At 68.0% G+C, this 56,588-nt stretch carries 52 protein-coding genes and 1 tRNA gene (2 of these 53 cut by a window edge); 26 read left to right on the top strand and 27 right to left on the bottom strand.

Going from position 1 to position 56,588, the window contains the following annotated elements; all coding sequences use genetic code 11:
* The 11 genes from ABFX45_RS33035 to ABFX45_RS32985 all read left to right on the top strand — a co-directional run.
* Nucleotides 1-462 carry the 3' portion of a hypothetical protein gene (locus ABFX45_RS33035; protein WP_346134251.1) on the top strand. It extends 54 nt beyond the left edge of the window, so 462 of the gene's 516 nt are visible here — the last part of the coding sequence; its start codon lies beyond the left edge, outside the window; it ends in the stop codon at nucleotides 460-462.
* Nucleotides 459-650, top strand: a complete 192-nt coding sequence (locus tag ABFX45_RS33030; RefSeq protein WP_109634650.1) for a Scr1 family TA system antitoxin-like transcriptional regulator — start codon at nucleotides 459-461, stop codon at nucleotides 648-650. The genes ABFX45_RS33035 and ABFX45_RS33030 overlap by 4 nt, the downstream gene beginning before the upstream one ends.
* 92 nt (nucleotides 651-742) lie before the next feature.
* The gene (locus tag ABFX45_RS33025; protein WP_346134249.1) at nucleotides 743-940 is read left to right on the top strand and encodes a DUF397 domain-containing protein; all 198 of its coding nucleotides are present in this window, start codon (nucleotides 743-745) and stop codon (nucleotides 938-940) included.
* A gap of 253 nt (nucleotides 941-1,193) precedes the next feature.
* Nucleotides 1,194-1,466, top strand: coding sequence for a hypothetical protein (locus ABFX45_RS33020; RefSeq protein ID WP_346134247.1), 273 nt, complete (start codon nucleotides 1,194-1,196; stop codon nucleotides 1,464-1,466).
* The gene (locus ABFX45_RS33015) at nucleotides 1,463-1,993 is read left to right on the top strand and encodes a DUF3558 family protein (RefSeq protein ID WP_109634657.1); all 531 of its coding nucleotides are present in this window, start codon (nucleotides 1,463-1,465) and stop codon (nucleotides 1,991-1,993) included. Before ABFX45_RS33020 ends, ABFX45_RS33015 begins: the two co-directional genes overlap by 4 nt.
* An 89-nt stretch (nucleotides 1,994-2,082) precedes the next feature.
* Nucleotides 2,083-3,255 (top strand): hypothetical protein, encoded by a 1,173-nt coding sequence (locus ABFX45_RS33010; protein ID WP_346134245.1) that lies wholly within the window; start codon nucleotides 2,083-2,085, stop codon nucleotides 3,253-3,255.
* Nucleotides 3,252-4,007, top strand: coding sequence for an ESX secretion-associated protein EspG (locus tag ABFX45_RS33005; RefSeq protein WP_346134243.1), 756 nt, complete (start codon nucleotides 3,252-3,254; stop codon nucleotides 4,005-4,007). Before ABFX45_RS33010 ends, ABFX45_RS33005 begins: the two co-directional genes overlap by 4 nt.
* Nucleotides 4,004-4,492 carry a YbaB/EbfC family nucleoid-associated protein gene (locus tag ABFX45_RS33000; protein ID WP_109634664.1) on the top strand — a complete coding sequence of 163 codons (489 nt, stop codon included), beginning with the start codon at nucleotides 4,004-4,006 and terminating at the stop codon, nucleotides 4,490-4,492. The genes ABFX45_RS33005 and ABFX45_RS33000 overlap by 4 nt, the downstream gene beginning before the upstream one ends.
* Complete coding sequence (locus tag ABFX45_RS32995; protein ID WP_346134241.1) at nucleotides 4,489-4,788, top strand: hypothetical protein; 300 nt, start codon at nucleotides 4,489-4,491, stop codon at nucleotides 4,786-4,788. The genes ABFX45_RS33000 and ABFX45_RS32995 overlap by 4 nt, the downstream gene beginning before the upstream one ends.
* A complete protein-coding gene (locus ABFX45_RS32990) occupies nucleotides 4,788-6,035 on the top strand; it encodes a hypothetical protein (RefSeq protein WP_346134239.1) in 1,248 nt (415 codons plus the stop codon). The genes ABFX45_RS32995 and ABFX45_RS32990 overlap by 1 nt, the downstream gene beginning before the upstream one ends.
* Nucleotides 6,036-6,133: 98 nt before the next feature.
* Nucleotides 6,134-6,661, top strand: coding sequence for a hypothetical protein (locus ABFX45_RS32985; RefSeq protein WP_146231469.1), 528 nt, complete (start codon nucleotides 6,134-6,136; stop codon nucleotides 6,659-6,661).
* Between the two features lie 135 nt (nucleotides 6,662-6,796).
* Here the strand turns inward: ABFX45_RS32985 and ABFX45_RS32980 are convergent, their stop codons facing one another.
* The 5 genes from ABFX45_RS32980 to ABFX45_RS32960 are packed head-to-tail and all read right to left on the bottom strand — an operon-like array spanning nucleotide 6,797 to nucleotide 12,918.
* Nucleotides 6,797-9,796: an ATP-binding protein gene (locus tag ABFX45_RS32980; RefSeq protein ID WP_346134237.1), complete on the bottom strand. Its 3,000-nt coding sequence runs from the start codon at nucleotides 9,794-9,796 to the stop codon at nucleotides 6,797-6,799.
* On the bottom strand, nucleotides 9,793-10,413 hold the full coding sequence (locus tag ABFX45_RS32975) for a hypothetical protein (RefSeq protein WP_346134235.1): 621 nt from the start codon (nucleotides 10,411-10,413) through the stop codon (nucleotides 9,793-9,795). Before ABFX45_RS32975 ends, ABFX45_RS32980 begins: the two co-directional genes overlap by 4 nt.
* Nucleotides 10,410-11,417, bottom strand: coding sequence for a hypothetical protein (locus ABFX45_RS32970; RefSeq protein WP_346134233.1), 1,008 nt, complete (start codon nucleotides 11,415-11,417; stop codon nucleotides 10,410-10,412). Before ABFX45_RS32970 ends, ABFX45_RS32975 begins: the two co-directional genes overlap by 4 nt.
* On the bottom strand, nucleotides 11,414-11,890 hold the full coding sequence (locus tag ABFX45_RS32965) for a DUF4365 domain-containing protein (RefSeq protein WP_109634683.1): 477 nt from the start codon (nucleotides 11,888-11,890) through the stop codon (nucleotides 11,414-11,416). The genes ABFX45_RS32970 and ABFX45_RS32965 overlap by 4 nt, the downstream gene beginning before the upstream one ends.
* Nucleotides 11,891-11,937: 47 nt before the next feature.
* On the bottom strand, nucleotides 11,938-12,918 hold the full coding sequence (locus ABFX45_RS32960) for a toll/interleukin-1 receptor domain-containing protein (protein ID WP_346134231.1): 981 nt from the start codon (nucleotides 12,916-12,918) through the stop codon (nucleotides 11,938-11,940).
* 218 nt (nucleotides 12,919-13,136) lie between these two features.
* Here ABFX45_RS32960 and ABFX45_RS32955 point away from each other — a divergent pair, with 218 nt between their 5' ends.
* On the top strand, nucleotides 13,137-13,655 hold the full coding sequence (locus ABFX45_RS32955; protein ID WP_346134229.1) for a hypothetical protein: 519 nt from the start codon (nucleotides 13,137-13,139) through the stop codon (nucleotides 13,653-13,655).
* Complete coding sequence (locus ABFX45_RS32950) at nucleotides 13,652-13,921, top strand: hypothetical protein (RefSeq protein ID WP_109634692.1); 270 nt, start codon at nucleotides 13,652-13,654, stop codon at nucleotides 13,919-13,921. The genes ABFX45_RS32955 and ABFX45_RS32950 overlap by 4 nt, the downstream gene beginning before the upstream one ends.
* Here the strand turns inward: ABFX45_RS32950 and prmC are convergent.
* From prmC to rpmE, 5 genes are all read right to left on the bottom strand, one after another.
* Entirely contained in the window at nucleotides 13,918-14,781 is an 864-nt protein-coding gene (prmC, locus tag ABFX45_RS32945; RefSeq protein WP_346134281.1) for a peptide chain release factor N(5)-glutamine methyltransferase, read from the bottom strand. The genes ABFX45_RS32950 and prmC overlap by 4 nt on opposite strands.
* An 18-nt stretch (nucleotides 14,782-14,799) precedes the next feature.
* The gene (lpdA, locus tag ABFX45_RS32940) at nucleotides 14,800-16,185 is read right to left on the bottom strand and encodes a dihydrolipoyl dehydrogenase (RefSeq protein ID WP_109634695.1); all 1,386 of its coding nucleotides are present in this window, start codon (nucleotides 16,183-16,185) and stop codon (nucleotides 14,800-14,802) included.
* Between the two features lie 11 nt (nucleotides 16,186-16,196).
* Nucleotides 16,197-17,405: an acyl-CoA thioester hydrolase/BAAT C-terminal domain-containing protein gene (locus tag ABFX45_RS32935; protein WP_346134226.1), complete on the bottom strand. Its 1,209-nt coding sequence runs from the start codon at nucleotides 17,403-17,405 to the stop codon at nucleotides 16,197-16,199.
* Nucleotides 17,406-17,427: 22 nt separating this feature from the next.
* On the bottom strand, nucleotides 17,428-18,492 hold the full coding sequence (gene prfA / locus ABFX45_RS32930; protein ID WP_109634699.1) for a peptide chain release factor 1: 1,065 nt from the start codon (nucleotides 18,490-18,492) through the stop codon (nucleotides 17,428-17,430).
* 84 nt (nucleotides 18,493-18,576) lie between these two features.
* Nucleotides 18,577-18,789 (bottom strand): 50S ribosomal protein L31, encoded by a 213-nt coding sequence (gene rpmE / locus ABFX45_RS32925; protein ID WP_030472471.1) that lies wholly within the window; start codon nucleotides 18,787-18,789, stop codon nucleotides 18,577-18,579.
* Between the two features lie 245 nt (nucleotides 18,790-19,034).
* Here rpmE and ABFX45_RS32920 point away from each other — a divergent pair, with 245 nt between their 5' ends.
* Nucleotides 19,035-19,421, top strand: coding sequence for a hypothetical protein (locus tag ABFX45_RS32920; RefSeq protein ID WP_109634702.1), 387 nt, complete (start codon nucleotides 19,035-19,037; stop codon nucleotides 19,419-19,421).
* Between the two features lie 86 nt (nucleotides 19,422-19,507).
* On the opposite strand, the gene rho is transcribed toward ABFX45_RS32920, so the two are convergent.
* The 6 genes from rho to argS all read right to left on the bottom strand — a co-directional run bounded on the left by rho (nucleotide 19,508) and on the right by argS (nucleotide 28,079).
* Nucleotides 19,508-21,484 carry a transcription termination factor Rho gene (rho, locus tag ABFX45_RS32915; protein ID WP_109634704.1) on the bottom strand — a complete coding sequence of 659 codons (1,977 nt, stop codon included), beginning with the start codon at nucleotides 21,482-21,484 and terminating at the stop codon, nucleotides 19,508-19,510.
* A gap of 321 nt (nucleotides 21,485-21,805) precedes the next feature.
* Nucleotides 21,806-22,663, bottom strand: a complete 858-nt coding sequence (gene thrB, locus ABFX45_RS32910) for a homoserine kinase (RefSeq protein WP_346134222.1) — start codon at nucleotides 22,661-22,663, stop codon at nucleotides 21,806-21,808.
* Entirely contained in the window at nucleotides 22,660-23,712 is a 1,053-nt protein-coding gene (gene thrC / locus ABFX45_RS32905) for a threonine synthase (RefSeq protein ID WP_407656882.1), read from the bottom strand. The genes thrB and thrC overlap by 4 nt, the downstream gene beginning before the upstream one ends.
* A gap of 14 nt (nucleotides 23,713-23,726) precedes the next feature.
* Nucleotides 23,727-25,028: a homoserine dehydrogenase gene (locus ABFX45_RS32900; protein WP_109634710.1), complete on the bottom strand. Its 1,302-nt coding sequence runs from the start codon at nucleotides 25,026-25,028 to the stop codon at nucleotides 23,727-23,729.
* Between the two features lie 4 nt (nucleotides 25,029-25,032).
* Nucleotides 25,033-26,451, bottom strand: a complete 1,419-nt coding sequence (gene lysA / locus ABFX45_RS32895) for a diaminopimelate decarboxylase (RefSeq protein ID WP_109634713.1) — start codon at nucleotides 26,449-26,451, stop codon at nucleotides 25,033-25,035.
* Nucleotides 26,451-28,079, bottom strand: coding sequence for an arginine--tRNA ligase (gene argS, locus ABFX45_RS32890; protein ID WP_346134219.1), 1,629 nt, complete (start codon nucleotides 28,077-28,079; stop codon nucleotides 26,451-26,453). The genes lysA and argS overlap by 1 nt, the downstream gene beginning before the upstream one ends.
* A 169-nt stretch (nucleotides 28,080-28,248) precedes the next feature.
* On the opposite strand from argS, the gene ABFX45_RS32885 reads away from it, so the two are divergent.
* Together ABFX45_RS32885 and ABFX45_RS32880 are read left to right on the top strand one after the other, a co-directional pair.
* On the top strand, nucleotides 28,249-29,076 hold the full coding sequence (locus ABFX45_RS32885; protein ID WP_109634718.1) for a thioredoxin-like domain-containing protein: 828 nt from the start codon (nucleotides 28,249-28,251) through the stop codon (nucleotides 29,074-29,076).
* On the top strand, nucleotides 29,076-29,762 hold the full coding sequence (locus ABFX45_RS32880; RefSeq protein ID WP_346134217.1) for a DUF305 domain-containing protein: 687 nt from the start codon (nucleotides 29,076-29,078) through the stop codon (nucleotides 29,760-29,762). Before ABFX45_RS32885 ends, ABFX45_RS32880 begins: the two co-directional genes overlap by 1 nt.
* A gap of 81 nt (nucleotides 29,763-29,843) precedes the next feature.
* Here the strand turns inward: ABFX45_RS32880 and ABFX45_RS32875 are convergent, their stop codons facing one another.
* Nucleotides 29,844-30,242 carry a hypothetical protein gene (locus ABFX45_RS32875; RefSeq protein WP_109634722.1) on the bottom strand — a complete coding sequence of 133 codons (399 nt, stop codon included), beginning with the start codon at nucleotides 30,240-30,242 and terminating at the stop codon, nucleotides 29,844-29,846.
* A 104-nt stretch (nucleotides 30,243-30,346) separates the two neighbouring features.
* Between ABFX45_RS32875 and ABFX45_RS32870 the strand changes: the two genes are divergently transcribed.
* Together ABFX45_RS32870 and ABFX45_RS32865 are read left to right on the top strand one after the other, a co-directional pair.
* Nucleotides 30,347-30,511 (top strand): hypothetical protein, encoded by a 165-nt coding sequence (locus tag ABFX45_RS32870; protein ID WP_170154840.1) that lies wholly within the window; start codon nucleotides 30,347-30,349, stop codon nucleotides 30,509-30,511.
* 98 nt (nucleotides 30,512-30,609) lie between these two features.
* Complete coding sequence (locus ABFX45_RS32865) at nucleotides 30,610-32,484, top strand: acyl-CoA dehydrogenase family protein (protein ID WP_346134214.1); 1,875 nt, start codon at nucleotides 30,610-30,612, stop codon at nucleotides 32,482-32,484.
* A gap of 221 nt (nucleotides 32,485-32,705) precedes the next feature.
* On the opposite strand, the gene ABFX45_RS32860 is transcribed toward ABFX45_RS32865, so the two are convergent.
* On the bottom strand, nucleotides 32,706-33,875 hold the full coding sequence (locus ABFX45_RS32860; protein WP_170166730.1) for an ROK family transcriptional regulator: 1,170 nt from the start codon (nucleotides 33,873-33,875) through the stop codon (nucleotides 32,706-32,708).
* 151 nt (nucleotides 33,876-34,026) lie between these two features.
* Between ABFX45_RS32860 and ABFX45_RS32855 the strand changes: the two genes are divergently transcribed.
* On the top strand, nucleotides 34,027-38,256 hold the full coding sequence (locus ABFX45_RS32855) for a GH92 family glycosyl hydrolase (RefSeq protein WP_346134211.1): 4,230 nt from the start codon (nucleotides 34,027-34,029) through the stop codon (nucleotides 38,254-38,256).
* A 260-nt stretch (nucleotides 38,257-38,516) separates the two neighbouring features.
* On the opposite strand, the gene ABFX45_RS32850 is transcribed toward ABFX45_RS32855, so the two are convergent.
* Complete coding sequence (locus ABFX45_RS32850; RefSeq protein WP_346134210.1) at nucleotides 38,517-39,425, bottom strand: cation diffusion facilitator family transporter; 909 nt, start codon at nucleotides 39,423-39,425, stop codon at nucleotides 38,517-38,519.
* Nucleotides 39,426-39,627: 202 nt separating this feature from the next.
* Here ABFX45_RS32850 and ABFX45_RS32845 point away from each other — a divergent pair, with 202 nt between their 5' ends.
* From ABFX45_RS32845 to ABFX45_RS32825, 5 genes are all read left to right on the top strand, one after another.
* Entirely contained in the window at nucleotides 39,628-40,161 is a 534-nt protein-coding gene (locus ABFX45_RS32845) for a YbaB/EbfC family nucleoid-associated protein (RefSeq protein WP_346134209.1), read from the top strand.
* On the top strand, nucleotides 40,158-40,457 hold the full coding sequence (locus tag ABFX45_RS32840) for a hypothetical protein (RefSeq protein ID WP_346134207.1): 300 nt from the start codon (nucleotides 40,158-40,160) through the stop codon (nucleotides 40,455-40,457). The genes ABFX45_RS32845 and ABFX45_RS32840 overlap by 4 nt, the downstream gene beginning before the upstream one ends.
* A complete protein-coding gene (locus tag ABFX45_RS32835) occupies nucleotides 40,454-41,500 on the top strand; it encodes a hypothetical protein (RefSeq protein WP_146231472.1) in 1,047 nt (348 codons plus the stop codon). Before ABFX45_RS32840 ends, ABFX45_RS32835 begins: the two co-directional genes overlap by 4 nt.
* Nucleotides 41,500-41,979: a DUF6346 domain-containing protein gene (locus ABFX45_RS32830; RefSeq protein WP_346134205.1), complete on the top strand. Its 480-nt coding sequence runs from the start codon at nucleotides 41,500-41,502 to the stop codon at nucleotides 41,977-41,979. Before ABFX45_RS32835 ends, ABFX45_RS32830 begins: the two co-directional genes overlap by 1 nt.
* 255 nt (nucleotides 41,980-42,234) lie before the next feature.
* Nucleotides 42,235-42,309: transfer RNA gene (locus ABFX45_RS32825), tRNA-Arg, on the top strand.
* A gap of 1,239 nt (nucleotides 42,310-43,548) precedes the next feature.
* Here ABFX45_RS32825 and ABFX45_RS32820 read toward each other — a convergent pair.
* The 6 genes from ABFX45_RS32820 to ABFX45_RS46595 all read right to left on the bottom strand — a co-directional run bounded on the left by ABFX45_RS32820 (nucleotide 43,549) and on the right by ABFX45_RS46595 (nucleotide 52,365).
* Nucleotides 43,549-46,695, bottom strand: a complete 3,147-nt coding sequence (locus ABFX45_RS32820) for a M36 family metallopeptidase (protein WP_346134203.1) — start codon at nucleotides 46,693-46,695, stop codon at nucleotides 43,549-43,551.
* A gap of 142 nt (nucleotides 46,696-46,837) precedes the next feature.
* On the bottom strand, nucleotides 46,838-47,665 hold the full coding sequence (locus tag ABFX45_RS32815) for a hypothetical protein (RefSeq protein WP_346134201.1): 828 nt from the start codon (nucleotides 47,663-47,665) through the stop codon (nucleotides 46,838-46,840).
* Nucleotides 47,662-48,237, bottom strand: a complete 576-nt coding sequence (shbA, locus tag ABFX45_RS32810) for an RNA polymerase sigma factor ShbA (RefSeq protein WP_346134199.1) — start codon at nucleotides 48,235-48,237, stop codon at nucleotides 47,662-47,664. The genes ABFX45_RS32815 and shbA overlap by 4 nt, the downstream gene beginning before the upstream one ends.
* A 169-nt stretch (nucleotides 48,238-48,406) precedes the next feature.
* On the bottom strand, nucleotides 48,407-49,930 hold the full coding sequence (locus tag ABFX45_RS32805; protein ID WP_346134197.1) for a serine/threonine-protein kinase: 1,524 nt from the start codon (nucleotides 49,928-49,930) through the stop codon (nucleotides 48,407-48,409).
* 288 nt (nucleotides 49,931-50,218) lie between these two features.
* Entirely contained in the window at nucleotides 50,219-50,899 is a 681-nt protein-coding gene (locus ABFX45_RS32800) for a hypothetical protein (protein ID WP_346134195.1), read from the bottom strand.
* A 1,061-nt stretch (nucleotides 50,900-51,960) separates the two neighbouring features.
* Nucleotides 51,961-52,365: an SSI family serine proteinase inhibitor gene (locus tag ABFX45_RS46595; protein WP_428834263.1), complete on the bottom strand. Its 405-nt coding sequence runs from the start codon at nucleotides 52,363-52,365 to the stop codon at nucleotides 51,961-51,963.
* A gap of 795 nt (nucleotides 52,366-53,160) precedes the next feature.
* On the opposite strand from ABFX45_RS46595, the gene ABFX45_RS32795 reads away from it, so the two are divergent.
* A complete protein-coding gene (locus ABFX45_RS32795) occupies nucleotides 53,161-54,435 on the top strand; it encodes an ABC1 kinase family protein (protein ID WP_346134193.1) in 1,275 nt (424 codons plus the stop codon).
* Between the two features lie 96 nt (nucleotides 54,436-54,531).
* Nucleotides 54,532-55,236 carry a winged helix-turn-helix transcriptional regulator gene (locus tag ABFX45_RS32790; protein WP_346134191.1) on the top strand — a complete coding sequence of 235 codons (705 nt, stop codon included), beginning with the start codon at nucleotides 54,532-54,534 and terminating at the stop codon, nucleotides 55,234-55,236.
* Nucleotides 55,237-55,289: 53 nt separating this feature from the next.
* On the opposite strand, the gene ABFX45_RS32785 is transcribed toward ABFX45_RS32790, so the two are convergent.
* Together ABFX45_RS32785 and ABFX45_RS32780 are read right to left on the bottom strand one after the other, a co-directional pair.
* Entirely contained in the window at nucleotides 55,290-56,033 is a 744-nt protein-coding gene (locus ABFX45_RS32785) for a twin-arginine translocation signal domain-containing protein (protein WP_346134189.1), read from the bottom strand.
* A 302-nt stretch (nucleotides 56,034-56,335) separates the two neighbouring features.
* Nucleotides 56,336-56,588, bottom strand: the end of a protein-coding gene (locus tag ABFX45_RS32780; RefSeq protein ID WP_346134187.1) for a hypothetical protein. Its footprint extends 365 nt past the window's final position; the window shows 253 of its 618 coding nt (coding positions 366-618); the start codon falls outside the window, past its right edge; the stop codon is at nucleotides 56,336-56,338.

Genomic DNA, 56,588 nt, shown 5'->3' with positions numbered 1-56,588 from the left:
GTCGTGATGCACGACTACCTGGACGGAGACGTCCCACCGGAAGCTGCGGTGAAGACCCAGTTCCATCCGAAGACGTCGCTGACCAGGATGGAGCGCCACCCGGAGTTCGCGCTGCAGGGCGGCATGCCGTGCCTGCACCACAACATCGTGGCCGAAGGCACAGTCAACAAGGCGGAGTACCGCGAACTCGACCTCAAGCTGAACGTGTGGGACAAACCTCGAGCCGCAGCCGCGAATGCCTACTTTTGCGACCCGGCGACCGCCACCCGTCGGACCTCCGGTCGCCGCGTCCCCGTCCGTCGGGACAGGACGGACTTGCCTGGGGAACACCCAGATCGACTGGGTGCTCAACTTCTTGGCGGACAACGGGAACGTGAGTCTGCAGGGTGGTGCCATCGCCACCGGCCCGACCGCCGAACAACGACGCACAGAACTGATGCCCGCAGCGCTACGAGTGCATGAACGTCCGCGGCCTGATCCAACTCCCCGACTACACGCGTGCCTTGATGATCGAATGCGAAATGGTGCCCGCCGATGAGGTTGAGGCACGCATGACGGTCCGCATCCAGAGCCACTCCGTTCTCGACCGGCCAAAGCCACCCCGACTGCTCGCACTCATCGACGAGTGGGTGCGCCGATTGAGAACCTGAAGAGATCGACATCTACGAAACCGCCATCCGGCATCTGGTCCGGGGCGCACTACCTGCGGAAGAATCGGTGCGGATGATCATCGGCCTGGCGCGTGGGCGGGAAACAGGTGGAGTGGCGTGAGAGCAGCTACAGCGGCAGCCAGGAGGGTTGCGTCGAGGTGGCATTGACCATCACCCGCGCGGGCGTCCGCGACTCCAAGCACCCCTCTGGACCTGTGCTTTCATTCTCACTTAGCGCGTTCAAGGCCTTCCTGGCCAGGCAAAGTTTTAACCCAAACAGGGTTGAGTAGTTCAACGCATCTCCCGAACGGGCGCATCACTGTATGGTCATGAGCCGACCACAGAGCGCTATCGGGGAGGGTCGAGCTTCTGTGTCCGAGGAAGCAACATCGTGGGGGAAGCCTGCACGCAGCCTGTCGAGCAAGTCAGTCCAGGCCGTGCTGGGGACCGGCGTCGCGGAGATCTCGACGGCAACCAAGGCGGTCGCCACAGGAGTGGCGTCGGGGACGGACGTTCTCCGTCGACCCGAGTGCCGTCGACAGCATGATCAAGAAGCTGCGCGATATGAAGGACGCCCTGGGAGAGATCCAACGCCGCAAGCAGCAGCTAACTGCTGACACCAAGCTCGGTGGCGGCTACGCGCAGGCCATCAGCGAGATCAACAAGCAGTTTGGCCAAAGCGCTATTTCACAGATCACGGATATCGGCAAGGCCATTGACTCGCTCATCGAGCAGCTAGAAAAGAGCCGCACCTCCTACCGGAATGTCGATCAGGCTCACGCCGACTCGCTCAAGCACCTCAACGGGAAGTCATGAAACACACTCTGATCGCAGCTGTCATCGGCATTGCGGCGCTGTCCACCGCATGTACCACTACCGGTGGCAACGCCACCCCAGCACCGACTACCGGCAGCACCCCCACCAGCTCCGAGAACGCATCGAAACTTGCTTCCATCAAGCCCTGCGATCTCCTGACCCAATCCGAGGTCACCGAATTCGGGCTCGAATACCCTGGTAAAGACACGAAAACCGGCACTGCGGACGAGTGTCAATGGAAGATCAGCGGCAACGGTGGCCTCAGCGCCGGAGTCCGCACGAAATCAGGCCTCAAGGACCTGAACGTCGAGGGCGACAAGGTCTCCGACGTCAAGGTGGGCAAGTTCGACGCGAAGAAGACCGAGGGTTTCGAAGGCGCCAAGAACATCTGCGCGCTCTGGATCTCCGTCACCGAGACCTCGTCAGTTTCGGTCATCGCGAACCTGGACATCTCGTCCACCGACACGGTCGCAGCGTGCGCTCGTGCCGAGAAGGCTGCAGACAAGATCGTCGCAAAGCTGCAGTAAAGCCGTTCGAGGGGGGAATCCGCATGGCGCCCGTCAAGCCCGTCGTTCAACCGTCGACGGAGAACTATCCAGCCCAAGAGCACGGACACATGAGAGGTCTGGTCAACCAGAACTACGACCCAAATGCCTCGACGGGTGTTATCGACGTCTGGGCTCAGTTCGGAACCACGTTCAGAGAGCTGGCCGCCGATTTTAACAAGATCGTCAACGACTCCCAGGCCGGGTGGAACGGCAAGGCTGCCGAGGGGGTTCGGCAGGCGCTGGGCAAGGTCGGCCAGTTCGCGGACGACACCGGTTCGGCGTTCCACGCCACCGCCAGCGCCATCGCGGTGCAGCGGGACGCGGCGGTACAGGCGAACCGGAGCATGCCCGAACCGGTCGACTTCAACCCGTTGAAGATCGCCGGAAAGTGGGCTGGCGCCGCTGTCATCGCGCCACCAGCCATGGTTGGCGGGGCCTATGAGATGTTTTCCACGTACAACGAGAAGCAAGAGGCCAAGCAGCAGGCCGTCCAGGTGATGCAGACGCGTGACGCCACGATGATGTCCGCGGCGCAATCCATGCCAGCCATGGACACCACGCCGCAGGTCACGCAGGACCAGGGCGTCACGCAGCCGAGCAGCACCACGCATTCGCAGAGCCTCAGCAACGTCAACACGGACCAGAGGTTCAGCAACAACACCGGCATGCCGAACATGCCGTCGAACACCGGCAACGGCACGACGAACCCGTCCTGGGTAGCACCGCAGGCCAAGGACCCGAACCTCCCCGGCAACTTCAACCCGAACAACCCGCCCGGAGGTGGCAACCAGAACCGTCCGCCGTACGGACCTCCGGGCGCGCTGCCTCCCGGCATGCGCCCACCCGGCGGCGGAGGTCAGGGCAGGCCTCCCGGTGGCGGGCAAGGCATGCGCCCCGGCGGGCCTGGCGGGCCGGGTGGACCCGGCGGTGGCGGCGCGGGCGGTGGCCGCGGCACGGGCGCCGGTGGCATGGGCGGTGCCGGTCGCGGCATGGGCAGCTTCGGTCCCGCCAACCCCGGCGGCGGTGCCGGAGTCATGGGCAGCGGTCCGGGTGGAGCCGGGGCGGGCGCCGGTGCGGCGGGTCGCGGAGGTGCTGCCGGTGCCGCGGGCATGGGTGCCGGTAGCGCTGGTGCCGGCAAGGGTGGCGAGGAAGACAAAGAACACAAGTCGAACTACCTCGTGCCCACTGACGAGTTCTTCGACGACGATCGCATGGTCGCGCCGCCGGTGATCGGCGGATGAGGCAGATCGCCCAGCTCTCCCTGCCCGCGTTCGAGGTCCTCTGGGAGGACCTGCGGGCGGGGAGCATGCCGTACCCGTTCGACATCAGCCAGCACGGCGACACGCTCGACGAGCGCGCCCGCATCAAAGCCGCGGTGCACGCTGATCTCGAACGCCGCAACCTTGCGCGGCGCGGCAGGCCGGAGCCGGACCTCGAGGACGCGCTGAACCTGTTGGCACGCCCCGAACTCAGCGTCGTCGCCCTGTGCATCCCAGACGTGAACCAGGAAAAGCTGGTCCGCGCCGGCGTGGTCGCCCGCGGCGGCTACGCGGTGCTGGTGACCCAGGAGGACACCAGCGTCACCCTGAACCTGGTGCAGCCCAACGAGATCGCCACCAGCCTGGTCAACGCCATGCCACCCGGCCGCCCCGGCCCCGGCAGGCCGGTGACGGTTCCCGGTGAGGCGTTCGAACAGCAGCAACCTCAGGAACAGCGAGGCTTCCGCCAGGCCGTGCGCACGATGGAGAACGACGACGTCCGCATCGCCAAGCAGATGCTGACCGGCCCGGCCATCGGCAACGGCCACTTCCTAGTGCAGATGGGCCAGGGCCGCACCAAGCGGGACTTCCCGCCCGTGACCTGGATCGACACGAAACAGGGGCGCTACGCCAACGTCGAGACCCGCAAAGGCTGGTTCACCATCAGCCCCGCCGACAACATGGGCCTGGCACGACACCTCGGGCAGGTGCTGGCGATGACGAGGGAGCGATGAACCCGGAACAGATGATCGCGGACCTCGAGTCCAAGGCGCGGCAGCTCCAGCAACGCTCCCAGCAGATGCAGGAGCAGATCCAGCACGCCAGCAGCACCGTCACCTCACCCAACGAGGCGGTGACCGTGCGCGTGGCACCCAACGGCGCCTTGCAGCACATCGAGTTCTCGCCCACCGCGATGCGCCTCACTCACGTCCAGCTCAGCCAGCTCGTGATGCAAACCGTGCAGAAGGCACAGGTTCAGGCGGCCGAGCAGGTGGCGTCCATTGTGGAGCCGGAGTTCGGTGGCACCGAGGCGATGGACTTCATGCGCAGCTTCATCCCACAACAGGAGGAAGAGGAACCGCCGCCACCGCAGGAAGACGGTCAGGTGATGCGCGAGGTCTCCTGGGACAGCCCGGCGCAGAAACCCACATCGTCTCCCGCACGGCCACAGCGCCCGCAGGATGACGACGAGGACGGCTTCGGGAGCGTGCTCAGATGAGCGGGTTCAGCGTCAACCCGAGCGAGCTGCACGCTTTCGCCAAGGATCAGTTCACTCGTCAGCAGGCGCTTGAGGCGGCTGCGGACAAGGCCGCCGGGGTGAACCTCGGCGGCGACACGTTCGGTGTTCTCCTGCAGTTCTTCGCCTTCGACGCCGAGGACTCCGCGGTCAAGACTGTCGAGGCCATCCGCAAGCTCGCCGAGGGGGTCGGTGAGGCTGCGGAGAACACGAAGGCCACAGCATCGTTCTACAAGCTGAACGAGGACGCCAACCGCCAGCGGTTCGGGGGCTCCTGATGACCTTCACCTCGTTGAAGGGAGGCGATGACTGGGCCGATCCCGACAACTTCGCCGGCGCCGGAGTGTTCGAGTCCCTGGCCCAGACGGTCGACTCGATGAAACGACTCGGCGAGGGTGACGCGGCTGAGCTGGGACTCAACGCGGCCGCACTCGGCCTCGACGCACTCGGCGTGTTCATGGACCCGGTCGGAGCGCTGGCGACCGCGGGAATCGGCTGGCTCATCGAGCACCTCAGTTTCCTGCGTGAACCGCTGGACTGGCTCGCAGGCAACGGCGACAAGATCAAAGCCGCGGTCGGCACGTGGAACCAGGTCTCGGTCGCGATCGCGCAGATCGCGGACGAGCAGAACAAGGCAATGCAGAGCCAGGTCGGTTCGTGGCAGGAGGCTGCGGCCGAGCGCTTCCGCTCAAGCCAGAGTCAGCTCGCCGTCGAGATGACGGCAGTCAGCAGGTCGTGCGCGGCAGTTGGGGAGCAGGTTGCCACGGCGGGCACGATCACGGCCGCAGTGCGCGGCATGCTCCGTGACCTCGTCGCCATGTTCATCTACGAGGTCATCCGCAATGCGATCATCGCGCTCGCCTCGTCCTACGTGTCGCTGGGCAGCTCGATCGCGGCGTTCTCAGCGTGGGCCGTCGGACGCGGTGCGGTGGTGCTCGGCAAGATCACTCAGCAGATCGCCAAGCTGGTGAAGATCGTCACCAGGATCGCCGGCAGGCTCAAGAACCTCTTTGCGAAGCTGGGCGACGTGCTGGCGCGGCTCGCACGATTCGGCAAGGGAGGGCGAGGTGTCGACGCGCCGAGCGCTCCGCACGCACCGGCCACCCCGAGGGCGGATGCGCTGAGCGACGCCGGAAAACGGCTGGAGAACTGGGGAAACTCACGTCCTACCACGGGCGAGGCGTTCGACAAGCTCAAGCAAGGCGGACACGAGTTCAAGGACGGTTACGCAGACGCGGGCAATACCTGGAGGAACAAGTACGAAGAGCCGTACAGCCAGAAGGTTCCGTCCAAGCCGTGGCAACAAGACGCCGTCGACGCTTACACGCCGTTCAAGCCGATCACCAGAGCCGACGGTTCCGTCACGCCGCACTCGGTGCCGAACGTCATGGACGGCGGCTACCAGATCAAACTGGGTGCGGATGTGCTTCGCGAAACCTCCAAGCAGGACGAACTGCAGTCGCAGGGCATCCCGGACGAGAAGAAGAAGGCGTTCGAACGACAGCAGGGATATCTCGACCTGTGACCTCGTCAGACGATCAGTCACACCCCACCGGACGGGCGCGCTGGGCGGCGCTCCTGGCGGCAGCGATCGGTTGCGCGATCGCAGCGCCACTTCTGGCGATGAAGGGTGACCTGAGATCACTCCTCGCCATCGCCGTCGCTCTGCTCTCCGGAGCAGCGGCCTGGTTCGCGACAAGTCGGCTGCGTCCTTGGAGCAGGACCTCCGCCTGGGCAATGCTCGTCGTCGTCTCGATCGCGTTCGTGTCCTCGGTGGGGATGAAGTCCCTGTGGCTCTCGATCTACGGCGCACCGGCGAACGACTGCCTTGTCACCGGTCGGTCAGAGCACACCTCCCGTCGGGCGCCGAGCTACTACCGCAATGACCTGAGCTGTGGCTCGCTGCAGATCGACTACCGCCCCAGTCCCGGCTACTGGACCAAGCCGATCGGCGAGCGAATCGACCTCGTCGTCGACCGCACCGGCTTGGCGGGCTACGCGGAGCCCGGCACGATCAGGCCGCTGATCAGCGCAGTGACGGGACTCTCGGTGCTGGCAGGAGCTGTGTACTTCGCTCTTGTGCTCTGGTGGCCTGCGCGGAAGCCCAAGAAACGGCCGGACAAGCCCAAGCTGCAGCCGGATTTCTTCTAGATCGGCGCACACGCGGTCACGCGCGAGGCGGCGGTTCCTCAAGCGCGTGACCGCGTGCCCTCCCCGGTGCAAGAACATACGACCGTTTGGCCCTAACGTGACTGAACGTCAGGTAATTGGCCACGAATTGTCAATTCACCGGCGGGCTCGGTCGATCACCTCGTCCTCTGTCAACGGATTCGGCGGGTGATGGCTCAGGCACATCGGCACCGTGGTGAGGTGGAAGCCGGTGGCGTCGGTCGCGACGAAGAACTCACCTCTGGTCAACCGGGCTATGTCCGGCACGGCGCTGCCTCTGGCCCTGGCCAGCTCCTCTGCCGCACGAATCTGCGCGGGACTGCTCAGCCTGCCGAAGATCTGCGTGGTCGCGTTGCCGGTGATGCGGTTGTCCAGCCCCTTGGGCGCCTGCGTCGCGAACACCAGGCCCAGGCCGTACTTGCGTGCCTGGGCGGCCAGCATCTGGGTGCTCGCCGTCGAGGTCGTGGCCTTGCCGGACGGGGCCAGCGTCTGCGCCTCGTCCATCACGAGCAGCCAGCCGAGGGACTGCGCGGGGTTGCGCTTGACCCAGGCGAAGAGCTCCATCTGCAACTGGCTCACGAAGCTCTGCCGCTGTTCCTCGGACGTGAGACCGACGAAGCTGATCACTGACACACGCGCCGCCTTGCCGGGTGACGGCGTGAGCAGCAGGGCGGGGTCCACCGGCTCGCCCGCGCCCGCGAACAGGCGGTCGTTGATCATCGTGGCCTTCAGGGTTTCCGCCATCTCGCCCGCCATCGCTCGGGCGTTGGCCATGCCCGTGACGCCGTTCGGCAGGTCGGCCAGCAGGTCGATGAACGACTCCAGTTCGCGCTTCTCCATACCCGCGAACGACTTCAGCGCATCGCGAAGCACCGCTCTCGACCGCTGGTTCCTGACCGTGGACGTCGCGATGCCGGCACGGGGAGCCAGCGCCGACACCGCGACGTCCAGTGCCATCTCGAACTCGTCCGGGTTCTCGAGCACGCCTGCGAAGTCGGGCAGCGGCTGGAAGGACAACGGCCTGCCGGACTGCCGTTTCGGTGTCCACACCACGACTTCCGTGCCCGCGAGGTAGGTGCGTGCGCGTTCGGCGTCGCCGGATCCCCAGCGAGGTGGAGGTGTCGGCCACGCGTCACCCAGGCGTGCGAGATCGTTGTTCGGGTCCAGGACGATCGCCGACACGCCCCGCAGCGCGCACTCCTCGACCAGCCTCCTGAGCAGAACCGTCTTACCGGAACCGGTGCCCGCGCAGATGAAGACGTGTTCCCGCAACGTCGCCAGTTCCACGGTCACACTGCCGATCGGCACACCGGAGGCGGCGACCGGTTCAGTGGTCAGCCGGCCGGACATCGCGGGGAACAAGGTCGGCAGCACCCCGGACAGCAGCTCGGTGTCGCTCGCGGGCTTGCGCGCCATCAGCCAGGCGGGCAGCCGCGGATCCTGTGCGGCCAGCATTTCCTTCAACGCGGCGAACGCGCGCAGATCCGACTCGGACACGGGCACGTCCCTGCCGCCGGCCTCGCGGAACTCGGCGATCTTCTCCTGGGTTACAGGGCCAGACGACCACGGCTGGTTGCGCAGCAGGATCAGCCTGCGGCGGTCGGAGCCGAGGTGGTGCGCGGCCGCGCTGCGCGCCTTCGACAACCGCGACAACGCGGCCCCGTGATGCGGGGCCGCGATCGCGCGGAACGCCCAGTGCGCCTCGTTCTCCGTGTCCTCGTCCAGGGTGCGGATCAGCCTCGCGTGCAACGCCGGTTTCACCGACGGCGGCGACTCCAGGCTCCAGCCCTGGTCGTTCTCCCCCAGCTCGGCGATCCACGCGGTCAGCGCGGCCGACAAGAGGCCTGGCACCACCTCGTCCTCGGTTCCCTGGTCGAGGGCGGGACGAACGTCCGCTTCCGCACGCAGCTTCTCGAACACGCCGTCCAGGGCGGTCAGATCGTCCTCTGCCGGTGGCGGCTGCGCGGCCACGGGTTCCGCCTCCGCGTCGAACCGGTCCAGCTCCCGCACGGTGTCACCGCGCAGGCACCACCTGGCGTGCTCGTCGATGCGCTGCAACAGCTTTCGCGGCGTGTACTGCTGCATGCCGGCGAACGCGTACTTGCTGATCGGCCAGGTCGGGCCGGGCGGGACGAAGTCCAGTTCCTGATAGGTCACCGCGAGCCGCTTCTCCACCAACGCGCGGGCCAGACCGCCGTTCGGGATCTCCGCGAGTTGCCGCTCCGACCGGAACCGGTCGGCGAACGTGTCCGCGGCCTTGCGTCGCAACGATTCCCAGACGTGGGGCAGGCACGCGACCAACGACAGGGTCCTGCTCGTGTGGTCCCGCAACGACATCAGGCCTTCACCGACACGGGCGAACAGCTGGCCGTCGTCTTCCTCTGATTCGCCACCGGTGGCCTGCTTCGACACCGCGACCAGCTGGTCGATCTGGTCCACCGCCACCACGATCGGACCGGTCAGCGCCAGCAGTTTGGTGATCTCGCTGACGATCTCCTGCGGCTGCTTCGGATGCGGCCGGATGCGCCACGTCTCGCGATCGCCGGGGGTCGTCTCCGGCATCCCGCTCAGGTAGTCATCGCCGATGTTGGAGAGACGATCGTCCGGCGACGCGAAGAGGACCAACGCCCGCAACGTGTCCTGGCACTCCTGCCACACCAGACGGTTGAACCGGCGCACAGAGGCGACGAACTCGTCGAGGTTCGTCGCCGGCGTACCCGTCAGCACGGACAACCTGTCCAGGAACTGGGCGACCTGGCTCCGCCCACCCGCGCCCGGCCGCACCAGCCCCTCGACGAACGCGTTCGCGGTGTTCGTCCAGAAGGCGTTGCCCTCCATGAGCTTCACCAGGAAGAAGTAGCCACCCGTCTCCTGCACCTGGCCCCGCACCCAGCCGAGCAGGTGGGTCTTGCCGGAACCCTTCTGGCCTTGGATCACCAGCCCGATCGGGCTGGCACCCGTGCTGCGCGCGGCATCCGCCAGTCCCGCGAGGACGGCTTCCTCGACCTCGGTGTGCAGGCCCTCGACGTGGAACTGGGCTCCGCCCCAGACGTCGTCGGGCGTCAGCGCCCAGTTGAACCGCAACGCCGCCAAGGCCTTGCGTTCCTCGGGAGTCATCGCGCACCGATCGCGATGAGGTGGCGGTCCTCTCCACCGATGCGGATGGCCGCCTCGTGGTCGTCCTGGGTCAGCACCTTCTGGTTCGACTCGGGAATGATGTTGACGTCGGCAGCCCGGTTCAACCGGTGCAACGCCTCGTCCACCTCACCGCGTGGCTCCCCGTTGAGCGCACTGCGCAGTGCCGCGAGCCCGACCCAGGCACGCGGCTCGGGAGCGAGCTTGGTGTAGGCCGCGCGCACCCGCCGATCAATGGCGAGCTCACCGGCCTCGAAGATCTCGTTCAAACGCAGTCCCGACCGTTCGAGGAACCGCGCCAGACCGCCGAGCAACGCGTAGAGCGCTCCGCCCGCGGATTGGGACCTCGGTGGCGTGCTGGACGTCAACTCCGTTGCACACCAATCCCATCCCGCGTCGGTCAGCTCGTGCCGGTACGGCCTGTTGTTCCGCTCCCGGACGCTCGCGACGAGCCCGAGTTCGTTGAGCACCCGGCGTTCCTCACCATCGAGGCGGAAGCCGGCGAGGTTCTCGAGTTCGTTGTTGGAAACCTCTCGCGCCTCAGCCATCAGCGTGATCAGCGCCGCACGCTGCTTGATCCCGAGCTCCCGCATCCTCATCCCTCGCAGTCGATTACGTCGAAGCGGTCCACTTTCAGTTCAGCGCGCCGGCCCTCGCTTACGAGCCGTCCGGAGACGGTCACCGGGTGCTTCTCCTTCTGGGCAGTGACCGCCGCGTCGAACCAGGTCAGGTTGAGCAACCGCATCCACACGGTGTCGACCTGCACCATCCGGTCGATCCGTGCCGTGCGCACCAGCCCGGTCACCGTGACCGTGCCGAGGTCCTGCGTCGTCCGCAGAAACCGCGCTCCAGCACGGATGCGGGCTCCGGCACCCGCGTCGAACGTCATCTCGGGAACCGTGTGCCCCGGGGCGTCACCGGCTGCCCATCGGAACGAGAAGCCGAACGGCCACGCCGCCTGCTCGCCCGCGAACCCGGACAGCGCGTCGCACAGGTCCGCCGAGGCACCTGCGACCACCGCGTGCCGGAACGCCGCGAGATCGTCCTGCGCCACCGCCATCCTCACGGCGTCCAGAGCTGTGTTGAGCCTGACCAGAACTCGGCGCGCGTAGTCGTCGACCGGAACCCTGACCGGCAACACACAACTACCTGCGCGGGCAGGTCCGACCTGCATCCGGCCGACCATGTCGTGCACCTTTTTGGGCAACCTGCCCCGTGAGCCGATGTAGGCACCCTGGTCCACTGCTCTCGTCGTAGCGTGCACGACGTTCGTGAGACTGGTGAGGTTCTCCACCGCGAACGACAGCGAAGACCAACCGCTCGGTGCGTCCGGCGGATGTGTGTGCACGCTGATCATGTCCGCGGGCGGTGTGGCGATGTCCAGCGCAACGTCCGCAACAGCACGACCTTCCCGTGCCGCGACGCCCTGCAGCAGTTCACGGACGCGCAGTTCCGCGTCGTTCATGCCGTCCCGCGCGGGCACCAGCACTTCGGCGCCGTCGTCGTGTGTCCACACCGTCAACGTGGTCCACATCCGCGGTTGCGGATACCACCCCGTGGCGCGGAGGTAGCCGGTGATCGCCTCCACCGGGAGCGCGGTCATCGAACGCTCCGCAACAACTCGCGCAACGAGGCGCCGGTCAGCACCCTGGCCAGCGACAGCTGCACAGTCCTGCATCGCGAGCGATCGGGCGCGGACACCGGAACCTCGTCGCCCATCGGATGGAAGTAGCCGAGGTGCCGGAGCACCATCCCGTCGGACTGGAACGACAAGTAGGCGCGATCAGGTGGCAGCACCAGCAGGAACAGGAAGCGCGGCACGGTGAAGTCGCGCCCAGCCAGCCGGTTGAAGCACACCTCGTCGAGACCGTCGTAGATCCACTCCGCGTCCTCACCGTCACCACGCGGCTTCGCCGTCCACACGACCCGTGCCTCCACAGCGGGAAAGACGGCGGAAGGAAAACGGAACCCGAAGTCGACGCCGTCGCGGGCGGCGTCACAGGCGGACACGTGGAGACCGGCGGCGGTGGCCAGTGCTCGCACGTACTCGCGTGCCAACTCAGCGGGCTCGGACACCCGTCCGAAACTAGGACCGGACGGACCACGCCCCGCGAGTCGGCGAGTTATTGGCCAGGATTTGGCAAGTCCTTCCAGGCGGTGACCATGTTCACCGCGCTCCGCAATGCGGTCAGTCCCTCCCGGAAAGCGATCATCGGCCGACGCATCGGCACGCTCATCAGCTCCGCGTTCGCCGTGCTGGTGAGCAACTGCTCGATGGCGTCGACGAGCTCTCGGAGAGCCGCGGCGCCGGGCCCGAGCCGAACCGGTCTCGCGCGCACCAGGCGATCGACCTCGGAGACTCTGCGTTCGTACGCACGGGCGGAGTCCCGCAGCCGCAGTGCGCCTGGTAGCAGCGCCTCCGCCCGCGACGCGTCATCGGTAGCCGTCACAACGATGTTCTGGAACTGCTGCAGCACCTGAGAAGTCAACTCCACGACGTGGCCCGTGTCGTACCCGAAGCGTTCGATGTCGGCGACGGCTTCCGCAGCGTCGGGCAGGTGCGGATCAGCTTCGGTGACAAGGCGACGCTCCGCCTCCTCGACGTGGTCCACCAGCTCACCGGCCAGAGCGAGCATCGTCCGCCGCCATGCCGGAGAGGCAGGGCCGTCGAGCCACGCCTCACGGACACTGCGGTGCTGGCGCTCCACGATGATCTGCACGGCCAGGTCCGGGTTGTCGTCGGTGAGGTGGTCGTGTCCCAGCAGGACGACCGGGAGGAGCAGGCCGCGAACGCCTTCCACGTAGGCCTGGTTGTAGAAGACGAAGAGTTCCTCGCGGCAGTACGGGCGATCGAAGTAGCGGCGGGTCAGGACGGGCAGGAAGACGGTGGCGCTGCGCACCGAAGCCCTGATCGCCGGCTGGGCGAGATCGCCCCAGCCGATGGCTTCGCGATCCAAGAAGATCTCCAGGTCGCGGCCCCGGTCGGCGTAGGCGTAGTGGCGCAGGGCGGTGGCGAAGGGATCAACGAAGTCCATCACCACGTCGTCCTGGCGGGCGTAGCTCAGGAAGCAGCGGATCGGTGGGGCGTCTGGGAAGGGAGTCATCTGCCCTCGTTCGGCGCATTGACAATTCGCAATTCTGCCACCTGGGGTCCGATTCCGATCTCGAGCGACTATTGTGCCAGTTATCAGAACCAAAGGCATCGGAATGCGCATTAAACAAGTCACCGACCAGCACAAACGCAAAGTGCTCGATTCAATGACAGAAAGTGGACAGGACAATGTCAGCTCCTGCGGCGACGATAGGAAGCGATTCTCCGGAGTTGCGCGACGACACGACCCGCTTCCGCTGCGGAGCCGCGCACCACGACCAGGAGTGCACGGACTCGGCCATTCACAGGTACCCGATGCAGGCCGCTCGGCCGGATCCGCGGCCGCCGCCCGGCGTCAACGTCGGCGCGGAGGTCGTGCGGACGTGGCGCGGGGTGTGCGACAGCAAGCCGTCGGCGGCGACGGGACCGTTCGTCGGCAACGGCACGTTGCTCGCGTTGCCGCAGCTGCTCGTGCTCGCGGCCGGAGTGTGGTTCAGGGGCGGGCAACGCGTGCGGCGGGGCTCGCCGCACGGGTCGCTCGTGCTCGGGTCGGCCGCGAGCGCGATCGCGCCGATCTTCGTGCCCTGCGCGTTCACCGGCGAGCGGTGCAGGAGCGGCAGCTGCTACGCCAGGTTCAAGCCGGTGAGAGGCGACGCAGGGCTCGCGATCGGGAACAAGGCGCGCATCACCGGCGCCGGCAGGGCGCACACCGGAACCACGAAGGTCGGCACGAGCAAGGAAAACCCATGAGTGAACGAAACAGGGCTGCGGGCGTCCACATCGGACACATCAAGGACGTCTCGGCGGTGTTGCGGCTCCTCGACGAGCTGCGCGAGGACCTCAACGACGCCAAGGCTCCCACGTCGACCATCGAGATTGTCGACGACCTGCGGATCGAGGCGCGCAAACCCAAGCCGGGCAAGGACGTTGCCGAGCACCTGATGGAGAGGCTGAGCGATCGCGGGCTCGGCGAGCGGATGAAGGAGCTGGCGAAAGCCTTCGACGCGCTCTTCTAGACCCTGCGGGCGGTCGCGAACCGGGGGCGCCCGGCCAGATCGGCGTGGTCGGCGACGTCCGTGAGCACCCGGCGCGCCGCCAGCAGCGCGGGCACGGACTCGCCCTGCGTGTCGTCGTGCTCGATTCCCACGGCACCGCCCGGCTTGAGCCACCGTGCCGCGGCGGAGACCACGTGCCGGATCACGTCCAGCCCGTCGGCGCCGGAGAACACCGCGTGGTGCGGATCGTGCACGCCGACCTCGGGCTGCACTTCGGTTCCCTCTGGCACGTAAGGCGGATTGCACACCACGAGATCAACCTGACCGTCCAGATCGGACAGGAGCGACGGATCCGTGGCGTCACCGGAGTGCAGGCGGATGGGTGTGTCCCCGGCGGCCACCCGCGCGTCGGCGTTGCGCCGTGTCCACGCGAGCGCTTGGGGATCGATCTCCACCGCGTGCACCACCGCGTCCGGGCGGGCCGCGGCGACCGACAGTGCCAACGCGCCCGTGCCGGTGCACAGATCCACCACGACGGGCGAGGAAACGCCCACGAGCGCCTTGAGGCCCCACTCCATCAGCAGCTCGGTCTCCGGCCGCGGCACGAACACGCCCGGCCCGACCTCGACCGTGATGGCACCCATGGGCGCCCAGCCGAGGATGTGCTGCAACGGAATCCGCGAGGCCCGCGTCCTGACGAGCTTGTGCAGCTGGTCGATCACAGGTGGATCGACCAGCGGGATGAGCGGCAGCCGCCCCCGTTCCACGCCGAGCACGTGCGCGGCCAGGAACTCCGCGTCGACGCGCGGGCTGTCCACGCCGGCCTCGGCGAGGATCTTGGCCGCCTCGGAGATGGCAAGGCGGAGCGGCTGCCGGTTCATCATCAGCGAGAAACTATCTCAGAAGTTGATCATGTGCCCGGCCAGGCCGTGCACGGCTTCCTTGACGGCCTCCGAAAGCGTCGGGTGCGCGTGCACGTTGCGCGCGACCTCGTGCACCGTGAGGTCCCACTGCTGCGCCAGCGTGAGCTCGGGCAGCAGTTCGGTGGCCTCCGGGCCGATGATGTGGCCGCCGAGCAGCTCGCCGTGCTTGGCGTCGCTGATCAGCTTCACGAAGCCGCCGGGCTCGGCGAGGCCGTGCGCCTTGCCGTTCGCGGTGAACGGGAACTTCGAGACCTGGACGTCGAAGCCCTTCTCGCGGGCCTGCGCCTCGGTGTAGCCGAACGACGCGATCTGCGGCTGGCAGAACGTCGCCCGCGGGATCATCACGTAGTCGAGCTCCATGGTCTCGGCGCCCGCGATGGTCTCCGCGGCGATGATGCCCATGGACTCGGCCGTGTGCGCGAGCATCAGCTTCGCGGTGACGTCACCGATGGCGAAGATGTGCGGCACGGAGGTGCGGCCGCGGCCGTCGATGTCGATCGCGCCGCGCTCGGTCAGCTTCACGCCGGTGTTCTCGAGGCCGTAGCCCTCGACCCGCGGCACGAAACCGATGGCCTGCATGACCTTGTCGGCCTCCAGGACTTCCTGGGCGCCGTTCTTGGAGACGGTGACGCGGACCTTCTCGCCCGACTCGTCGATCGACTCGACGCGGGTGCCGACGCGCACGTCGACGCCCAGCTTCTTGTAGCGCTTGAGCAGCTCGGCGGACACCTCTTCGTCCTCGAGCGGCACCATCCGGTCGAGGAACTCGACGATGGTGACCTTCACGCCGTAGTTGTGCATGACGTAGGCGAACTCGACGCCGATCGCGCCCGCGCCGGCGATGATGATCGACTCGGGCAGGTCCTCGGTCATGATCTGCTCTTCGTAGGTCACGACGCGGTCGGACTTCTGCGTGTTCGGCAGCATCCGGGTCGTCGCGCCCACCGCGATGATCGCGTGGCCGAAGGTGATCGTCTCGCCGTTCACGGTCAGCGTGTGGTCGTCGGTGAAGTTGGCCCACCCGTTGTACTCGGTGATGCCGTTCTTCTTCATGAGGAAGTGCACGCCCTTGACGCGCCCTTCCGCGACCTTGCGGCTGCGCTGCCACGCCGCGCTGTAGTCGAAGCTGACGTTGCCGTCGACCTTGATGCCGAACGTCTTCTGCTCGTGCGTGAAGATGTGCGCGAGCTCGGCGTTGCGCAGGAGAGCCTTCGACGGGATGCAGCCCACGTTCAGGCAGACGCCGCCCCAGTACTTCTCCTCGACAACGGCGGTCTTCAGCCCGAGCTGAGCCGCCCGGATCGCGGCCACGTACCCGCCGGGACCCGCACCCACGACGACGACATCAAAGTGTGCGCTCATAAGCACACACCCTAGGTCCCGAGCTGCTCCTGCAAGAACTCAACCGTCCTTTTCCAAGCGTTCGCCTGAGCGTGCGCGGTGGCGTGCGGAACACCACCACCCGAGAAGGTGACACCGGGCCCCGGATAGGTCACATCCGTCGCCGGACGGTACGGCGGCGCCGCTATCAGGTGTCCTGCCTCGGGATACACGACGTGCTCGTACGGGAACGGGTGCTCGTGGTCCTTCAGCCGCCGCATGGCGACCTCGCTCAGTTCCGTGCTCGGCCACCCGTCGTCGTGTCCGGACGAGATGAGCAACACACCCCCGACGATGTTCTCCACGCGGATCTCGGTGTCCTCGGGGATGCCGTCGGACGTGTCGAACGCGAGCCTCAACGGCACCGGCTCGTCGTTCACGATCTTCGAGCGCAGCTCGTCGCTCACGTAGTACGGCAGGTACGGCAGCGGCTCGCCCTTGTACGTCCACGACGCCGCTTCGTACGACAGCTTCTGCAGCAGGTTGGCGCCCGGCCCGATGCCCTGGGTCACCACGCCGCTGCCCACCACGCTGACCACGGCCCTGACCTGCGGGTGGGTGGCACCGATCAGCAACGCCAGCTCGCCACCGCGCGACCCGCCGATGACGCCGATCTCGCCGCACCGTTCTGCCAGGTGGTCGATCGCGGTGCCGAAGTACTCGAGCGGGATGTCGACGAGATGCTCCGGCAGCCCCTTCATGCCGAAGTAGCCCAGCGCGAAAGTCACGAACCCGTGCGCGGCCAGGAGAGCGGCGTCGGACTCGTGCAGGCCGCCCTCGGAGCCACCGAGCACGATCACGCCCGGCAGGTCTCCTCCATCGTCCTCAGGGGCGAACAGAGTGCCTACGAGCCCGTTCTCGCGGACCTCGACGCGTTCGACGCCCTCGGGGATCGTCAGCCGCTTGAGCTCGATCTCGCCAGCGCCCTCGACGGACAGGCACATCGGACCCGGTTTGCCGCCGGTGCGTTCGAGCGACCAGAACAGGCCCATCGGATCGACACCGCGATAGGTGCCTTCCTTCGGGGCGTGCCGGGTGAGGTCCACGACGCCCCGCTCGTCAGCGGTGAAGACACCGTGGGACGCACGGTCGCCCGTGGACAGTTGAACGGTGATCTCGTCACCAGGCGGAAGACCCACGACGACGATGTCGACCGGTTGGTCGAGGGGTGCGATCTGGGGATTCACCAGGATCTCGGCCACAACGCGCCCCTCTCACGTCGGTTTACCCGCCTGCGAGCCGTTCTGCCCGGTCGGCGGCGGCCAGCGCGTCCACCACCGCGTCCAGGTCACCGTCGAGCACCTGGTCCAGGTTATGCGCTTTGTACCCAACCCGGTGATCAGAAATTCGTGATTCGGGGAAGTTGTAGGTCCTCACCCGCTCCGACCGGTCGACCGTGCGGATCTGGCTGCGACGGGCGTCCGACTGCTCCTGCGCCTTCTGCTCCTCGGCGAGGACAGCGAGGCGCGACTGCAGGACCTGCATGGCGCGGGCCTTGTTCTGCAGCTGGCTGCGCTCGTTCTGACACGAGACGACGATGCCGGTCGGCAGGTGCGTGATGCGCACAGCGGAGTCGGTGGTGTTGACCGACTGCCCGCCCTTGCCGGACGAGCGGTAGACGTCGATGCGCAGGTCCTTCTCGTCGATCTCGACCTCGGCCGTTTCCTCGGCCTCCGGGAACACGAGAACACCGGCAGCGGACGTGTGGATGCGGCCCTGCGACTCCGTGACGGGCACGCGCTGCACGCGGTGCACGCCGCCCTCCCACTTCAGCCGGCTCCAGACACCGTCCGGCGTCGGGCTCTTCGCCTTGATGGCGACCGTGACGTCCTTGAACCCGCCCAGGTCGGAGTCGGTGCCGTCGAGCATCTCGACCTTCCAGCCCTGACGCTCGGCGTAGCGCGTGTACATCCGCAGCAGATCGCCGGCGAACAGCGCGGACTCCTCGCCACCCTCACCGGACTTGATCTCCAGCAGCACGTCGTCGCCGTCGTGCGGGTCGCGCGGCAGCAGGAGCTCGGTGAGCTTCTCCTCCAGCTTGGGGAGCTGCTCCTCGAGCTGCTTGGCCTCCTCGGCAAACGCCGAGTCCTCGCTCGCCAGCTCCTTCGCGGCCTCGAGGTCGCTGCGAACCTGCTCGATCTCCCGAGCCGTCTTCACGATCGGGCCGAGCGCGGCGTACCGCTTGCCGAGCTTGCGCGCGCCCGCCTGGTCAGCGTGCACGCTGGGGTCGGCGAGCCTCTTCTCGAGCTCGTCGTACTCGGCGAGCAGGCTGTCCAGCGACTGCGACACGTTCTTGGCTCCTCTTTTGGTGGTGGAGACGGCAACGGCGCCTGACCCCGGCTCGTTTGCCGGGGTCAGGCGCCGTTAACGCAGCTACTTGTTGCGCTTGCCGTAACGCGCCTCGAAGCGCGCGACGCGGCCACCGGTGTCCAGGATCTTCTGCTTGCCCGTGTAGAACGGGTGGCAGTTCGAGCAGACCTCGACGTGCACGGAGCCGGAGGTCTTGGTGCTCCGGGTGGTGAAGGTGTTGCCGCAGCCGCAGGTGACCTCGGTGGTCACGTACTCCGGGTGGATTCCAGTCTTCAAGATCTTGTCCCTTTCAAGGATGGCCGCCGGGTCCCTGTTGCTGATGACGGGTGAACCGGAGCCGGACTCGACCGTTTAGTGTGCCAGACCCTTCAACACGTGCAAAAACGCGGTTGTTCCCGACGCCTCCGCGTGTCAGAAGTCACAACCGCTTAACCTCCGTGATACGCCGTTCGGCGCAAGGTGTGCCCGTTCGACCAAATACGGCTCAGTGTTGTTGGTGAGCTTCCATCACACTGTGTGCCGTGTTCTGCACCACCGAACGGCCGATGAGCCCGCGCCTGTGGCTGGCTGTGCCGTTCCTCTTCTCCGCCGCCGTGTTCGGCCTGATGGGGTCGGCAGGGCTGATCACTGCTTCCTGGACGACGGTGCCGTTGTCGCCCGTCGTGTCCGGGGCCGGAGTGGCGGTCGCAGCGGCCGTGTCCGGTGGGGTGCGGTGGCGGCGGCCCTGGCATCGCGTGTGGGTGCGGTTCCCGTATCTGGCCGCGGTGCTGGCTGCCGGGGTGGTGGTGGGCGCGGTGGAGATTCCCGCGCTGGTCACGACGGTGGTGGGGCTGCCGGTGTTGCTGGGCCTGGTGTTCCAGTCCCTGGTGCAGACCGATGAGAGCCGACCGGCGTCCGACTGCCGCTGAGCACCTCGGCATTCGAGTGAAGCAACACGAAAAGACCCCCGGTGACCTGCACCGGGGGTCTTTTCACGTGAAACTCAAGCAGCCGATCAGTCCTGCTCGGCGCCAGGCGTCGTCTTCGCCACCTGCATCAGGAACTCGATGTTCGTGCGCGACTTGCGCAGCCGGTCGAGCAGCAGGTCGATGGCCTGCTGACCGTCCAGCGCGTGCAGCACCCGACGGAGCTTGTGCGTGACCGCCATCTCATCCGGCGACAGCAGCAGCTCTTCCTTGCGAGTACCCGACGAGTCGACGTCGACAGCCGGGAACGTCCGCTTGTCCGCGATCTTCCGGTCGAGCTTGAGCTCGGCGTTACCCGTGCCCTTGAACTCCTCGAAGATGACCGAGTCACCGGCGGAACCGGTCTCGACCAGCGCCGTCGCGATGACGGTCAGCGAGCCGCCGCCCTCGATGTTCCGGGCGGCACCCAGGAAGCGCTTCGGCGGGTACAGCGCGGTGGAGTCGACACCACCGGACAGGATGCGGCCGGAGGCCGGCGCCGCCAGGTTGTAGGCGCGGCCCAGTCGCGTGATCGAGTCGAGCAGCACGACCACGTCGTGGCCCATCTCCACCAGCCTCTTCGCGCGCTCGATCGCGAGCTCGGAGATGGTGGTGTGGTCCGACGGCGGGCGGTCGAAGGTCGAGGCGATGACCTCGCCCTTCACCGAGCGCTGCATGTCGGTGACCTCTTCCGGACGCTCGTCGACGAGGACGACCATCAGGTGGCACTCGGGGTTGTTCTTGGTGATCGCGTTGGCGATCGCCTGCAGCACCGAGGTCTTGCCGGCCTTCGGGGGCGACACGATCAGGGCGCGCTGGCCCTTGCCGATCGGCATCACCAGGTCGATGACACGGGTGGTGAGGATGTGCGGCTCGGTCTCCAGGCGCAGACGCTCGTTCGGGTAGAGCGGCGTCAGCTTGGTGAAGTCCGGGCGGTTGCGGGCCTCGTCCGGGTCCAGGCCGTTGATCTTGTCGACGCGGACCAGCGGGTTGAACTTCTGGCGCTGCTGCTCGCCCTCGCGCGGCTGACGGACGGCGCCGGTGATGGCGTCACCGCGGCGCAGGCCGTACTTGCGGACGAGCGAGAGCGAGACGTAGACGTCGTTCGAGCCGGCCAGGTAGCCCGACGTGCGGACGAACGCGTAGTTCTCCAGCACGTCCAGGATGCCCGCGACCGGGAGCAGGACGTCGTCCTCGCGCACCTCGGTCTCACGGTCACCGCGCTCGACACCCTCACCGCGGCCACCGCGGCGGCGACGGTCGCGGAACCGGCCGCGACGACCACCGTCCTCGTCGCCGTCCTGGGACTGGCCGCCCTGGCGGTCGCGGTCGCGGTTGCGGTCACGACCACTGCGGTCGCCACGGTCCTGGCGGTCGCCACGGTCCTGGCGCTCGCCACGATCCTGACGGTCACCACGATCCTGGCGCTCACCGCGGTCCTGACGGTCACCACGGTCCTGACGCTCGGAACGCTCCTGGCGGTCACCGGAACGCTCAGCGCGCTCCTGACGCTCGGGGCGCTCGGCACGCTCAGCGCGCTGCTCGGGCTGCTGGCTCTCGCCCGCCTCGGCGTTTCCGCCACCACGGCCGGAGCGGCGACGACGGTTGCCTCGGCGACCGCCCTCCTCCGCGGACGTGCCGGTTTCGGCGGGAGCGGGAGCAGCGGCGGCAGCGGGCTTTTCCGCTACCTCGAGCTGCTGCTGAACAGGCTTTTCGGCGACGGCCGGCTTCTCGGCGGGAGCCTTCGCGGCGGCCTTCTCGGCCTTCGCGGGCTTCTCGGCTTTGGCCGGGGCGCCGGAGCCCTGCTTCTCCTTGATGGCCGCGATCAGGTCGCCCTTGCGCAGACCTGCGGTTCCGGTGATGCCCAGCTGGCCGGCGAGCTCGCGAAGCTCAGCGAGCACCATGCCGGACAGACCCGCGCGGCGGCGCGGCGTCGTGCCGTTCGAAGGGGTGGACAGAGCGGTCTCCTCGGCTCCAGAACCAGAAGCAGCTGCGACATCGCTGCTCAGCAAATCGGTGTTGCTCACACATGTCCTTCCTGACCAGGCCCCGCCTCCTACGCGGCCCAGCGGACCCGTCTTCCCGCTTCAACTGGGGAACGACGGTCAGTCCGATGCAGACGGAAGCACACACCGCTTCCGGCAAGCACGGGACTTTTCTCAGGTCACACGGCGATCGGGTGCCTCTTTTGCGTCCGCCCCGCCCGCACGGCACAGAGCCGGAACACAAAAGGATTGCGACCCGGAACGAGTGTCCGGGCGCGACACCGGCGCCCGTGCGCGCGGTGACTGATCGCCCCCGAGGGTAGACGCCGGTCTCCCCGCATGCAACAACCGGGGTCGGGCGTGTCAGTCCAATGGACGAACGCGCACGCCGGCGGTGTCGACGTCGAGTCTCCGCACGTCGAAGCCGTTGACGTCGACCTCGGCCGGGAGGTCGCCGAACGCGATCACGGTGGGTCCCGCTCCGGACACGCAGGCGGGAACACCGAGCTTGCGAAGATCGTTGATCACCCGAACGGTGTCGGGCCACGCGGGCTCGCGGTAGTTCTGGTGGAGGCGATCCTCAGTCGCAGCAAGGAGAAACGACGGGTCCGACGTCAGCGCGTGCACCGCCAGGGCAGCCCGTCCTGCGGCGTGCGCGGCGTCCACGTGCGGCACTTCGGCCGGAAGCAGGCCGCGCGTCGTCTTGGTGGACGACTCCTGGGATGGAATCAGCACGACCGGGCGCACCCGTGCGTCGGGCTCCATCCGGACGGCGCGGTATCGCTCTCCTTCAGACCACGCAATGACAATGCCGCCGAACAAAGAGGCCGCCGCGTTGTCCGCATGACCTTCGAACTCGGCAGCGATTTGCAACGCGTCCGTGTCCAACTCGCGACCCGTCAGGGTGAATCCGGCTGCGACACCCGCCACGATCGCTGCGGCCGACGAGCCCAGTCCACGTGCGTGCGGAATGACGTTGCGGCACTTCAGGGCGAGTCCACCGGTGTATCCGGCGGCGCGGACGGCCCGCACGACGAGATGGCTCTCGTCGAGCGGGACGTCACCTGATCCAGCGCCCTCGACCGTGATCGAGAGACCGCCAGAGTTGTCTTCCGGGACGGCCACCTCGATCTCGTCGTACAACCCGAGCGCCATGCCCAGCGCGTCGAACCCCGAACCGAGGTTCGCGGTCGACGCGGGGACGGAAACCAGAAACCTCACGCGAGCTCCAGCGCGTGCGCGACGGCGCCGGGGTCGACCGGGACCGGCTCGACCTCGGTGACGCCGAGCAACGCGGTGTCGGGGTCCTTCAGACCGTGCCCGGTGACGGTGCACACAACCGTCGAGCCCTTCGGCAGCCGGCCGTCCTCGGCGGTCATCAGCAGACCGGCGATGGACGCCGCCGACGCCGGCTCCACGAAGATGCCCTCGCTCGCCGCCAGCAGCCGGTAGGCGGCCAGGATCTGCTCGTCGGTGACCGCGTCGATCAGGCCACCGGACTCGTCGCGAGCGGTGATCGCGCCGGTCCACGACGCCGGGCTGCCGACCCGGATCGCCGTGGCGATGGTCTCTGGGTTCGGCACCGGCACGCCGGAGACGAGAGGCGCCGCACCCGCGGCCTGGAAGCCGTACATCTTGGGCAGGCCCTGCTCGTACGCCTGGTAGCCCTGCCAGTACGCGGTGATGTTGCCCGCGTTGCCGACCGGCAGGCAGTGGAAGTCCGGCGCCTGGCCGAGCACGTCGCAGATCTCCCACGCGGCGGTCCGCTGGCCGATCAGCCGCACCGGGTTGACCGAGTTCACCAGCGTCACCGGGTATTCGGCCGCAGTCTTGGACGCCAGTTCCAGGCAGTCGTCGAAGTTGCCGTCGATCTGGAGGATCTTCGCGCCGTGCATGACGGCCTGCGCGAGCTTGCCCATCGCGATCTTGCCGCTGGGCACCAGCACGGCGGCGGTGAGCCCGGCCTTGGCCGCGTAGGCGGCGGCGGACGCCGACGTGTTGCCGGTGGAGGCGCAGATGACCGCCTTGATGCCGGACGCGAGCGCGTACGTCATCGCGACCGTCATGCCGCGGTCCTTGAACGAACCGGTCGGGTTCGCGCCCTCGACCTTCACGTACACGTCGGAGCCGGTTGCCTCGGAGAGGCGCTTCGCGTGCACCAGCGGCGTACCGCCCTCGTGCAGCGTCACGATCTCCGCGCCTTCCGGGATCTCGATCCGGTCGCGGTACGCGTGGATGAGACCGGGCCAGCCCGCTTTGACAGTGCTCATTCCTTCAGGGCCGCTCATTCTTCGCCCTCCACCCTCATCACGCTCACGACCTCCCGCACCACCGGGAGGCCGCCGATCTTGTCCACAGTGGACCGCAGCGCGGCGTCCGTCGCCGCGTGCGTGACGATCACCAGGCTGGCGTCCTCGACGCGGCCTTCCTGGCGCACCGCGGCGATGCTCACGTGGTGCTCGGCGAAGACCGCGGCGACCTGCGAGAGGACACCGGGCTTGTCCGCCACGTCGAGGCTGATGTGGTAGCGCGTGGGCGTGTTACCCATGGGCTGCACGGGAAGCGCGGCGTAGGCCGACTCGCGCGGACCACGTCCGCTCGCGACCTTGTTGCGCGCCACGGCGACCAGGTCGCCGACCACGGCGCTCGCCGTCGGGGCGCCACCGGCACCCTGCCCGTAGAACATCATCTCCCCCGCCGCGTCGGCCTCGACGAACACCGCGTTGAACGCACCGTTCACGCTCGCCAGCGGATGCGTCCTGGGGATCATGGCCGGGTGCACTCGAACGGCGACTGATTCCTGGCCGGACGGGGCGACGACCCGCTCGCAGATCGCGAGCAGCTTCACCGTGCGGCCGAGGCCCTTCGCCGCCGCGATGTCCGCCGCGGACACCGCGCGGATGCCCTCGCGGTAGACGTCCGCAGCCGTCACTCGCGTGTGGAACGCAAGGGACGCAAGGATTGCGGCCTTCGACGCGGCGTCGAACCCGTCGACGTCGGCGGTCGGGTCCGCCTCGGCGTAACCGAGCCGCGAGGCCTCCTCGAGCGTCTCGCCGTAACCGGCGCCCGTGGCGTCCATCGCGGACAGGATGAAGTTCGTCGTGCCGTTCACGATGCCCATGACGCGCGTGATCCGGTCTCCCGCAAGGGATTCCCGCAGCGGGCGCAGCAACGGGATCGCGCCGGCGACGGCAGCCTCGAAGTAGAGGTCGGCACCGGAGGAGTCGGCGGCCTCGAACAGGTCGGGCCCGTGCTCGGCGAGCAGCGCCTTGTTCGCGGTGACGACGGACTTGCCCGCCTTCAACGCGTCCAGCAGCAACCCGCGCGTCGGTTCGATGCCGCCGATGACCTCGACGATGACGTCCACGTCGTCCGACGCGACGAGCGCGGCGGCGTCCGTGGTGAGCAGGTGCTCCGGCACGTCTCGGTGTTTGTTCGGCCTGCGCACGGCGATGCCCGCGAGCTCAACCGGCGCGCCGATGCGCTGGGTGAGGTCCTCGGCCTGGTCCGTCAGCAGCCGGACTACCTCCGTGCCCACCGTGCCACAACCGAGCAAGGCGACCCGAATAGGTTTCACTTCCGGCACTGTCCTATACCTCCAGACGGAACAAGTCGTCCTCGGTCTCACGGCGCAGCAGCAGCCGCGCCTCTCCACCGGTCACCGCGGCGAGCGCGGGCCGTGGAAGTCGGTTGTACCCGCTCGCCATCGAGTAGCAGTAGGCCCCGGTCGCAGCGATCGCGATCAGGTCTCCCGGCGCGAGGTCGTCCGGCAGCCAGCAGTCACGTACCACGATGTCACCGGACTCGCAGTGCTTGCCGACCACGCGGCACAGGACCGCACGCGACTCGGGCTCCGCGGCGCGCGAGACGAGCTTGCAGTCGTAGACCGCGTCGTAGAGCGCCGTGCGGATGTTGTCGCTCATGCCGCCGTCGACGCTGACGTACCGGCGCCGGGCGCCACCGTCCAGCTCGACGTCCTTGATGGTGCCGACCTCGTACACGGTGACCGTGCCGGGGCCGACGATCGCGCGGCCGGGCTCCACCGCGATGCGAGGCATCTCCAGGCCGTTGTGCTCGCACTCCTTCTGCACGATGTTGTGCAGCTGCCGCGCGAGCTCCGCGGGCGGGGGCGGGTCGTCGTCCGGCGTGTACGCGATGCCGAGGCCGCCGCCGAGGTCGACGACGCTCAACGAGTCGATCTCGCCGTGCTCCTCGCGGATGTCCGCGAGCAGGCCGATCACCCGCCGCGCGGCGACCTCGAAGCCGGACGCGTCGAAGATCTGCGAGCCGATGTGGCTGTGCAAGCCGACGAGCTTGAGGCCGCTCGCCTTGAGCACGCGCCGCACGGCCTCGGCCGCGTCGCCGGAGGACAGCGAGAAGCCGAACTTCTGGTCCTCGTGCGCGGTCGCGATGAACTCGTGGGTGTGCGCCTCGACGCCGACCGTCACGCGGATCAGCACCGGCTGCACCACACCGCGCTCGCGGGCGATCTGGTCGAGGCGGGCGATCTCGTGGTACGAGTCGAGCACGATCCCGCCGACGCCGGCCTCGACGGCCGCGATCAGCTCGGGAACGCTCTTGTTGTTGCCGTGCAACGCAATGCGCTCGGCAGGAAAGTTCGCCCTGAGAGCGATCGCGAGCTCGCCGCCACTGCAGACGTCGATCGAGAGGCCCTCTTCCGCCACCCACTTCGCGACCTGCACGCTCAGGAACGCCTTGGAGGCGTAGTGCACGAGCGTCGGGTCGCCGAAGGCCTCGGCGTGCTCGCGGCAACGCGCGCGGAAGTCCTGCTCGTCCATGACGAACAGCGGGGTGCCGTACTGCTCGGCGAGCCCGCGCACGTCCACGCCGCCCAGCTCCACGACGCCGTCGGCGTTGCGGGTGGCGTTGCGCGGCCAAACGGTCGGGTGCAGGTGGTCGAGCTGCTCTGCGGTGCTCGGGCGGTCGCCGGCGGTGTTGCCGGGGACCATCACGTCGGCGTGCCGGGGTCCGGCCGGGTGCGCGCGCATCACATGCGCTCCGGGGCGGTCACGCCGAGCAGGCCGAGGCCCGCGGCGAAGACCCGCCTGGTCGCGTTGACGAGCTGAAGCCTGACCTGGTGCAACGGAGTCGTCTCCTCATCGCCGCGCGGAAGCACGCGGCAGTCCTGCTGGAAGCGGTGGTACGTCCCCGCGAGCTCTTCGAGGTAGCGAGCCACGCGGTGGGGCTCCCGCAGTTCGGCGGCGGTGGCCACCACGCGCGGGAACTCGCCGATGGTGCGGATGAGGTCGCCTTCACGCTCGTGGGTGAGCAGCGCGAAGTCCTCACCGGGGGTGATGCCCAGGTCGGCGGCGTTGCGGAGGATCGACGACGTGCGCGCGTGGGCGTACTGCACGTAGTAGACCGGGTTGTCGTTGCTGTGCTTGCGCAGCAGGTCGAGGTCGATGTCGAGGCTGGAGTCGACGCTCGACCGGATCATGGCGTAGCGCGCCGCGTCCACGCCGACCGCGTCGACCAGGTCCTCCATCGTGATGACGGTGCCCGCGCGCTTGCTCATCCGAACCGGCTGGCCGCCGCTCACGAGGTTCACGAGCTGGCCGATCAGCACCTCGACGCTGTCCGGGTCGTCGCCCAGCGCGGCCGCCGCGGCCTTGAGGCGCGCGATGTAGCCGTGGTGGTCGGCGCCGAGCATGTAGATGCACAGGTCGAAGCCGCGGCCGCGCTTGTCGACGAGGTAGGCGATGTCACCCGCGATGTAGGCCGGGTTGCCGTCGCTCTTGATGACGACACGGTCCTTGTCGTCGCCGAAGTCCGTGGACCGCAGCCACCAGGCGCCGTCCTTCTCGTACAGCGAGCCGTTCGCCTTGAGCTTGGCGACCGCCTCGTCCACACGACCGCTCTGGTGCAGCGAGTCCTCGTGGAAGTAGACGTCGAAGTCGACGCCGAAGTCGTGCAGGCTGCGCTTGATCTCCTCGAACATGAGCCCGACGCCGACCTCGCGCACCGTCTCGGGGTCGCCCAGCGCACCCGGTTCACGACGCAGCACCTCGGCGGCGATGTCGCTCACGTACGTGCCCGCGTAGCCGTCCTCGGGGGCCGGCTCGCCCTTCGCCGCGGCGATCAGGGACCGGACGAACCTGTCGATCTGCGCGCCTGCGTCGTTGAAGTAGTACTCGCGCGTGACGTCACCGCCACGTGCTTCGAGGACCCGTCCGAGCGCGTCACCGACGGCCGCCCAGCGCGCACCACCGAGGTGGATGGGGCCGGTCGGGTTCGCCGAGACGAACTCCAGGTTGATCTTCTGGCCGGCCAGCTCGGAACCGGTGCCGTAGCCGTCCTTCAGCGCGTCCTCGACGATCGCGCCCTGCGCCTCGGTGGCGATGGTCAGGTTGATGAAGCCGGGACCGGCCACGTCCGCCTTCGCGATGGCCGGCTGGGTCCGCAGCGCCTCGACGAGCGACGTCGCGAGGTCGCGCGGGGCGACACCGGCCTTCTTGGCGAGCTGGAGCGCGATGTTCGTGGAGTAGTCCCCGTGCTCGGGGTTCCTGGGTCGCTCGACCGTCACCTGCTCGGGGAGCGAGGTGATGTCCAGGCCTCGGTCAGCCAGCAACCGGGCAACCGCGGTCCGGACGAGATCGGCGAGCACTTCAGGGGTCACGACGCATGAGTCTAGAGAAGCGTTGTCGCAGGTCTCGACCGGGTTACCGGGTCTCGGAGGGTGAGACGGCAAGTGTTAACGCCCACGTGGTATCGCTACGCGCTGACAGTGATCAGACACGAAGTCCCTACACTGGCGCCGGTTGACCAGGACGACATCTGAGGCGGACATGACCAGCGGCAAGAAGACGAAGGCCACACGCAACAGCGTGGCCGCAGCCCGTTCCTCGGTGGTGGCGAGCAAGCCGAAGCCGTGGGGCACGATCATCGCGGTGATCGCCGTGCTGGGCCTCGCGGGCGGCGTGTTCGGATACGCGTTCACGCAGATCCAGGCGAACAACGCCAAAGAGGCCGCGCTGGCCAAGTGGAAGCCGTCCGACACGAACAAGGACCCGTCGACGCAGCTCGCGGGCATCGTGATCAAGGACTACAAGGGCTCCCGGCACGTCGAGCCGACCCAGCGCGTCGCGTACGACCAGACCCCGGCCTTCGGCGGTCCGCACGACTCGCAGTGGGCCGACTGCACCGGTGTCGTCTACGACAAGGCCGTCCGCACCGAGAACATGGTGCACGGGCTGGAGCACGGCGCCGTCTGGATCGCGTACAACCCCGACCAGGTCAAGGACGACGCGCTCAACAAGCTCAAGGCCAGGGCCGAGGGCCAGCCGTACACGATGCTGTCGCCGTTCCCCGGTCTCGACAAGCCGATCTCGCTGCAGTCGTGGGGCCACCAGCTGAAGGTGGACAACGCCGACGACGAGCGCATCGACCAGTTCATCTCCTCGCTGCGCCGCAACCCGAACACCTACCCGGAGGTCGGCGCCTCCTGCGAGAACTCGCAGTTCCTGTCGAACCCGGCCCCGTTCGTGGCCGAGAAGCCGGGCCCCGACGCCGTGCCGATGGACGGCGGCAAGGACGACTCCGCCACCGAGGGACAGCAGGGACAGCCGAGCACGCCCCCGACGTCGGGCTCCGGCTCGACGCCGCCGTCCAGCTGATGACCTCACCGGAGACCAGCGAGTCCGAGCGTTCCTCCGGGGTCGCTCGGACCCTCGTGATCACCGCGGCGGTGCTCGCCGTGCTCCTGCTGGGCGCGGCGATCGGCCTGCTCGTGAAGCTCCCCGGCTCGACGTCGTCCGCGGCACCGGCCTCCGGCTCCGTGGACGTCGGCTTCTGCCAGGACATGGCGGTGCACCACCTGCAGGGCATCCAGATGGCCAACATCGCCCGCGACCGGTCCACCGACCCGGACATCCGGCAGCTCGCCTTCGACATCGCCTCCACCCAGCTCGAACAGGTGGGGCGAATGAAGGGCTGGCTGATGATGTGGAACGAGCACGAACAGTCACCCGACGGCGTGTACATGGCGTGGATGAACGACGCCGGCATCCACGGCCACGGCGCCACCACGGCAACGCCCGGCCAGCCGCTCATGCCCGGCATGGCCACCACAGAGGAGCTGACGAAGCTGCGCGGGCTCTCGGGCCGAGACCTCGAGGTGTACTTCCTCCAGCTCATGATCCGCCACCACGTGGGCGGGGCGCCGATGGCCGAGTACGCGGCCAGGCAGGCCGGGCAGCCGTTCGTGCGGACGCTCGCCGACAACATGCTGAAGTCGCAGACTTCTGAACTCGACGTGATGAAGGACTACCTGGCCAAGCGCGGAGCCGCACCGCTGCCGTAGCCCGGTCTTCGTCGTAAGGGGCCGTTCTCGCTTCCGCGGGGGCGGCCCTTCGCGTTGCACACGACGGCGTTCTCAAACTTGCTAAGAGTTGCTGCTTGAGCGAATCGACTGAAGCGCTCGGCCGGTCTCCTGAATGAACCAGAAGGACCACCCGTTGCGGTTGGGGTGCACGCTCGGATTCAGCGCCTGGACCACGGCGATGGCGGCACCGCTCGGACTCTTGAACGAGCGGCCGGTGAGTGAGCCGCTCGTGATGGAGACCCTTCTGGTGGCTGGATGGAACTCCGCCTCGACGTGGTGCCCCTCGTAGTCCGCATATATCGCAACAGGCTCTACGGGTGCGGCGGGTGCGGCCACGGCGTCTTGGTTCACGAACGCGTTGACCAAGCGGCGAATGACCTCGCTCTCCGTCACGCTCCAGGCTCGCGCGAGCAGGCGCACTTGCTGATGCACGTCCTCGTCGAGTTCAAGACGTTCCACGCGACCTCCATTCCAGTCTCGACCCACTGCTACAGTAGCACCTGGAGCCTACGAACTATTCTTGAGAAGAGGTCGCCCTGATGGATCCACTAAAGGTGGCACTCGTGACCATCGCGGTTCTGTTCGGCGTCGTCGGGACCTTGGTGGCGGTGCTGGTCAAGAAAGCCGACCACGCCGGCAGATCCGCGACCTGGACCGCCGGCGCAGGCTCGTTCGCCGGCGTGTTCACCATCGTGGTGATGTCGTTCAACAGCCTCGGCCTGCTGTAGACGAACGTTGCACGTCCCGCGCCCGTTTCACCCTCCGGACCGGTGGACATCCGCCTACCGCTGAGTAACGTGGGTCACACCCCTACTCGGAGGTAACCATGACCGTCGACGAGCGCGCGGCCAGGCAGGTCGCCGAACAAGCACGGGAAACCCGCTGGCAGCGACCGAGCTTCGGCAAGGAGCTCTTCCTCGGTCACTTCCGCATCGACCTCATCCACCCGCATCCGAGTGGCACGGCCGAGGACCGCGAGCGCGGTGAAGCGTTCCTGAAGAAGCTCCGCGAGTTCACCGAGTCCCACATCGACAACACCGTCATCGAACGGGACGCGCAGATCCCCGACGACGTGCTGAAGGGCCTGAAGGACCTCGGCGCGTTCGGCATGAAGATCAAACCGGAGTACGGCGGCGTCGGCCTCACGCAGGTCTACTACAACAAGGCCCTGATGCTGGTCGGCTCGGCCAGCCCCGCCCTCGGCGCCATGCTGTCCGCCCACCAGTCCATCGGCGTTCCCCAGCCCATCGCGATGTTCGGCAGCCCCGAGCAGAAGGCCGAGTTCCTGCCGCGCTGCGCGAAGGGCGAGATCACGGCGTTCCTCCTCACCGAGCCGGACGTGGGCAGTGACCCCGCGCGCCTCGGCACCACCGCGACGCCCGACGGTGACGACTACGTCCTCAACGGCGTGAAGCTGTGGACCACCAACGGTGTCGTGGCCGACCTCCTCGTCGTCATGGCGCAGGTGCCGGAGCGCGGCATCAGCGCGTTCGTCGTCGAAGCCGACGCCGAGGGCATCACCGTCGAGAACCGCAACGCGTTCATGGGGCTGCGAGGGCTCGAAAACGGTGTGACCAGGTTCCACAACGTCCGGGTGCCCAAGAAGAACCTCATCGGCAAGGAGGGGGCCGGCCTCAAGATCGCCCTGGCCACCCTCAACACCGGCCGCCTGAGCCTTCCCGCCCTCTGCGCGGGCAGTGCCAAGTGGTGCCTGAAGATCGCGCGTGAGTGGGGCTCCGCGCGCACGCAGTGGGGCCTGCCGGTTGGCAAGCACGAGGCCATCGCGGGCAAGATCGCCTACATCGCGGCGACGGCGTACGCGCTGGAAGCCGTGCTGGACCTCAGTTCCGAGATGGCGGACGCCGGCAAGCACGACATCCGCATCGAGGCCGCGCTCGCCAAGCTCTACGCGAGTGAGAAGGCCTGGCTCGTCGCGGACGAACTGGTCCAGATCCGCGGCGGACGCGGCTACGAGACGGCGGAAAGCCAGGCGGCGCGCGGAGAACGCGGCATCGCGGCCGAGCAGGTCCTGCGCGACCTGCGCATCAACCGCATCTTCGAAGGCTCCACGGAGATCATGCACCTGCTGATCGCCCGCGAGGCCGTCGACGCGCACCTGTCGGTGGCCGGCGACATCATCGACCCCGACGCCGACCGCCAGGCGAAGATGAAGGCCGCGGCGAAGGCCGGCGGGTTCTACGCGAAGTGGCTGCCCACGCTCGTCGTCGGCAAGGGGCAGAGCCCCGCCGCGTACACCGAGTTCGGGCCGCTGGCCAAGCACCTGCGGTTCGTCGAGCGGTCGGCGCGCAAGCTGGCGCGGCAGACGTTCTACGCCATGTCGCGGTGGCAGGGGAAGATGGAGCGCAAGCAGCGGTTCCTCAGCCGGATCGTGGACATCGGCGCCGAGCTGTTCGCGATCAGCGCCGCGTGCGTGCGGGCCGCGCAGGACCAGAACCCCAACTCCCAGCAGCTCGCGGGCGCGTTCGCCAAGCAGGCGCGGATCCGGGTCGACGAGCTGTTCGAGAGGCTGTGGAAGAACACCGACGACAGCGACGTGCTGCTGGCCAAGCAGGTCATGGACGGCAACTACACGTGGCTGGAGGAGGGCGTGATCGACGCGTCCATCCCAGGTCGGTGGATCGCGGACGCGACGCATCGCGAGTCGACGGTGGCCAACGTGCACAGGCCCACGCCGCGCTGACCCCCGGTTACTGCACTGGGCAGGCTGATGGTGCGGGCGCGGCACCTGCCCAGTGCACGGCCGGTAGGGGGCTACGTCCCCCGCATCCCCCTACCGACTCCCCTTGCAACGGAAGGACACAACACCCTCCAGGTGGAGGTTCCGGTAACGCTAAGCCACAAAACACCGTTAACAGTTACGACAATTGAGTGAACTACCAGGTAGGGGTCACTCGACTACTCTCAGAGAGTCACTTCGAAGACGAGTTCGCGGGCGGCTCGCAGGCCCATCGCGAGAGCTCCGGAGAGCACCGCGCCGTCACCCAGCGAACCCGCGGCGATCGGGGGCGCCAGCGGCGTCATCGTGCGCAGCGAAGCTTCCATCGGAGCGAGCAGCAAGTCGACGTTCGACCCGACGCCACCACCCAGAACGACCAGTTCGGGGTCGATCACCGCGGCGACGGAGGCCACCAGGAACGCCAGCCGTTCCGCCTCGATCCGCACGACTTCGAGCGCCTGCGCGTCACCCGAACGCGCGGCGGCGAACACCTGACGGGCCGAGCGCGCCGGCAGTCCGCGTTCATGTGCCAGCGCCACAACGGATTCCGCCGCCGCGGCGTCCTCCAGCTGTCCACGCTGGACATCCGAAGTGGCCTTGCCGAACGGCAGGAACCCGACCTCGCCCGCCGCCCCGTGCGCGCCGCGGAACAGCACGCCGTCCACGACGATGCCCATGCCCACACCGGTGCCGACGGTGACGCACACGAACACGCGAGCGTCCTGAGCCGCCCCGTAGACGTGCTCGCCCAATGCGGCCAGGTTGGCGTCGTTCTCCACGATCACGACCGGCCCCAGCGACGATTCCAGCCCGTCGAGCACGCCCGCGGACTCCCACCCCGGCAGGTTGGGCGCGTGCCGCACGACCCGCGAGCGCTGGTCGATCACGCCGGGGCTGCCGATCACCTTCACCACGACGTCCGTGAGAGCCATCCCAGCATCCGCCACCGTGTGCGAGGCCAGCTCCGTCACCGTGCGCACCAGCGCCGAAGCGGACCGGCTGCGGTTGCGCTCGTCCACGCGTGCCACGACGGATCCGCCCAGGTCGGCCACGGCCGCCCGGATCCGTTCCCGCCCGATGTCGACGCCGAGCACGTACCCCGCGGCCGGATTCGGTTCGTAGACCACGGCTGAACGTCCGGGCCCGGATGTCGTGCGGCCGATCGGGCGCACCAGGCCGTGCCGTTCGAGATCGACGAGAGCCTGTCCGACCGTCGGCTTGGACAGCCCGGTGTCCTTCGCGATCTGCGGGCGGGTGGCGGCACCCAGACGGCGCAACCGATCCAGCACAGCGCGTTGGTTGAGCACGCGCATGCCCGCTGGTGTACCCACCTCTGGCGGCTTGCGGTCGGTCACCGAACGAGTCTAGATCTTGAGCGGTGGACCACGCGCGCAACTGTTGAGAGGACAAGTTCGAAGACAGTTTCTGGCCGATCTCTTGACAACGATGTCACCTGCAGAAACGCTCCCTCGCGAACGGGGCAGGCAAGGCGGCGGAAGGGTTGCAATGAGGCAACTGGGGAAGAGACGAACAACGGCACTGTTGAGCGTTGCGATCACTGCGACACTGGTGTGCGGCGTCACCAACGGCTACGCGGCCGCCGCACCCGAGGAGTCAGGCGTGGGCTTTTCGTCGTCCTTTGAGGACGGTCAACCCCAACCGTCGTGGATCAGCACGGTCGAGACCGACGCGGCGGGCAAGCCGAAGTCGGCGGGCGTGATCGGTTCGGACGGCACGGGCATCCCCGGCAACGTCGCCGAGCACGCCACGGTGACCGCCAACGGGGAGTACGCGGACGCCGGCGAGTACGCGGCGAACCTCACCGATGGCAGCGTGAACACCAAGTGGCTGGTCTTCACCAACACCGCCTGGGCGAAGTTCACGTTCGCCCAAGCTCAGACGATCAAGAAGTACGCGCTCTCATCGGCCAACGACGCCCCCGAGCGCGACCCGAAGAACTGGACCCTGCAGGGCTCGAACAACGGCACCGACTGGACCGTGCTCGACACCCGCACCGGCGAGACGTTCGCCGAGCGCTTCCAGACCAAGCTCTACGACATCGCCGCTCCGGCGGCGTTCACCCAGTACAAGCTCGACATCACGCTGAACAGCGGCTCCCCGAACATCGTGCAGCTCGCCGAGGTGCAGCTCTCCGACGGCTCCACGAACCCACCGGCGCCGAACATGCGCAGCGTCGTCGGCAACGGCCCCACGGGCGGTTACACGTCCAAGGCACGGGTCGGCTGGACGGGCGTGAAGGCGTTCCGCGCCCAGGGCAGGCACACGACCGAGGGCCGGGCCTACAGCTACAACAAGGTCTTCGACGTCGACATCAAGGTCGAGCAGAAGACCGAGCTGTCGTACATGATCTTCCCGGACTTCGTGACCGACAACCTGAACTACCCGAGCACGTACTCGTCGGTGGATCTCGCGTTCTCCGACGGCACGTACCTGAGCGACCTCAAGGCGGTCGACCAGCACGGCGCGGTGCTGTCGCCGCAGGGCCAGGGCGCGGGCAAGTTCCTGTACGCCAACCAGTGGAACAAGGTGGCGTCCACGATCGGCGCGGTCGCGGCCGGCAAGACGATCAAGCGGATCCTGGTCGCCTACGACGGCCCCAAGGGCCCGACGGAGTTCGGTGCCTGGTTCGACGACATCAGGATCGGCGACGTCGTCACGAAGCAGTACGCGAAGCCCTCGGACTACGTGCTGACCACGCGCGGCACGAACTCGAACGGCTCGTTCTCGCGGGGCAACAACTTCCCGGCGACCGCGGTGCCGCACGGCTTCAACTTCTGGACCCCGATGACCAACGCGGGTTCGCAGAGCTGGCTGTACGAGTACCAGCAGCGCAACAACGCGCAGAACCTGCCGACGCTGCAGGCGTTCACCGCGTCCCACGAGCCCAGCCCGTGGATGGGTGACCGCCAGACGTTCCAGGTCATGCCGTCGGACAAGGCTCCGACGCAGGACCGCGCGTTGCGGTCGCTGCCGTTCAAGCACGACAACGAAGTCGCGAAGGCGCACTACTACGGCGTGACCTTCGAGAACGGCATGAAGACCGAGATCGCGCCGACGGACCACGCGGCGGTGTTCCGGTTCACGTTCGCCGACTCCGGTGAGAAGAACCTGGTGTTCGACAACGTCAACAACCTCGGTGGTCTCACCCTGGACGCCGCTTCTGGTGTCGTCACGGGCTTCTCGGACGTCAAGAGCGGCCTCTCGACCGGCGCGACCCGCCTGTTCGTCTACGGCAAGGTCGACAGGCCGGTGACGGCGAGCGGCCGTTTGTCCGGTGCCGGTCGTGACGCGGTCGGCGGCTACTTCTCGTTCGCGGACAAGACGGTCCAGCTGAAGATCGCGACCTCGCTGATCTCGGTCGACCAGGCGCGCGCCAACCTCGACCAGGAGATCAGCGCGTCCGACTCGTTCGAGGCGGTGCGCGACCGCGCGCAGGCCGCGTGGGACAAGGTGCTCGGCATCCTCACCGTCGAGGGCGCGTCCGAGGAGCAGCTGATCACGCTGTACTCCAACATGTACCGGCTCTACCTGTACCCGAACTCGGGCTACGAGAAGGTCGGCGACAAGATCCAGTACGCGTCCCCGGTGTCGCCTCTGGTCGGTGAGAACACGCCCACGCGCACCGGCGCGAAGATCGTCGACGGCAAGATCTACGTCAACAACGGCTTCTGGGACACCTACCGCACGACCTGGCCCGCCTACAGCCTCTTCACCCCTTCCAAGGCGGGCGAGATGGCCGAGGGCTTCGTCCAGCAGTACAAGGACGGCGGCTGGATCTCGCGCTGGTCCTCCCCCGGTTACGCCGACCTGATGACCGGCACGAGCTCCGACGTGGCGTTCGCGGACGCGTACCTGAAGGGCGTGTCGAACTTCGACATCAAGGCCGCCTACGACGCCGCGGTGAAGAACGCGTCCGTCGTGCCGCCGAGCAACAACGTCGGCCGCAAGGGCATGGACCGGTCGGTGTTCCTCGGCTACACCGCGAACGACCAGCTGCACGAGGCGTGGTCGTGGGCGATCGAAGGCTACCTCAACGACTTCGGCATCGCGTCGATGGCGAAGGCGCTGCACGAGAAGACGGGTGAGAAGCGGTACGCCGAGGAGCACGAGTACTTCCTCAACCGCGCCCAGAACTACGTGCTGACGTTCGACCAGCGGATCGGCTTCTTCCAGGGCCGCAACATCGACGGCTCGTGGCGCGTCGAGGACCCGGCGAAGTACAACCCGCAGGACTGGCGCTACGACTACACCGAGACGAACGGCTGGAACATGGCCTTCACGGTGCCGCACGACGGACAGGGCCTCGCGAACCTGTACGGCGGGCGGGAGAAGCTGGCGCAGAAGCTCGACCAGTTCTTCACGCTGCCAGAAACGGCCAAGTTCCCCGGCGGCTACGGCGGCGTGATCCACGAGATGATCGAGGCGCGCGACGTCCGGATGGGCCAGTACGGCCACTCCAACCAGCCGTCGCACCACATCGCCTACATGTACAACTACGCCGGCAAGCCCGCCCGCACCGCGGAGAAGGTCCGCGAGATCCTGGCGCGCCTGTACGTGGGTTCCGAGCAGGGTCAGGGCTACGCCGGTGACGAGGACAACGGCGAGATGTCCGCGTGGCACCTGTTCTCGTCGCTGGGCTTCTACCCGTTGCAGATGGGCAAGCCGGCCTACGCGATCGGTTCGCCGCTGTTCACCAAGGCGACCGTGAAGCTGGAGAACGGCAAGAAGCTGGTGATCAACGCGCCGAAGAACAGCGCGAAGAACATCTACGTTCAGGGCGTGAAGGTCAACGGCAAGGCGTGGAACAAGACGTCGCTGCCGCACGACGTGCTCGCGGCCGGCGCCACGATCGACTTCGACATGGGCCCGGCGCCGTCGGCGTGGGGTACGGGCGCAGGCGACGTGCCGGACTCGATCACCACCGGTGACGCGGTTCCGACGCCGCTGCGCGACGTGTCCGCGGGTGTGTCCACGGCTGCTCTGGTGGACAACAACTCCGGCACCTCCGCGGTGGTCCGCACGTTCGACTTCAAGGCGGCCGACGCCAAGGAGAAGGCGGAGTTCTACACGCTGACCAACGCGAAGTCGGGCAAGTCCCCGTCGTCCTGGGAGCTCAAGGCCTCCTACGACGGCAAGACGTGGGCAACGGTCGACAAGCGCTCCGGCGAGAACTTCCAGTGGCAGCAGTACACCCGGTCGTTCAAGATCGCGTCGCCGGGCCGCTACAACTTCTACCGTCTGGAGTTCTCGGAGGACGTCGCACTGGCGGAGTTCGAGCTGATGTCGAAGCCGCTGCCCGCCTGCACCACGACGGTGACCGGCACGGTCGACGGCGGCCTGCAGGCCAAGGGCGTGACCTGTGTGGACGGTGCCACGATCAACGGCCCCGTCACGGTCGCCAAGGGCGCCACGCTGCTGATGTTCGGCGGCGAGATCAAGGGCCCGCTGTCGGCGACGGACGCCGCTTCCGTGGTGCTGGTCGGCGTGAAGGTCGGCGGCCCGGTGACGGCGCACGCCACGTCGTCGGAAGTCGCCCTGGAGAACACCTCGGTCGGTGGCCCTGTGTCACTGACGTCGAACAGGACCAGGTCGGTCGTCGCCTTCTCGAGCGTCGGCGGCCCGCTGTCCTGCACGGGCAACAACCCGGAACCGTCGAACAACGGCTTCCCGAACGAGGTGAAGGGGCCGAAGGCAGGACAGTGCACTGCTCTGTAGCGAGCAACTGATTTCGTTTGAACCGGAAAGGCCGCGTTCCGTCACGGGACGCGGCTTTTCTCGTTCACCTGAACGGATCTATCCCGTTCGGACATACTTCGATGAGATCTTGGCAATTCATCGCTGTGACTGGGGAGGCTCTTGTGGTGCCGTTCGAGCGAGGCCGCATCTGGGTGGCCGTGCCGCAACCTCGCACCGAGGCCGTTCCGTCACGAACCGGGGCCCCGTCCACTAAGGACGGATTCCGCGACCTGCCTGCCTCACCAGGAAAGCTCCCGGCACCGCTGCGCTGACGAGCCGCCCTCGACCTGCAACGTGGCGTGCTCGATGTGGTACTTGGTCGCCAGCAACGACTGCGCCGCCTTGAGCACGTTCTCGTGATCCGCGTCCTTCGCGGTGGTGAGGTGCGCCGAAGCCACCTCCATGCCACTGGTGAGCGTCCACACGTGCAGGTCGTGCGCCTCCGCAACCCCGGGCAGCGCCGTCAGAGCCTTCTGCATCTCGGTCACGTCCAACCGCTCGGGCGCGTGCTGGAACAGGATGTGCAGCGCGTTCTTGGCCAGGCTGTACGTCCGCGGCAACACCCACACGCCGATCAGCACACCCATGACCGGGTCCGCGTACTTCCACCCCAGCGTCAGCGTGACGAGGGCGGAGATGAGCACGCCCACCGACCCGATCAGGTCCGCGAGCACCTCCAGGTACGCACCCTTGACGTTGATGCTGTCCTTGGCGCCTTCCCGGAGAACGCTGAAGCTGACGAGGTTGGCGCCGAGGCCGAGCGCCGCCGCGATGAGCACCGGCCAGCCCGGCACCGCGGGCGGATCCTGGAACCGCCCGATCGCCTCGTAGATCACGTAACCCGCGACACCGAACAGCAGCACCGCGTTGGCCAGCGCCGCGAGCACCTCGGCCCGGTAGAACCCGAACGTCCGGTTCTTCCCCGCCTTGGCCCGGCGCGCCACCATGATCGCGGCCAGCGCCATGCCCACACCCAGCACGTCCGTGAGCATGTGCGCGGCGTCGGAGATCAGCGCCAGGGACGACGTCGCGAAGCCCACCACGAACTCGACCACCATGAACACCGCGCCGATGCCGAACGCGATCCACAGCTTGCCGGAGTGCTGCCCGCTCCCCGACGCCGTTCCGTGCCCGTGCCCGTGACCCATGCCAGGAACATATAGCGACATGCGCATGAGTGCAATCGGTGCACCTGAATTCGCCTGGCCAGCGGTGATGCACCTCACGGCCACCTCGCCTCGCGTCAATCGCCGCGACTGATCAGCCGATTGTCCCGTTGGCCAGTGCGGAGCAACGCGATCCACTAATCTCCGGTGGCGTTCAGCACGAGATGCAATCCTGGGGGAACGCGTGTTCGATCCCGAACAGCTGTTCAGCCAGTACGAAGGCAAGCTCGCCGAGGCTCAGGCCAGGAGCGACGCCATCCGCGAGAACCTCGCGAACATGCGCATCACCGAGCGCAGTCCGGACGGGCAGATCACCGTGACCGTGAACGACGCGGGCAACCTCGTCGGCCTGGAACTCGGCCAGGCCCTGCAGCGCAAGGACAGCGCGTCCGTCGCGCAGGACATCATGCGCACCGTGCAGGCCGCGCAGAGCCGTGTCGCGACCACGGTTCAGGAGGCGATGTCGCCGTTGATGGGTGCCGACTCCGAGGCCATGCACCTGATGATGGACAAGCTGCGCAGCGCCCAGCCGCCGCCCCCGCCGCAGTACGTGCCGGGCGGTGGCGGATACGGCTCGTCCGAGCCGCGTCTGGGAGCCATCGAGGACGACACCCCACCGCCCCCTCCCCCGCCGCAGTCGACCCGCCCGCCGCAGCCGCCCCGGCGCCGCCCGGTCGAGGATGACGACGACTTCAGCAACGGGGGCTTCCTCCGATGAACTACCGCATCAACATCGACGAGATGCAGAGCCACGCCGGTCGGCTGAACGAGATCGGAGGGCGCATCAACACCGCCATGAGCGCGGCCGACACGACATCGAACCCCGAGGCGTTCGGCCTGCTCGGCATCCCGCTCGCGGCACTCTGCGCTGCAGCGCAGTACGGGGCGATGAACGGCCTCAAAGAGGCGGCCGAGGCCGCGCTCGACCACCACAAGCGCGTCCTGGACTGGCGTGAGGACGTCAAGAACAACGAAGAGATGCAGACCAACCGCTTCAAGGGAGGTGCGTTTTGAGCACGCCGAGCATGGGGCCCGCCTTGGCCACGGCCCCGAACCCGCTGGTCCGCAAGGGCGAAGACACCCCGGCCACCGAGGGCGCCGGCCTGTTCCACGACGTCACCGAAGCGGTCAAGGGCTTCTCAGACGGCAACTGGGCGGAGGGCCTGCTCAACCTCGCCAGCGCCGCCGGCGACATCGCCACCGCTCTCACCGACCCGCTCGCGTACCTGTTCAGCGCGGGCTTCGGCTGGCTGATGGAGCACGTCAGCTTCCTCAAGGAACCACTCGACTGGCTGACCGGCGACCAGACCGCGCTGGACGGCATGGCGAAGACCTGGCAGTCGGTCGGAAGCTACCTCGACGAGGTCCAGGCCGACCTGAAGGACACCGTCAACAAGGACGCGGGCCAGTGGCAGGGTGACGATTCGACGCAGTACCGCACGTTCGGCACCGACCGCGCGGACACTTACGGCGCCATCGGCACCGCCGCCAGCGGCATGGGAATCCTGATCACCATCTGCCGCACGATCCTCAAGGTCGTCCGCGACATCGTTCGCGACCTGATCTCCGAGGCGATCGGCAAACTGATCAGCATCTGCCTGCGCTGGGCCCCGGCCGTCGCGGCGCTCGGCGCGGGCATCGCCGGTGCCATCGCCGAGTGCGTGCCCACCGCGGTGAAGTACGCGCAGAAGTGCATCGAGTGGTGCCGCAAGCTCACCAAAGCGTTCAGCAAGGCGGGCGGCCTGTTCAAGAAGCTGGACGACGTGCTCGCCAACGCCAGCACGAACCTCGCCAAGCGCGGCGACGACTTCGTGACCGTGCTCAAGCGGGGCGCGGACGCCGACATCGCCCGCGCGATGAAGGACTTCAACTTCGTCGACATGATGAAGGATGCGGGAGCGGGAGCGAAGAAGGTCGTCGTCGACGGAGTCACCGGCCTCCCGAAGGACATCGGCCCCGCGATGGCCGAGGAATTCCGCAAGGAGGGCGCGAAGATCGTGGACAACCGCGGCTGGAAGACGTGGCGCGAGCTGAAGGAAGAGGAAGAAAAGGGCTGATGAAGGCACTCCACCGGATCTTCGCCTTCCTGCTCGTTCCCGCACTCGGCTACCTGCTCGGCGCCACGATCTTCAACCACTTCTGGGACGAGGTCGAGCCCGGCGACCCAGCGAAGGCGAAGCTGGTCGCGGTGGCGAAGTCCTGCGAACGCCACGGCCCGGTGGCACCTCGGGGATTCGGCTTCTACTACAGGTGTCAGACCGAGGTCCGCTCCCAGCCGAGCGGAAACGTCACCAAGTGGACCGTGACCGGCTGGCTGGAACCCTCGGACATCGGCAAGGAGTATGCCGTCCACACCGCGAGGCGGGGCACGGAGCTGACGCCGGACGTGCGATCGCAGGTCTTCCTGGGCTGGTTGTCGACGTTCGTCTTCGCGATCGCCTTTCTGTTCATGTTCGTCAAGATCGCCGGCCCTGCGATGCCCGAGGGGCGCCACAAACGCCGGATGCCCACGCGTTACGAGCCGCCGGCGACGTAAACCCACCGTCCTATGCGGTCGAGTGCGACTCCGTCCATGCTCCACTGTGTCGCAGACCACACCTGGCGACGGGGTGACGAACATCGAGGCCATCCGGCGCACCTCCGCTCGCCCAGAGGCACCGCTCCTGGGCGACGGAGTCTGAATACGCAGATCAAGACGCCTGTGAGGCGCCTGACGGCTGCCTCTCGAACACACGGACCAGCCGGTCGAAGCCAGGTTTCCGCCGTGCGCTATGCTTCCCACGTAGCTACGGCCCCCGTAGCTCAGGGGATAGAGCACCGCCCTCCGGAGGCGGGTGCGCAGGTTCGAATCCTGCCGGGGGCACCAAAGTGATCAAGCGTTTCCGCAGTTCAGCCCTGTTCCCCTCGCGGGGTCCAGCGTTGAGCGGAAACGCCAAAGCCCAGGTCAGCACTGTTCCCCTTGGTCTCCTACGGGGGTGCTGCCTTTGCTGGCCGTTCGTGCAACTCCGCTTGAGCTTCTAAACACGCGTTGGGCTTCAGCACTCACTCGGCGGCATGAGCGGACGTCTGCGACACGCCACCCGTAGCTCGACACTCAACTGCCGACGCCTGGACGAGAAGCCAGTCGTGTACGCGGAAACCCTCGACCAGTAACCACAGGGTCGCGCCTCGGCGACGGCGTTGAGCATCGTGACCAGTACCGACACGCATGGCATTGGGGGGTGTTCACGGGCGGGGTGGTCACGGTGTTCACGCTACTGCGTGTCGGTGGTTCTACAGCGGCAACTACTCGCGGACCCGCCCGCGCACGTGCGGCCAGAGCTCGCCGAGTGAGAGGTTCAGTGCCCGAACTTGCCGGGCGATCTGCAGCTCGGTGAGCGGAGCGGTAACGGGGACGCCGACGTAGCCGGTGTCCCTTTTGGACAGATCCGCTTCTACGGCGCGGAAGCGGGCAACGACCGCCCGAGTGGGGAGACACCACACCGCCACCGACAAACCGTCTGGGCGACACTACAGACATCCTTACCCATACCATCGCGTCACACACTGCGGCGAGGGCTTCTCATCAGGGCATGATGCGGGCGCGAACGTGGCGGCGGCAGCGGGGACGTCCAGGTGCACCGGCACGAATTTATCGGCGCTGGGTCGATTTGCCGCAGCCCGGCAGCGCTGGTCGATCACGCCGCGAGCACACGTGGTCGTGCCGATTCAGGCGGCCCGCCCAGCTGAGGAAGAGCTCGATCTCCGCCCAGCCCCTGTGAGGTCTGGTAGCCGGAGCGGATCTCGCGTCCCAACAGGTCTTGACTTCTGCGTCGACTTCGACGAAGCGGAGGTTCGTTGCTCGATGATGCCGGATCCCTGCACCGGACTGCTGAGCCGCGGTGATCGTGCTCCGTGGGCCACAGGGGCATGATCGTGAGGTTGGCGCTACGACTGCTCGTCAGGCCGTACCGAGCGCCGCGCGGGAACCCGTGGTGTCCTTCCCCTGGGGTGGGGTGGGGGAAGGGGAAGGGGAAGGACACCACGGTCGTCGGCAGCGAACCCGGGGGAGAGTGGGTGCTGCCGGGCTGGGCGCGGTCTCAGGCTGTGTGCCGGGACCCGCGAATCATTGCGTGTCGGTTGCGGTGACGGTGATCGGCACGTTGGCGCCCAGCCAGAGTTGGCTCAGCACATAGCGGGTGCCGCTGGGCAGGGTCGCGGACTCATCCGCGGCGGATGTCGCGGCCGAGCCGATCTGCTCGCACGACGAGTTGTAGAAGTAGAGGTCGATGTCGTAGGCGGGGCCGCTGCCGGTGACGGCGACCCGGTGGGCGCCGTCACCGAAGCTGTCGGGCAGCCGTGTCACCCAGCCGTCAGCCCCCTGGACGGGAGCGGACGGCACAGCGCAGCTGGTGGTGAGCGCGGTGGCGGTGACGCCCGCGGGCGCCGTGCCGGTGCCGGGGTTGCCGGCGGCGATGGTGCCCGTGTCGGTGATCGGCTCGTCGGGCGGCAGCGGCGGCAGTGGTTCGACTCCGGTGGCGGCGGTCGTGAACACCTGCAGTTCCGCCGCCTGGACGTTGGTCTTGGTCTCGCCGAGCGCCGAGTCGGCCCAGAACCGGACGTACTGCGCCTGCACCGGCTGGTCGAGCGTGAACGTCCGGTAGTGCAGATCGGGCGCAACCGGACGCGGCGCCTGGTAGCCGAACGCGTCAGGTGCCGACCGCACGGTCCGCCAGTTGACGCCGTCGGTCGAGGTTTGCAGCGTGAACCCGCGCAGGCCCTCGAACCGCGCCGTGGTGAACGCGCTGACCTGGACGCTGGAGATCGGCGCCGCGGCGGCCAGCTTGACCACGACGTTGCCGGTGCCCGGTGTGGTCGACCAGGTGCTGGCCTCGGTGTCGTCCAGCAGTCGCGTGGCGTCGGCCGTGGTCGAGGAGACGACGGTGGCACCGTTGGCGACCGAGGCGAGGTTCGGGCTGAGCGAGAACTTCCGCGCGGTGGTCTTGCCCGCCTTGACCGTGATCCCGGTGAACGTGCGGGAACCGAAGCCCGGTGCGGTGATGGTGACGGGGTAGGCGCCGTCGGCCACGGTGGCCGAGAACGCGCCGGTCGCCGAAGACGTCCGAAGCGGGGACACGCGCGCCTCGAACACCCCGAGGACAACCTTCGCGCCGGCGATCGGCTTGCCGGTCGCCGCGTTGACGACGGTGCCGGTCAACGTCCCGTTGAGCGCCGGGTTGACGTGTGCGAAGGACGGCACCGGGTCGGTGTCGTCACCGCCGTCGCTGGTGGCTCCGGCGCCGAGGCCGCGCTGGGCGAACGCCCCGAAGGCGGTGTCGACGACGGTCGAGTAGTCGGCGCGGGAGTGGTAGCGGTTGTCCAACGCCGTGCGCATCGCGTCCCTCATGTCCACAAAGGACGGATCCGGCGGCGACAGCGGCATCGCGTCGGTGATCACGCGCGCGGCGATCTCGGCGCCTGTCGCTTCACCGAACCTCGCGACGAGGGCTCGGCGCATCTGCCACAGGGTCGCGGTCCAGATCTCGCCGTCCGCATGCACCTCGTCGCCGACGAGGTCGTAGCCGATGTCGCCGAACGTGGTCGGGTTGGCGTCGTAGTCCCAGTTGCGGATGCCGCGCGCGGCGTTGCCGGTGGCGTACTCACCGACCACGGCCTTGTCGCTCAACCCCTTGCCGTACAGGTAGTTCAGCCCGTACCAGTCGCCCCAGCCCTCGCCCATCGAACCGGACTGGTGGGCGTTGAGGGCGTTGTCCTGCCCGCTGACGTAGCGGTTGGACAGCCCGTGCGCGTACTCGTGCTCGATGACGGTGGCGTCGAAGTCGCCGTCGCGGTGCGGGCCCTCGAACGCGTCGTTGATCGGCTCCCACAGGAACATGCCGCTCCACGGCGCGATGCCGTCCGGCAGGGTGAGCATGTAGGCGTTGTCCCGGCCGGTGTAGGTGGGCGAGCCGCCCGTCGCCGCGCCGGCCTGCACCAGGCCCAGGATCGGGTCGCCGCCGTTACCGCCCTTGCCGTTGTTGGCGACCTGGAAGTTGCCCGCGGACTCGGTGAAGCCGAGCGCGTAGAACTCGTCGTGGATGCGGTTGTGGTGCCAGAACAGGTTGGTGGTCGCTGCATCGACGTCCAGGACGTAGCTCGGCGGCACGGTCTGCCCGGCGCTGCGGCCCCAGTTGTCGGCGTAGGCGAAGTTGAACTGGCCGGTGGGGCTGACCGGGCGCGGCCCCTGGTCGGCGGGCACCAGGAAGTTGGAGTGGTTGGCGTAGCTGTTGGCGTTGTTGCCGAACGTGGTCGGGCCGGGCAGTCCGGCCAGGCCGGTCGGGTCGACGTACCCGCTGGGGGACTGCGCGTTGGGCCCGAACGGCTTGATCACCGGTGTGCCACCGCGCGCCGCGCCTGGATGGTTCTCGTACACCGTGCCTTCCGCGTCGTGCTCCACGAGACCGGCGCGGTAGAGGATCTCACCGGTGGCCGCGTCGACCACGGTGTCCCACGCCTGGTCGAGCGCCTTGACGAACAGCACGCGGAAGGCCGGGCGTGCGCCCTCCGCGGTCGGGAACGCCGCCTTCTCCACATAGGACTCCGCGGCGAACGGCCCCCTGGCGAACTTCTCGAATCCGGCCTGGGCTCCCGCCGAGGCCGGCGTGAACGAGACGCCGGGCGCGAGCCCGGCCACGACGGCGCCGAGCGCCTGCGCCGAGGTGAGCCGGTGCTCGGTGAGCAGTCCGCCTCGCGCGGGGTCGCCCGCGTAGGACAACACCCGTCCATCCGCTGCCACGGCGATCGTGAGGTGACCGCCGCGCACGGCGGGCGCTCCTCCGAACACCTGCCGGAACGTGACCACCCGCGTCCCGGTGCCGACGAGCTCGTGGTCGCGCACGACGGTCAGCGCGGCGACGTCTGCGGCGGTGAGCCCCAGCACGGCACGGTTGGAGTCGAGGAAGGACCGGGCGACATCGGCGGGCGCCCCGTCGCGCCGAGCTGTGAGCCACCCGCCGTCGCGGCGGATGGTGCGAGGGGTGCCGAACCTCGGGTCCCACGTCACCCTGGTGCCGGGGCCGGCCTCGCCGGCCAGGGCACGCGCGGCACTCAGCTGGTCAGCGGTGGGTTGCACCGCGGTGCCTTTCCGGACGTCGAACGACGAGTCGTGTTCGGCGGCGACGTCCGGTGGGACGACTGCGGCCGCGGCGCCTGGTACCAGCGCTACCGCGCAGGTTAGGGCGAGCGCGGTCAGGAGAGAGCGGCGTACACGCATGGACGCTCCTTGACCCTCGGCGGGATCGTGCTTGGTCCGCTGTGGATCGGTGCCGCGGCCGCCGCGCAACGCGCCTGGTCGGGAAACTTCCGCAATTGATCGAAATGACGCCATTCAACGCAGTGACAGTGCGCTGTTCGGGTTAGTGCCCAGGTGCCGCCGACGCGGGTGCCACGTCGTTCTGCGGCTGGATCGTCAGAGGCGCGGACACCGGCGGAAGACCGCCCGGCAGAGTGGTCTGGGCGGCACCGGTCCGCGTGGGCACCACTCCGACCGAATTGTGCACGCCGGGTTCGCGGCTCGCCGTCGGAGTGGCAGTAGGTGGTCGTGGTGTCGCCGGCGGCACCACGGTGGACGCGGTGGGTCGCACGCCCGGATCGGCCTTGAGGTGTCCGCCGGGGTCCCCCGTGATCCGCCGCGCCGCGATGTCGGCGCGCATGGCCGTGATGTCCGTCCGCAGCCGGTCGCCTTCGCCCGGCTCGTCGACCCGCTCGGCCAACGACCACGCTTGGTCGAGCAGCCACGCGGCGGACTCGTAGCGACCATCCCCCGCCGCGGCACGGGCCTGGCCGACGGCGTGGGTGGCGTCGGCCAGGACGCGCGACGCCGCCAGGTCCGGGAACACCAGCTCGGTGACCGGCCACAGCGGACTGTCCGGGGACGCGCCCTGGGCTGCCGCGGCCACGCCACCACAGGCCAGCACTGCCGCGGTCGCCACGACCAGCGAGCCGCGTGCCCACCGGGTGCCGCGGCGTGACCGCCTGAGGGTCGACAGGGCCGCCGCGAGCAGCGGCTCTTCCGGGGTGGCCGGCTCCGGCATCGCCGCCCGCCACCGCGACAGCGTGTCGACGGCCTCCCCGTGGCCGGCGGGGTCCTCCCCGCGGCCGAGCCGGTCCAGCAGCAGGTCGTCCTCGATGAGCCCGCTGACGTCCATTGGCGGACCATCCGGTAGGTCTGCGGAGCTACTCATGCGACCACCTCGTCGGCAGCGTCCTGGTCGCGGACCCGCGCGCGCAGGTTCGCCAGCGCCCTGGACTGGGACATCCGCACCGCCGCCGGCGTCATGCCGAGCACCGCGCCGACCTCGTCGGCCGACAACCCCGCCGCCACCCGGAGCACGACGATCTCGCGCTGGGTGTCCGACAGGTCGGCCAGCAGGCGCAGCACCCGGCGGGACAGGTCCGCGGTCACGGCCCGGCGCTCCGGATCCCACTGGTCGTCCGCCGCTTCCGGCAACGTCTCGATCGGCTGGGTGGACGAGGCGGCACGCGCGGCGCGGTAGGCGTCGGCCACCTTGTTCGCGGCGATGCGGAACACGAAGGCGGCGAAGGGCATCCCGCGGTCGCGGAACCGGGGCAACGCCTCGAACACCGCGAGGCACACCTCCTGCGCCACGTCGTCCGGGGAGACCGGGGCGTGCCGCAACGAACCCAGATGCGCCCAGCAGTACCGCACGACACCAGGTCTGATCCGGGTCAGCAACTCCGCGGCGGCCGCGGACTCACCACGCCCGGCCCGCCGCGCCAGCTCACCGTCCTGCACCACCGACACCCTCCCGACCGACGCCGCACAGGGTAACCACGAGGCCCGCGGACACCACAGCCCAAGGCCCCGGCCGGGTTCCGCAGCCGCCCGTCCGCCTGGCCGGACCCCAGGCCGCGGCTGGGCCGCACGGGCACCGCGTGTCGCGACACGGACGACCGCAGGAAGATCACCCGTCCTCGCCGTCCTTGCCCTTCTTGCCATTGCCCTTCTTGTTCTCCTCCCCCCTGCCCTTGTGGTCCGGCGCGGGGGGAGGTGGCGGCGGCGTGCTGGTCGCACTGTGGACGATGGAGTCGGCGTTGATCAGGGCGGTGCCGTTGTCGAGCACGAGGTCGAGTACGCGGGTTTCCTGGACCACCGTGCCGTCGGCCAGGGTGAGCCGCAGGCCGACGGTCACGGCGGTGGCCGACGTCACCACCGGTGATGCGGTGACCACCACGTCGGTGACGGCGGACCAGCGGTTGCGGTACGCGGTCTGCCCTTGGGTCCGCAAGGCCGGGCCGAGCCGGAGCCAGGCTTCGTCGGCACGGTCGGGGAGCAGTGCGAAGTACTCCGACACCGCCCCGGTGAGCGTGGCGGGATCCGGCACCGCAGTCGTCGTCGTGGCCGGAGCGGAACCGGCATCCGACGGCGGGGTGCTCGGCGCGGTGGCCAGCGCGAAGGCGCCCACGCCGAGGCCCACGGCGAGGAGACCTGCCAGGGGTGCCACCCACCTCCGCCGGGCAGACCCTCCGCCGATGATCGGCGCGGGCCGCAGGTCCACCCTGGTGCCTGGTGGCGCCGGCACCGGCGCCACCAGGACCGTGGCGGCGTCCGGCGAGGTGACCGGTTGTGTTCGGGCGGCCGTCGAACCCAAAGTGGACAGCGCCGCAACGCGATTCCCGGCGACGGCTCGCAGTGCGTCGGTGACCTGCTCGGCCGTCGGTCGCCGGTCGGGGTCGGCGCACAGCACGGCCATCAGCACCGGGGTGAGCGGACCCGCGAGCCGGGGCGGCGGGAAGTCGGCCGCCGCCGTCCGGTGCAGCACGGCGATCGGGTTGTCCACACCCGCGCCGAAGGGCGGCGTCCCCTCCACCGCGGCGTAGAGCGTGGAGCCGAGGGAGAAGACGTCGGACGCCGCCGTGGGATCCTCGCCACGAGCGACCTCGGGCGCCAGGAAGGCGGGCGTGCCGGCCAGAACACCCGCCTTGGTGATCGAGACGTCGCCGACGGCGTGCGAGATGCCGAAGTCGGCGATCTTCACGGTGCCGTCGTCGCCCACGAGGATGTTGGCGGGTTTGACATCGCGGTGCACGATCCCGGCCACGTGCGCGGCAGCCAGCGCCGAAGCCGCTTGCGCCCCGAGCCGAGCCGCGGTCGCCGGCGCGAGGGGCCCCTGCTCGGTCACCAGCGCGGCCAGGCTCCGCGAGGGCACGTACTCCATGACCAGGACCGGCCTGCCGTCGTGCTCCACCACGTCGTGGACCGTGACGGCGTGGGGATGACGCAGCCGTGCGGCGATCCGGCCCTCACGCGCGATCCGCTGCCGCGCCTGCTCCTCCTCGGCCGAACCCAGGCCCGCGCCGAGTCGCACCTGCTTGACCGCCACCGGCCGCTGCAGTCGCTCGTCCATCGCAAGCCACACTTCACCCATCGCACCAGCGCCCAGCCTGCTGCGCAGCCGGTACCGCCCCGCCAGCAAGTCACCGGTCACGTCCGCTCCCCCACCCGCTCGCGTCACCAGGACAGGCTAGAGCGAGTGGCCGCCCGGCCGATGCGGTAGCCCCGCGGCCGACCCACCGCATCGGCCGTCGATGACTCTTCACCGAAGCGGGGCTCCGCCAGACGCAACGGTCAAGTCGATCACAAGCTGAACCACCTGCTCCACACCGACAGCGAAGCAGGACCTTCTGGGACCCACATCGCAGTCTTACGCACGGCTGATCAGGGCAGGTGGGCCCAGTCGAGTTCCTGGCGCAAGGCCCACTTCGTGCGGTGCTCGTCACGCACCGCAGCCGCGTGATGCGAAGCCACCTTCAGGGTCGCAGCGGGCGGACAGGACCTTGGTCCCAGCCAGCAGGCGGGCGGCTGTCCGGCAGGAGTCGCGGTTGCGGAACTCGATCGCCTGCTCGGCGGCTCGGAGCAAGACCGGGATGGCGTCGGCCGGGTGGCTCGCGGCACGGACACGCGCGAGGCGAAGCCACAGGCCGTCTGAGCAGCCACCGTCGACCGCAGCCCGCCAGGCGGCCTCGATCTCATCGTCGGCCAGCAGGATCTCCACCAACGTCGAGCGGCCCGGTGACCAGGATCCTTTGGTGGGCGGTAGGTCGGCCAGGAAAGCCAGCGCGCGTTCCCGCCATTGCGGAAAGTCGCCGGCAGTGGCGTCGCGGAGTGCGCGGAAGGTCTCCAGACTCGGTCGATCGGTGAAGTTGGCCCAGAGCATCTCGCCCGCCCGGTCGAGCCGGCCCGCGCGTACGTGGATCTTGGCCGCCAGATCACGCAGGCGAAAGTCCGGCTCGAAGTCGGAGAGGCCGCGTTCCAGCCAGGCCAGCGCCTCGTCGTCACGGCCGTCGGCACACAGCCGCTCAGCGATGCGAAGCACGTCGTAGGTGCTCGTCACGTCCCGGGCCAGCACCTCGATCAGTCCATCCGCCCCTCCCGACGACTCCCCCAGGTTCTCCATGAGGTGGCTGATGACGAAGCGGCGGGCGCTGTAGTCGTTCGGCTTCTTCGGTGGCAGCTTCCGCCAGTGGCTTGCAACAGGCGGCGGCCATCCGCGACGTAGTGCTGTGGCACCACTGAAACGGCAGCAGCGCACCACCGCACACGAGCGCCACCTGACTACGACAACATGAAACTGGCCTGCACAACCAAGCATCCAACCTGAAACCGCTGGTCAGCCCTGTTCCCATCCTTTGGTGCTCCCGCCGGGGGCACCACAGTGATCAAGTTTTTTCGCAGGTCGGCCCTGTTCCTCGCGTCAGGCCGACAAGAGCGTCAAAAGCAAAGCAGCATGTCACGCCAGTTCCGGTTCGCGCCCTCCGAGGATTCGAGCCCAACACAGGGTCAGGCCTGCTCCGCAGTACGCGGCACCGACTCCCTCCGCGAGATCACCACGGCATTGGGACCCCTCATGAGTTCGTCGACTCACTGATCGGCGTCCGCCCGTGGAGTACAACGCGTTCATCGGCCAGTGGCTCGCGGTGACATCCGTCGTCGCGGTCAGGCGGGGCTTCTGATAGTGCTGCACCGGTCGAGCCTCATCGATCAGGACGCAACCTGTTCCGTACCCGTCGCTTCCGCTGATGACCAACCGGGCGCGGCCGAGGGCATGATCGGGCCAGTGGCGACGGAGGAGCGACTGGGCAACCGAGATCAGTGCCGCCAACCAGATGAACGAGTTCGTGGCGAGAAATTGTTCACGACTCCGACAAGGGCCTGTTCGTGGTCCCTCCCGTCTGAGGTCGGTCTCATGCGGTTCGCAACCTGGGAGGCCGAGGGCGTGGTCCACGCGGGAGTGGTCTCCGGGTCGCGGCCCGCCTTGGACGGTGGCGGGTGCCGGTGGGTGCGGGCGAGCGTTGCCGAACCTTGGACCACACCCGTACTCACTCCGCCAGGGCCGCCGCTCCAACGATCTCACCTCGCCGGAAACGTGCAGGTCCGCACAGTTGCGGGACGCTGTCGAACACGACCTGTGCAGCGGCGGGCGGCGTCCGACAAGCCGCAGGACGTACTGCCCGTTCGTTAGAACGCGAAGACCGATCCGGTGGTAGTACGTAGCACACAGCTGTTGCCGAACGTACGCTCCCAGCTGACTGGCCTGCCACACCACACGCCGATCGCGCTCGCCGACACGGGATCGTAGACCGCTGGACAAGCGGACTGCGGGTCAGCGGACAGCGAGTCGAACGCCCCACCTACCGCGCCGAGTTCCTGGCACGCGCTCGCCGCGTGCGGGTGTGAGCCGCCCACGGAGGGATAACACTCCAGCACGGTACTTTTAGCGCTGCCGTCAGGAGAGACGACCGTGAGTACCAGACTGGTCTCGACCTGCGCGGTGTCGGGTTGCGCGGTGGCGACACCGGCTGCCGTGAACGGGAGAGCGAACGCCAGAAGCGCACTGCCGATTCCGATTCGCGTGGATGTCATGACTCCACAGTGGACCCAGTTCGCGTTGCACGAAACTCCAACTCGCCGGTAACACTTGATCGTGGCCGCCAGTGGTTACTGACCACGCCCAAGGTTCGTGGTACGTCCGAACGCCGCTGTCAACCGGTCACGACCACCTCGCCGACCTGGACGAGCAAGTCCTCGCAGGGGATCTGATCGGCCCGGCCCTCAGTGATCAGCGGAGCTGTTCGGCAGGATCGCGATCGTCGAGGCGATCGCGTCACGGACAGCCTGTCGCTGTGTCCGGCCGGCACGATCCGTTGTGGATCCTCCTCTGACAACCGTGCTCTTCCCTGTGGTGCAGGCGCAGCAGCAGCGTGAACCAGGTGGGTGCGCTCGACATGTTCGTCCACGCCCGTGGCGTCGTGAAGTTGGTGCGCCTGCACAAAGAGCACGGCTCGGCGTCGCACACACAAGGTTCTGATCGCGCCGCAACACATCGCGGACACAACACCTGATGTCGCGGCCTGTCCCGACCGGTGTCCCACCGACCAAGGGTCGCTCGATGCGGTGAAGCGCGTGCTGCCATCCCGAGGTGGGCGAATCGCCCTGTCTACATTGCGACGAAGGCCAAGCCAGCCCCACGCGCCTCGAACAGGAGCCGTCGTGACCACTCAGCCCACCGACGCCACCGGCCGACGACCGAGCATCCGTTCCGAACGGGACGGTTCGATCGGCCGAACGGGATCCACCGCGACGAGCCGCGCGAGCGGTGCCGCAGTGCCCCGACCCGGGGTTTCGGCGCTCTGCGGACGGGTGGCGAGGATCGTCCGCGTGCTCACCGTGCGGTCGCTGAGCCTGGGCGTGGCCACTGTCGGAGCACTGGCGCGGCGACGCAGCGCCGCGGACTACCGCGGCGCGTGGCTGGTGGACACGATCACCGACCTCGGTCCCGCGTTCGTCAAGGCCGCTCAGATGCTGAGCACCCGTGCCGATCTCGTTCCCCCATCGGTGTGCCGCGCTCTCAGCGGGCTGTACGACGATGTCAGGCCGATACCGGCACGTGAGCTGATGCCGTTGCTGGAGCGTCGACTGGGCCTCGCGAATACGCGCGCGATCCTCGCTGACAACGCCCCCGTTGCAGCGGGCAGCATCGCCTGTGTCTACCACGCCACTCTCCCGGATGGCCGCGAAGTCGCTGTCAAGGTGCGGCGACCGGACGTCGCGCGAACGCTCGGCATCGACCTTGCCATCATGCGCGGCCTCACCCGGCTGGTGGCCCGCGTGCCGTTGCTGCGCGACGTACCCGCAGTCGACATCGTCGACCAGGTGACGGAGTCGGTCTACGGCCAGCTGGACCTGGTGGCGGAATGCGACAACCTGGAGCGCCTGCGCGTCAACCTGGCGAAGTTCCCCGATGTCCGAGTCCCGGCGGTCCACCGCGACCTGTGCGGTGAGGACGTCGTCGTGATGGAGTACCTCCAAGACCTGCGCCGGCTTCGGCCGGAGGACATGACCGAGGAATCCAAGGAGCGCGCCGTCCTCTCGGCACTGCACGCGGTGTACCAGATGCTCTTCCACGACGGGTTGGTCCACTGCGATCTGCACCCCGGCAACCTCTACCTGCGTCAGGACGGCTCGGTCGTGATCGTCGACGCCGGTTTCACGGTCCAGTTGCGACCGCAGGCGCAGGACAAGTTCGCCTCGTTCTTCCACCAGATGGCCAACGGCAACGGCAGGCGATGCGCGGAGATCGTCCTGTCCACGGCGAAGCCCGGTCCGAACGCGGACACCGGCGGGTTCTGCCGGGAACTGTCCGGCCTCGTCGAGTCCGTCTCCGGTGTCCGCGCCGCCGACTTCGACCTGGTGCGGTTCGCGACCAAGCTGTTCGACATCCAGCGGCGGTACGGCCTTTACGCCGATCCCCAGTTCGTCTTCCCCATCCTGTCGCTGATGGTGCTGGAGGGAACCGTCCGGGACTTCGCACCTGACATCGACTTCCAGCGCGAAGCGCTGCCGTTCCTGGCCCAGGGTGTCCTCGAACGGGCGATCCGCGCCTGGCAGGCGACCCTGCCCGAGCAGACGGCGGACGGTTCCGCTGCCGAGTAGCGACCTGACCGCACAACCGTCCGGTCAACCACCCGGATGGCTGACTGGACCGCCGATCTGGCCACGCGTACCCGGCCGCGCCCTATGCTGGAGAAGATGGGGAGCAGTGAGCGACTGGACGCGGGTTCCGAGGGATCCGGCCGGTCTGCCATGCGGGAACGCAACTACCGTCAGTACTGCGGCCTGGCGAGTGCCCTGGACGCGGTGGGAGACCGGTGGACCCTCCTCGTCGTGCGGGAGTTGCTGCTCGGCCCGCGTCGATACGTGGAGCTGCAGGCCGACCTGCCCGGCATCGGCACCAATCTCCTGGCCGCCCGGCTGAAGAAGTTGCGAGAGCTCGGCCTGGTCCGGCGAGCTGGTCACGCCCCGCACTCCTACGACCTCACCGCGGAAGGTGAGCGGATGCGGGACTCGGTGCTGGCGCTGTCCCGCTTCGGCATGGGACTGCTCACCGACCCGACGGCGGATGTCGTCGTCCGTCCGCACTGGGGTTTCCTCGCGGTCGCTGCCATGGCAGACGCGGACAGGCTGCCAGAACTGAGCGAGGCCTACGAGTTTCGCGTCGATGACGAGGTGTTCCACCTGGCGGTACGGGACGGGCATGCCCGGCCCGCGCGGGGCCCGGCGCCCGCGCCGGCGCTGGTGGCGACCACCGACGCAACCACCTTCGTCCAGATCGGCGCCGGACTGATCGACCCGATGGACGCAGTGGCCGCGAACCGGTTGACCTTGACCGGAGACCCGGCCGCGGCCGTGCGGTGCTCGGTCGTACTCGGGTTGACGAAGGCGCCGCAGGCATGAGGCTCTGTGACCGCCGTCGGCGGTCACTCGTACCCGGCTGGCTCAGCCGAAGCTCAGTCCTTACCCACGTTGATGTTCATTCCGCGCAGCTCGGCGAACCGGGTGCCACCCGAGCCGATCTGGATGGGCTTCTCCAGCTTGTAAAGCTGACCGCCGACGGCGAGCGGACGGCCGTCCGCCCCTGTGGTCTCGCTTTGGGCCCCTGGAGGGAAACTCAACATGCTAGCCACGAGCTTGGCAGGCGAGAGGGTGTCGAAGGTGAAGGGCCCCACGCAGTCGCCGCACCGGTCAAAGCTGATCTTAAAGCTCAGGAGCATCGTCTGCAGGAAGCCGTTCGGCCCCAGGTTCAGGACGCTCATCGGGGAGATATCGAAGTCCGGCAACTTGATCGTGATCTTGCCGAACAGCTCGTGGAAAGCCACTACCTCGTGGGTGAGCACCTGAAGCCGCACGAAGCTCGGTCCACCGATCAAGACTTTGATCGTGATCCCGCCCCGGAAGTCGAGCCTTGGCAACGGCGGGGGGAGGTTGACCAAAAGACTGGCACCGAACGCCTTGCAGCTGCAGCGGATTTCCTGCCCGATGGCCGGCAACAATATACGGTTCTCCGGAGACGGCTCCTGCCATTCATCGAGACCGTACGCCGCAGGCGTATTCATAAGGGTCCCCGCCGCCATGGAACCCGCCGCAACGGCGGCACCGGCCATTCCCACCTTACGCAGGAATCCACGACGGTCGTCGTCCTGAACCGGAGGGAGTTCAAGAGGGGGCAGAAAATTCTTATACCGATCGAGCATGGCTCTTCCCTTTTCGGTCGTCCGGCATCAGCCGGCGGTGTCAGACGCGTTCAGCGCCGATGACCTCATCAGGTGAGGCGGTTCGACAGTTCGCTCCAGCCCGATCGATCTGGCCTCGCCGCGGTTCCACTTCCTGGTCGCACTTGAATTTAAGATAGTTCCAGCCATCCGGCAGCGGAAGCGGGCGACATTCATTCGTTCGAGGGAGCTGCGGAAAAGATCCACATCGAAACGCCGCAGGTGGGGCACAGGGCAGACCCGGTGCCCCACCTGACTACGACATCTCACGAGCTACATCGACATCATTCCGTGGCGCCGAGGATGCCGGTAGGAAGCACATCACCGATGATGCCGCCCGACAGCACCGAACCCACCAGTTGGACCACGCTGTCCACCAAGTTGCCGTCACCGGTCGGCACCGAGGTTGTCGGACCGCCGTCAGACGGCTCGTTGGCAGGGTCCAGCGGGGTGCTCAGCGCGCAGCCTGCACAGGTCGGCGGAACCGTGCCGCCAGGAGGCGTCGTGCCTCCGGGGGGAGTGGTGCCCCCAGGCGGA

It is taken from the genome of Lentzea roselyniae (assembly GCF_039537795.1).
Lineage (GTDB): Bacteria > Actinomycetota > Actinomycetes > Mycobacteriales > Pseudonocardiaceae > Lentzea > Lentzea atacamensis.
The sequence above is the reverse complement of the archived record's forward strand: the minus strand, read 5'-3'. Positions and strand labels throughout refer to the sequence as shown.

What these genes read in the sequence shown, in the direction of transcription:
- ABFX45_RS32855 (WP_346134211.1), top strand. Translation starts at nt 34,027, where the DNA reads ATGAGGCAACTGGGGAAGAGACGAACAACGGCACTGTTGAGCGTTGCG.
- ABFX45_RS32990 (WP_346134239.1), top strand. Translation starts at nt 4,788, where the DNA reads ATGACCTTCACCTCGTTGAAGGGAGGCGATGACTGGGCCGATCCCGAC.
- ABFX45_RS33020 (WP_346134247.1), top strand. Translation starts at nt 1,194, where the DNA reads ATGATCAAGAAGCTGCGCGATATGAAGGACGCCCTGGGAGAGATCCAA.
- lpdA (WP_109634695.1), bottom strand. Translation starts at nt 16,185, where the DNA reads ATGAGCGCACACTTTGATGTCGTCGTCGTGGGTGCGGGTCCCGGCGGG.
- ABFX45_RS32830 (WP_346134205.1), top strand. Translation starts at nt 41,500, where the DNA reads ATGAAGGCACTCCACCGGATCTTCGCCTTCCTGCTCGTTCCCGCACTC.
- ABFX45_RS32865 (WP_346134214.1), top strand. Translation starts at nt 30,610, where the DNA reads ATGACCGTCGACGAGCGCGCGGCCAGGCAGGTCGCCGAACAAGCACGG.
- thrC (WP_407656882.1), bottom strand. Translation starts at nt 23,712, where the DNA reads ATGAGCACTGTCAAAGCGGGCTGGCCCGGTCTCATCCACGCGTACCGC.
- ABFX45_RS32790 (WP_346134191.1), top strand. Translation starts at nt 54,532, where the DNA reads ATGGGGAGCAGTGAGCGACTGGACGCGGGTTCCGAGGGATCCGGCCGG.
- ABFX45_RS32820 (WP_346134203.1), bottom strand. Translation starts at nt 46,695, where the DNA reads ATGCGTGTACGCCGCTCTCTCCTGACCGCGCTCGCCCTAACCTGCGCG.
- ABFX45_RS46595 (WP_428834263.1), bottom strand. Translation starts at nt 52,365, where the DNA reads ATGACATCCACGCGAATCGGAATCGGCAGTGCGCTTCTGGCGTTCGCT.
- ABFX45_RS32975 (WP_346134235.1), bottom strand. Translation starts at nt 10,413, where the DNA reads ATGAGGATGCGGGAGCTCGGGATCAAGCAGCGTGCGGCGCTGATCACG.
- ABFX45_RS33005 (WP_346134243.1), top strand. Translation starts at nt 3,252, where the DNA reads ATGAGGCAGATCGCCCAGCTCTCCCTGCCCGCGTTCGAGGTCCTCTGG.
- ABFX45_RS32885 (WP_109634718.1), top strand. Translation starts at nt 28,249, where the DNA reads ATGACCAGCGGCAAGAAGACGAAGGCCACACGCAACAGCGTGGCCGCA.
- ABFX45_RS33000 (WP_109634664.1), top strand. Translation starts at nt 4,004, where the DNA reads ATGAACCCGGAACAGATGATCGCGGACCTCGAGTCCAAGGCGCGGCAG.
- lysA (WP_109634713.1), bottom strand. Translation starts at nt 26,451, where the DNA reads ATGCGCGCGCACCCGGCCGGACCCCGGCACGCCGACGTGATGGTCCCC.
- ABFX45_RS32980 (WP_346134237.1), bottom strand. Translation starts at nt 9,796, where the DNA reads ATGACTCCCGAGGAACGCAAGGCCTTGGCGGCGTTGCGGTTCAACTGG.
- prmC (WP_346134281.1), bottom strand. Translation starts at nt 14,781, where the DNA reads ATGAACCGGCAGCCGCTCCGCCTTGCCATCTCCGAGGCGGCCAAGATC.
- ABFX45_RS32880 (WP_346134217.1), top strand. Translation starts at nt 29,076, where the DNA reads ATGACCTCACCGGAGACCAGCGAGTCCGAGCGTTCCTCCGGGGTCGCT.
- ABFX45_RS32785 (WP_346134189.1), bottom strand. Translation starts at nt 56,033, where the DNA reads ATGCTCGATCGGTATAAGAATTTTCTGCCCCCTCTTGAACTCCCTCCG.
- ABFX45_RS32960 (WP_346134231.1), bottom strand. Translation starts at nt 12,918, where the DNA reads ATGACTCCCTTCCCAGACGCCCCACCGATCCGCTGCTTCCTGAGCTAC.
- ABFX45_RS33015 (WP_109634657.1), top strand. Translation starts at nt 1,463, where the DNA reads ATGAAACACACTCTGATCGCAGCTGTCATCGGCATTGCGGCGCTGTCC.
- ABFX45_RS32800 (WP_346134195.1), bottom strand. Translation starts at nt 50,899, where the DNA reads ATGGAGAACCTGGGGGAGTCGTCGGGAGGGGCGGATGGACTGATCGAG.
- ABFX45_RS32985 (WP_146231469.1), top strand. Translation starts at nt 6,134, where the DNA reads ATGAAGGGTGACCTGAGATCACTCCTCGCCATCGCCGTCGCTCTGCTC.
- ABFX45_RS32995 (WP_346134241.1), top strand. Translation starts at nt 4,489, where the DNA reads ATGAGCGGGTTCAGCGTCAACCCGAGCGAGCTGCACGCTTTCGCCAAG.
- ABFX45_RS32840 (WP_346134207.1), top strand. Translation starts at nt 40,158, where the DNA reads ATGAACTACCGCATCAACATCGACGAGATGCAGAGCCACGCCGGTCGG.
- ABFX45_RS33030 (WP_109634650.1), top strand. Translation starts at nt 459, where the DNA reads ATGAACGTCCGCGGCCTGATCCAACTCCCCGACTACACGCGTGCCTTG.
- ABFX45_RS32950 (WP_109634692.1), top strand. Translation starts at nt 13,652, where the DNA reads ATGAGTGAACGAAACAGGGCTGCGGGCGTCCACATCGGACACATCAAG.
- ABFX45_RS32970 (WP_346134233.1), bottom strand. Translation starts at nt 11,417, where the DNA reads ATGACCGCGCTCCCGGTGGAGGCGATCACCGGCTACCTCCGCGCCACG.
- ABFX45_RS32815 (WP_346134201.1), bottom strand. Translation starts at nt 47,665, where the DNA reads ATGAGTAGCTCCGCAGACCTACCGGATGGTCCGCCAATGGACGTCAGC.
- ABFX45_RS33010 (WP_346134245.1), top strand. Translation starts at nt 2,083, where the DNA reads ATGAGAGGTCTGGTCAACCAGAACTACGACCCAAATGCCTCGACGGGT.
- ABFX45_RS32850 (WP_346134210.1), bottom strand. Translation starts at nt 39,425, where the DNA reads ATGGGTCACGGGCACGGGCACGGAACGGCGTCGGGGAGCGGGCAGCAC.